The following is a 57,671-nucleotide window of genomic DNA, read 5'->3' on the forward strand; positions in this document are numbered from 1 at the left end:
CGGTACGCTGGCCAAGCGCAAGACCAAGCACATCTACGTCGGCAACTGGTTCTTCGGTGCGTTCATCATCACCGTGGCGATTCTGCACATCGTCAACAACGTTGAGCTGCCGGTGAGTTTCACCAAGTCCTACTCGGTCTATGCCGGTGCCACCGATGCCATGGTCCAGTGGTGGTACGGCCACAACGCCGTGGGCTTTTTCCTCACCGCCGGTTTCCTCGGGATGATGTACTACTTCGTGCCGAAACAGGCTGAGCGCCCGGTGTACTCCTATCGCTTGTCGATCGTGCACTTCTGGGCGCTGATCACCCTGTACATCTGGGCCGGTCCGCACCACTTGCACTACACCGCGCTGCCAGACTGGGCACAGTCGCTGGGCATGGTGATGTCGCTGATCCTGCTGGCACCAAGCTGGGGCGGGATGATCAACGGGATGATGACGCTCTCGGGCGCCTGGCATAAATTGCGCAGCGACCCGATCCTGCGCTTCCTTGTCGTGTCGCTGGCGTTCTACGGCATGTCGACCTTTGAAGGGCCGATGATGGCCATCAAAACGGTCAACGCCCTCTCCCACTACACCGACTGGACCATCGGCCACGTTCACGCCGGCGCCCTCGGTTGGGTGGCGATGATTTCCATCGGCGCGCTGTACCACATGATCCCGAAAATCTTCGGTCGCCCGCAGATGTACAGCATCGGCCTGATCAATGCGCACTTCTGGCTCGCGACCATCGGCACCGTGCTCTACATCGCTTCGATGTGGGTCAACGGCATCGCCCAGGGCCTCATGTGGCGCGCAGTCAACGAAGACGGCACGCTGACCTACTCCTTCGTCGAAACCCTGGTGGCCAGCCACCCAGGCTTCGTCGTGCGACTGGTGGGCGGTGCGATCTTCCTCAGCGGGATGTTCCTGATGGCTTACAACACCTGGCGCACCGTGCGGGCCTCGCAGCCTGCCGAAGTCGCCGCTGCCGCGCAGATGGCCTGAGGAGTCCGCCATGAAACACGAAACAATCGAGAAAAACGTCGGCCTGCTGATGCTGCTGATGGTTCTGGCTGTGAGCATCGGCGGTCTGACCCAGATCGTCCCGCTGTTCTTCCAGGACGTGACCAACAAACCGGTGGAAGGCATGAAGCCCTACACCGCCCTGCAACTGGAAGGTCGCGACATTTACATCCGCGAAGGCTGTGTCGGTTGCCACTCGCAGATGATCCGGCCGTTCCGTGCCGAGACCGAACGCTACGGGCACTACTCGGTGGCAGGGGAAAGCGTGTGGGATCACCCGTTCCTCTGGGGTTCCAAGCGTACCGGTCCGGACCTGGCCCGGGTCGGTGCACGCTACTCGGATGACTGGCACCGTGCGCACTTGTACAACCCGCGCAACGTGGTGCCGGAGTCGAAAATGCCTGGCTACCCATGGCTGGTCACGCAAGCGGTCGACAGCAGCCACACCGAAACCAAGATCCGCGCCATGCGCACCCTCGGTGTGCCATACAGCGATGACGACATCAGCGGCGCGGTCGCCAGCCTCAAGGGCAAGACCGAAATGGACGCACTCGTTTCTTATCTGCAAGTGCTCGGCACTGCCATCAAGAGCAAGAGGTGAGCCATGACCATGCCCTTCGAAATAGTGAGCGAGATTAGCAGTGGAATGATCCGCGGCCTGGGCACGGTCGTGGTGTTCGTGGCTTTCGTCGGCCTGACGCTATGGGTGTTCAACAGCAAGCGCAACCCGGAATTTGCCGAAGCGCGTTTGCTGCCGTTCGCCGATGAACCCCTGGCCGACGACGCCACCCAAGAACCTGAAACAAGGAGTACCCGGCCATGACCACCTTCTGGAGTACGTGGATCTGCGTACTGACTATCGGCAGCCTGATCGGCCTGACCTGGCTGCTGGTCGGCACCCGCAAGGGTGAAACCAAGGGCAGTGTCGACCAGACCATGGGCCACAGCTTCGACGGCATCGAGGAGTACGACAATCCGCTGCCGCAGTGGTGGTTCATGCTGTTCGCCGGCACGCTGGTGTTTGCCGTGGGCTACCTGATTCTTTATCCGGGCCTGGGCAACTGGAAAGGCGTCCTGCCGGGTTACGAGGACGGCTGGACCGGCGTCCACGAATGGGAAAAGGAGATGAACAAGGCAGACGCCAAGTTTGGGCCGATCTTCGCCAAATTCGCGGCCATGCCCGTTGAAGAAGTGGCGAAGGACCCGCAAGCGCTGAAAATGGGCGGTCGTCTGTTCGCGTCCAACTGCTCGGTGTGCCACGGCTCGGATGCCAAGGGCGCTTTCGGCTTCCCGAACCTGGCCGACAGCACCTGGCGCTGGGGCGGTGACGCCGAGATGATCAAGACCACGATCATGGGCGGTCGCATGGCGGCAATGCCGGCCTGGGGGGAAATCCTCGGTGAGGCCGGTGTGAAGAACGTAGCCGCGTATGTACGTCATGAACTGGCGGGCCTGCCATTGCCGGCTGGCGACACCGCCGACCTGCAAGCCGGACAGCAAGCGTTCAGCACCACGTGCGTAGCCTGTCATGGTGCAAACGGCAAAGGTACTGAAGCCATGGGCGCGCCGAACCTGACGCAACCGGCCGGGTTCATCTACGGTACAAGCCTGGCGCAACTTCAGCAGACCATCCGCCATGGCCGCCAGGGCCATATGCCGGCGCAGAACGAACTGCTCGGCAACGACAAGGTGCAACTGCTGGCCGCTTACGTTTACAGCCTGTCCCACGGTCTGAGCACCGAGCGTTTGCAAGCAGAAGGCAAACGCGAATAAATCTCGACCGCTCTACTGCCGCATTCGCCCGGATGCGGCAGTTCCCTGCCTCTTTGCGACCAAGTGTCGCACCCCTCCGTTGGTCCTCCTTTCGGTTCACCAGATTCGGGTCTAAGCTTGCTCCGATGCGGACTGGCATGAGCCGGTTCCAGGTCGACCTTGCCCGATGTGTTCAACGAATCTGCTCGATGACAGGCCGCAAAGGCTGGTAGATACCGGCTGTCGTGCCAATTGCCGTCGGTCACCCGATCGTTGTGTTTGAACACACCCCGTAACAACTGACCTGCCCCCCTCACCCTTTTCGTTCGCAGCGACATTTTGTCCGAGGTCAATTTTGTCCTTACGCGGCGCATGGAAAGGCCGCAGAATCAGCTTTTGAAAGCATTGACCCAGGTCATGGCGCGTTGCAATGACCCCCCGCTTTCTACATACTTGCGGCCGATTTTTACTCCTAATAAAACACCCAAACCGTGGAACCTTAGAATGAGCACAGCAATCAGTCCGACTGCTTATAACTATAAGGTAGTCCGCCAGTTCGCCATCATGACGGTGGTCTGGGGGATCCTTGGCATGGGGCTTGGTGTCTTCATCGCCTCACAGCTTGTATGGCCGGAATTGAACTTCGGTCTGCCGTGGACGACTTTTGGACGCTTACGCCCGTTGCACACCAACCTGGTGATTTTCGCCTTCGGTGGTTGTGCTCTGTTTGCCACTTCTTATTACGTCGTGCAGCGAACCTGCCAAACGCGACTGATTTCCGACAGCCTCGCGGCCTTCACCTTCTGGGGTTGGCAAGCGGTGATCGTCGGCGCGATTATTACCTTGCCGCTGGGTTACACCACCACCAAGGAATACGCGGAACTGGAATGGCCCCTGGCTATTCTGCTGGCCATCGTCTGGGTGTCCTACGGTCTGGTGTTCTTCGGCACCATCACCAAGCGCAATACCAAGCACATCTATGTGGGTAACTGGTTCTACGGTGCCTTCATCGTCGTGACGGCGATGCTGCACATCGTCAACCACGCGTCCCTGCCGGTCAGTTTCTTCAAGTCCTACTCGGCCTACGCCGGTGCGACTGACGCAATGATCCAGTGGTGGTACGGCCACAACGCGGTCGGTTTCTTCCTGACCACCGGCTTCCTGGGGATGATGTACTACTTCGTTCCGAAGCAGGCCGAGCGTCCGATCTACTCCTATCGCCTGTCGATCGTGCACTTCTGGGCGCTGATCACCCTGTACATCTGGGCCGGTCCGCACCACCTGCACTACACCGCGCTGCCGGACTGGGCTCAGTCGCTGGGCATGGCGATGTCGATCATCCTGCTGGCGCCAAGCTGGGGCGGCATGATCAACGGCATGATGACCCTGTCGGGCGCCTGGCATAAGCTGCGCACCGACCCGATCCTGCGCTTCCTGGTGGTGTCGCTGGCCTTCTACGGCATGTCGACCTTTGAAGGCCCGATGATGGCCATCAAGACCGTGAACTCGCTGTCGCACTACACCGACTGGACCATCGGCCACGTACACGCCGGTGCCTTGGGCTGGGTTGCGATGATCTCGATCGGCGCCATCTACCACATGATCCCGAAACTGTTCGGTCGCGCGCAGATGCACAGCATCGGCCTGATCAACACGCATTTCTGGCTCGCGACCATCGGTACCGTTCTGTACATCGCTTCGATGTGGGTCAACGGCATCACCCAGGGTCTGATGTGGCGTGCAATCAACGACGACGGCACCCTCACCTACTCGTTCGTCGAAGCCCTGCAAGCCAGCCATCCTGGTTTCATCGTTCGCGCCCTGGGCGGTGCGTTCTTCGCCAGCGGCATGCTGTTCATGGCCTACAACGTATGGCGTACCGTACGTGCCTCGAACCCGGCTGAAGCCAAAGCTGCTGAACAGATTGCTGTAGTTGGAGCTCACTGATGAAGCATGAAGCAGTCGAGAAGAATATTGGCCTGCTGGCCTTCTTCATGGTTATCGCTGTCAGCGTCGGCGGCCTGACCCAGATCGTTCCGCTGTTTTTCCAGGACGTCACCAACAAGCCGGTCGAAGGCATGAAGCCTCGCACCGCCCTTGAACTGGAAGGCCGCGACATTTACATCGCCAACGGTTGTGTCGGCTGCCACTCGCAGATGATCCGCCCGTTCCGTGCTGAAACCGAACGTTACGGCCACTACTCGGTTGCCGGTGAAAGCGTCTGGGACCACCCGTTCCTGTGGGGTTCCAAGCGTACCGGTCCGGACCTGGCCCGTGTCGGCGGTCGTTACTCCGATGACTGGCAGCGTGCGCATTTGTACAACCCGCGCAACGTAGTGCCCGAGTCGAAAATGCCGGCCTACCCGTTCCTCGTGGAAAACAAGCTCGACGGCAAAGACACCGCCAAGAAAATGGAAGTCTTGCGCACGCTCGGCGTCCCTTACACCGACGAAGACATCGCCGGCGCCAAGGATGCTGTGAAGGGCAAAACCGAAATGGACGCGCTGGTGGCCTATCTGCAAGGCCTGGGCACCATCATCAAAAGCAAACGGTGATTTAGATGGATATCGGGATGATTCGTGGCCTGGGCACCGTTGTTGTGATGGTGGCCTTCATCGGTCTGGCGTTGTGGGTATTCAGCCCCAAGCGCAAGTCGGAGTTTGAAGACGCGACCTTGCTGCCTTTCGCGGATGATCCCGAAGCCATCAAGCACGTCGAGCAAGCTTCTAGGAGTAACAAAGAATGACTACGTTCTGGAGTCTGTACGTCACAGTCCTCAGTCTCGGCACTATCTTCGCCCTGACCTGGCTGCTGCTGTCCACCCGCAAGGGCCAGCGCAGCGAAGCCACCGAAGAAACGGTTGGCCACTCCTTCGACGGGATCGAGGAGTACGACAACCCACTGCCGAAATGGTGGTTCATGCTGTTCGTGGGCACCATCATCTTCGCCCTGGGCTATCTGGTGCTGTACCCGGGCCTGGGTAACTGGAAAGGCCTGCTGCCGGGTTACAACTACCTGGATAACGAGAAGCAGACCGCGTTCGCCAACGGCCAGACCGGCTGGACCGGCGTTCACGAGTGGGAAAAGGAAATGGCCAAGTCGGACGCCAAGTTCGGCCCGATCTTCGCCAAGTTCGCTTCGATGCCGATTGAAGAAGTCGCCAAGGACCCGCAAGCCCTGAAGATGGGTGGCCGCCTGTTCGCCTCCAACTGCTCGGTCTGCCACGGCTCCGACGCCAAGGGCGCTTATGGCTTCCCTAACCTGACCGACGCCGACTGGCGCTGGGGCGGTGAGGCAGAAACCATCAAGACCACCATCATGGGTGGCCGCCACGCGGTCATGCCGGCATGGGCTGACGTGATCGGCGAGCAAGGCGTTGCGGACGTTGCTTCGTTCGTACTGATCAACCTCGATGGCCGCAAGCTGCCGGAAGGCACCAAGGCCGATCCGGTTGCCGGTCAGAAGCTGTTCGCCGCCAACTGCGCGGTGTGCCACGGTCCGGAAGGCAAAGGCACGCCAGCCATGGGCGCGCCGAACCTGACTCACCCGGCTGCGTTCATCTACGGTTCGAGCTTCGCTCAATTGCAGCAGACCATCCGTTATGGCCGTCAGGGCCAGATGCCTGCGCAAGAACAGCTGCAAGGCAACGACAAGGTTCACCTGCTGGCCGCTTACGTCTACAGCCTTTCTCACGGTGAGAAAGCGCCGGCGGAAGACGCTCAGTAAGGCCAACGCCTGACGCAACAAACAAGGCCCCGCCAGTGATCTGGCGGGGCCTTTTTCATGGGCGACTGGCCCAGATCGATTTTACCGGTACCGTATCCAACAGCTTTCGGCTCTGCCATTGGTTGTCCGTCACCAGGTTGATCTGCAACTGCTTGCGATCCTCCGAGAAACTGGCAACCAGGTAGGTTTGCTGAGAAGTGGCACCGCTCAGGTACATCGGCACGCCATTCACTTCATAGGCATCACCACCTTTATCATGGAGATGGCCGGCGAAGATGGCAGTGACCTCATACTTCCTGATCATCTGATAAAAGCGCCACTCTTGCTCACTATTACCCATCATTTCGAGTGGCTTGTGCATGTTGATAATGATGGCGTAACCCTGAGTCCGAGCGACTCTCAAATCGTTTTCAAGCCAATCCAAGGTACTGGTGATGTCGAACGTCGTCGGGTTTAACGCATGAGCAATCCTGGTGGCATAGGTCGGCTCATTATTGAGTTGCACCATATGGACGTCCCCTATGTTCTTGGAATAGGCGAGACTGCCGGAATACAGCCGACTCAGAAAATTGCCGGTAATTTTCAAATCAAAATTATCAACCTTATTTTCATGATGCTCTTTAAACTCCACGATACTGCCGGCCGCACAGTTATTGCTGAAGCAATCATCCACGTTGTTCTCATAGTCGTGGTTACCCAGGCCATACAAGAAATCGCCATTGAAGTATTTTTTCAACATCGAGTTCATGTAAGAGCGCTGCCAGCCGTGACCGAAAGCGGTGATGTCGCCATTGATCATCAACGGCACGTGGGATTGCGCATGGTTCTTGCGGAAGTCGGCAATACTCGCAAACTGAGTCTCCACCAGCCATTTTGAACGTGTCTTGAAATCCGCATCGGACTCGGGTTCCCTGCGGTCGAGTTTGTCCGTCCACGGGTACTGCGTATCCGAAGCGAAGATCATATGACGTGGGGCACCTTCGATTGAATAGGCCAAAGGCGCCATAGACAGCAGGCACACGCCCAGCACAAACCGCTTAACTTTCTTAGAAATCATAGAATTCCGTTTCCATTAGTATTAGATAAAGTGTGCAACTAACAAACCACACCCAACCAACTTATTGGAAACAGACAAAAACTTCAAACAACTCATAAAGACCAATTAAATAAATATATTTCCGCTGCACGTCGTAAAACAACAACTTACCCAACCTCAAGTTGGTTAGTTCAACGCATTGCAAGTTTCAAAACGCCGCCTGAAATGACGGCGGCCATGGCGTAAAGTGCTGCGGCAGGCTTGTGGCATGACTGAGGTCAGCAGTTCTGCTCCCGTCGGCCACGCACCGGCCAGGAATCGCCCCATCCTCTGACTCTACATCACGAAAAACCGTCCATAATCCACAAGTCAATTGATTCAAGTCACTACACCATCAATTGAATTTGCCCAACGCGACCAAAGGTCGCACCCTTGAGCCAGAGCGACAGGCGTATCATTGCGCCACTGCAACACCTCTTTTTGACCGCGGTCGGCATGTACTGACCGAGGCATTTTTCCACTGCCGTGGGATGCAATGATGAGCAATCAGATTCCGGTACACGACGTCACACCGCCTGCCAAAGACGCAAACAACAGCGTCGATCTTTACGCCTCTCGAGAAAAAATCTACACCCGTGCCTTCACCGGCCTGTTCCGCAACCTGCGGATGATGGGCGGTGCCGGGTTGTTTCTGCTGTATTTCGGTACGGTCTGGCTGAACTGGGGCGGTCATCAAGCCGTCTGGTGGAACCTGCCGGAACGCAAATTCTTCATCTTTGGCGCGACCTTCTGGCCCCAGGATTTCATCCTGCTCTCCGGGATCCTGATCGTCAGCGCCTTCGGCCTGTTCTTCATTACCGTGTACGCCGGTCGGGTGTGGTGCGGTTATACCTGCCCGCAAAGCGTCTGGACGTGGATTTTCATGTGGTGCGAAAAGGTCACCGAAGGCGACCGCAACCAGCGCATCAAGCTCGACAAGGCGCCGATGAGCGCCAACAAATTCCTGCGTAAACTCAGCAAGCACTCGATGTGGCTGTTGATCGGCTTCGTCACCGGCATGACCTTCGTCGGGTACTTCTCGCCCATTCGCGAACTGACCATCGACTTCTTCACCGGCGAAGCGGATGGCTGGTCGTATTTCTGGGTCGGTTTCTTCACCCTCGCCACCTACGGCAACGCCGGCTGGTTGCGTGAGCAAGTGTGCATTTACATGTGCCCGTATGCGCGCTTCCAGAGCGTGATGTTCGACAAGGACACGCTGATCGTGTCCTACGATCCTCGCCGTGGTGAAAGCCGCGGCCCGCGCAAGAAAGGCGTCGACTACAAGGCTATGGGCCTGGGCGATTGCATCGATTGCACCATGTGTGTCCAGGTCTGCCCGACCGGCATCGACATTCGCGACGGTCTGCAGATCGAATGCATCGGCTGCGCGGCGTGCATCGATGCCTGCGACAGCATCATGGACAAGATGGACTACCCGCGCGGGTTGATCAGCTACACCACCGAGCACAACCTGTCCGGGCAAAAAACCCATAAACTGCGCCCGCGGCTGATCGGCTATGCCTTGGTGTTGCTGGCCATGATGGGCTTGCTGGCGGGCGCGTTCTTCATGCGTTCACTGGTCGGTTTCGACGTCAGCAAGGACCGCGTGTTGTATCGCGAGAACGCCGAAGGCCGGATCGAGAACGTCTACAGCCTGAAGATCATGAACAAAGACCAGCGCGACCATACCTACGTACTGGAAGCCTCCGGTCTGCCGGACCTCAAGCTGCAAGGCAAGCGCGAGATCAAAGTCGCCGCCGGGGAGATTTTCAGCCAGCCAGTGGAACTGTCCATGGCACCGGAAAAATTGCCGTCGAGCACCAACGAGGTGAAATTCATCCTCAAGGATGCCGACGACGACAGCATCCACGTTGAAGCCAAGAGCCGATTCATCGGCCCACAAATTCGTTGAGAGAAGTAATCATGCCCGCAGCAAACGCCGCAAGCCCTTGGTACAAGCATCTTTGGCCATGGATCATCATCGCCATCCTGGCTTGTTCCGTGACCCTGACCTTGTCCATGGTGACCATCGCGGTGAACAACCCGGACAACCTGGTCAACGACAACTACTACGAGGCCGGCAAAGGCATCAACCGCTCGCTTGATCGTGAGCTGCTGGCCCAGACCCTGCTGCTGCGGGCCAGCGTTCACCTGGATGACGTAACCGGCGAAGTCGACCTGCGCCTGAGCGGCAACAGCCAACCTGAAACCCTTGAGCTGAACCTGATCTCGCCGACCCAGCCGGAAAAGGATCGCAAGATCACCCTGGCCCGCAGTGAAACAGAGCAGGGTCGCTACATCGGTCAATTGAGCGACAAGATTGAAGGCCGTCGTTTTGTCGAATTGCTGGGCACTCAGGACGACCACATCTGGCGCATGTTCGAAGAAGAGCTGGTCAGCCATGATAAGGACCTGCTGCTCGGGGATGAGCCGCTGCAAGGCGCGGAAGACCTGAAGAAGTAAGTTCCAGTGAACACGGTCAACTGTGGCGAGGGAGCTTGCTCCCGCTGGGTGCGAAGCGCCCCCTGAAACCAGCAAACCGATTCTTTCAGTCATAGCGCGTTCGCAGGTTTACGACTGCTGCGCAGCCGAGCGGGAGCAAGCTCCCTCGCCACAATGGTTTCCATGGCAGCACAGATGACCACGCCAACCCCCTGCTACCACTGCGCCCTGCCCGTCCCGGGCGGCAGCCGCTTCACCGCTGCGGTCCTCGGTGAAACCCGCGAGTTCTGCTGCCCGGGGTGCCAGGCCGTGGCTGAGGCAATCGTGGCCGGCGGGCTGGAAAGCTATTACCAGCACCGCAGCGAGTCATCGGCCAACCCCGAAGCCTTGCCGGTGCAGTTGGTGGATGAGTTGGCGCTCTACGACCGCGCCGATGTGCAGAAACCTTTCGTGCGCCACGACGGCGAACTCGCCGAAACCACCCTGTTGATGGAAGGCATCAGCTGCGCCGCCTGCGGCTGGCTGATCGAAAAACACCTGCGCGCCTTGCCGGCGGTGGCAGAGGCGCGACTGAACCTGTCCAACCATCGTCTTCACGTGCGCTGGGCCGACGCGCAATTGCCATTGAGTCAGGTGCTCAGCGAACTGCGCCACATCGGCTACGCCGCGCACCCGTACCAAGCCGACCGCGCCAGCGAACAACTGGCCAGCGAAAACCGCCTGGCCTTGCGCCAACTGGGCGTCGCCGGGTTGCTGTGGTTCCAGGCGATGATGGCGACCATGGCCACTTGGCCGGAATTCAACATCGATTTGAGTCCCGAGCTGCACACCATCCTGCGCTGGGTCGCACTGTTCCTCACCACGCCGATCGTGTTCTACAGCTGTGCGCCGTTCTTCAAAGGGGCGATGCGCGATTTGCGCACCCGACATCTGACCATGGACGTGTCGGTGTCGCTGGCCATCGGCAGTGCCTACATCGCCGGAATCTGGACCTCGATCACCGGCGGGGGCGAGTTGTATTTCGATGCGGTGGGGATGTTCGCGCTGTTTCTGCTGGCCGGTCGATACCTCGAACGCCGCGCCCGGGAGCGCACCGCCGCCGCCACCGCACAGCTCGTCAACCTGTTGCCGGCCTCGTGCCTGCGCCTGAGTGCCGACGGCCAGAGCGAACGAATCCTGCTCAGCGAACTGCGTGTCGGCGATCAGGTGCTGGTGCATCCGGGCGCCATTCTGCCGGCCGACGGCAAGATCCTCGATGGCCAGTCGAGCATCGACGAATCGCTGCTGACCGGCGAATACCTGCCGCAACCGCGCACCCAGGGCGACGCGGTCACCGCCGGCACCCTGAACGTCGAAGGCGCGTTGACCGTGCAAGTGCTGGCGCTGGGTCAGGACACGCGGCTGTCGGCCATCGTCCGCCTGCTGGACCGCGCCCAGGCCGAAAAGCCGCGACTGGCGGAAATCGCTGACCGCGCGGCGCAATGGTTCCTGCTGCTGTCATTGATCGCAGCAGCGGCAATCGGCCTGTTGTGGTGGGAGCTGGATTCGTCGCGAGCCTTCTGGATTGTCCTGGCGATGCTGGTTGCGACGTGCCCGTGCGCCTTGTCGCTGGCCACGCCGACCGCCCTCACGGCCGCCACCGGCACGTTGCACAAACTCGGTTTACTGCTGACCCGTGGCCATGTGCTGGAAGGCCTGAATCAGATCGACACGGTGATTTTCGACAAGACCGGCACGTTGACCGAGGGGCGATTGGCCTTGCGTTCGATCCGCCCGCTCGGCGCGCTCGACAGCGATCAATGCCTGAGTCTTGCCGCCGCCCTGGAAAACCGTTCCGAACACCCGATTGCCCGGGCATTTGGCCGAGCGCCGCTGGCGGCCGAAGAAGTCCTCAGCACGCCGGGGCTTGGCCTCGAGGGCCTGGTCGGCACGCAACGCCTGCGCATCGGCCAGCCGGGTTTTGTCTGCGAACTCAGTGGCGCGGCCGCACCGGCCATGCCCGATGAAGCCGGGCAATGGCTGCTACTCGGCGACAGCCAGGGGCCGCTGGCGTGGTTTGTCCTCGATGACCGTTTGCGTGCCGACGCCCCGGCACTATTGGAAGCCTGCAAGGCCCGTGGCTGGCGCACCTTGCTGCTGTCGGGCGATACCTCACCGATGGTCGCCAGCGTGGCCGCCGAACTGGGCATCGACGAAGCCCGGGGCGGTTTGCGTCCGGATGACAAATTGCAGGTCCTGCAACAGTTGCACAAGGAAGGCCGCAAGGTGTTGATGCTCGGTGACGGCGTCAATGACGTGCCAGTGCTGGCCGCAGCCGACATCAGCGTGGCGATGGGTTCAGCCACCGACCTGGCGAAAACCAGCGCCGATGCGGTGTTGCTGTCCAACCGCCTCGATGCGCTGGTGCAGGCCTTCAGCCTGGCGCGGCGCACCCGTCGGGTAATCATCGAGAACCTGCTGTGGGCCGGGCTGTACAATGGCCTCATGTTGCCGTTCGCCGCCCTCGGCTGGATCACACCGGTATGGGCCGCGGTCGGCATGTCCATCAGTTCGTTGACCGTGGTGCTGAACGCCCTGCGCCTGACTCGCCTGCCGAGCACGCCTGGCGTCCGGCCCACGCCAGAAACCCGCCCGCTGCCGGCCTGAGCCGCGCGGGCATGGAGTCCAGATGCCAGCTCTCTACGTGATGATCCCGGCCGCGCTGCTGATCGTGGCCATCGCTATCTATATCTTTTTCTGGGCGGTCGACAGCGGTCAGTACGATGATCTCGACGGCCCGGCCCACAGCATTCTGTTCGACGACCAGGATCCGAACCACCAAGCCGCAGTCGACGAAGCCAGCGGCCATCCGGCCAAACCGGACGACAAGGCGCCTCCGCATGCTTGAGTTGGCGCCACTGCTGGTGTCTGCGGTGATTCTCGGCCTGCTCGGCGGTGGGCATTGCCTGGGCATGTGCGGCGGCTTGATGGGCGCGCTCACCCTGGCGATTCCCAAGGAACAGCGCAGCCGCCGTTTTCGCCTGCTGCTGGCGTACAACCTGGGGCGAATTCTCAGCTATGCAACGGCCGGTCTTTTGATCGGCCTGGCGGGTTGGGCAGTGGCCAACAGCCCGGCCGCCATGTTCATGCGCGTGATCGCCGGATTGTTGCTGATCGCCATGGGCCTGTACCTCGCCGGCTGGTGGAGCGGCCTGACCCGTATTGAGAGCCTTGGCCGCGGCCTGTGGCGGCATATCCAGCCGGTTGCCAACAAACTGCTGCCGGTGTCGAGCCTGCCCCGCGCCTTATTGCTGGGCGCGCTGTGGGGCTGGTTGCCGTGCGGGTTGGTTTACAGCACGTTGCTGTGGGCGGCGAGCCAGGGCAATGCGCTGGACAGTGCGCTGCTGATGCTCGCGTTCGGGCTCGGCACCTGGCCGGTGCTGCTGGCCACGGGGTTGGCGGCTGAGCGGGTCACGGCGTTGTTGCGCAAGCGCAGTGTGCGCATGACCGGTGGGTTGCTGGTGATGTTGTTCGGCATCTGGACCTTGCCTGGGCCGCATCAGCATTGGCTCATGGGGCATTAGATCGGTGGTGCGGCCTTCGCGGGCAAGCCTCGCTCCTACATTGAAATGCATTCCCCTGCTCGCGAAGAGGCCCTGACTGGCCACACATATCCTGACCGTTGATGCAAATCAAGATGCCCCGGCGTCGCCCCCCATAGACTTGCGAACACTGCCAGCCTATCCGGGGGAATGCCCGCATGATGCTCGACGCCATTCGTTGGGATACCGATCTGATCCGCCGTTACGACCTGGCGGGGCCGCGCTACACCTCTTACCCCACTGCCGTGCAATTCGACGGGCAGGTCGGCACGTTTGACCTGTTCCACGCCCTGCGCGACAGCCGTAAGGCCCAGCGCCCATTGTCGCTGTACGTGCACGTGCCGTTCTGCGCGAACATTTGTTACTACTGCGCGTGCAACAAAGTCATCACCAAGGACCGAGGCCGCGCCCTGCCCTATTTGCAGCGTCTTGAGCAGGAAATCCAGCTGATCGCCTGCCACCTCGACCCGGCACAAAAAGTCGAACAACTGCACTTTGGCGGCGGCACCCCGACCTTTCTCAGCCACGACGAACTGCGCCAGTTGATGGCTCAATTACGCAAGCACTTCAACCTGCTGGACGACGATTCCGGCGACTACGGCATCGAGATCGACCCTCGCGAAGCCGACTGGTCGACCATGGGACTGCTGCGTGAACTGGGTTTCAACCGGGTCAGCATTGGCCTGCAAGACCTCGACCCGGCGGTGCAACGGGCGGTCAATCGCCTGCAAAGCCTGGAAGAAACCCGCGCCGTGATCGACGCCGCCCGGACCCTGCAATTCCGCTCGATCAACATCGACCTGATCTACGGCTTGCCGAAGCAAACCCCGGAAAACTTCGCGCGCACGGTCGACGAAGTCATTGCGCTGCAACCGGATCGGCTTTCGGTGTTCAACTACGCGCACCTGCCGGAACGCTTCATGCCGCAGCGGCGAATCAACAGCAACGAGTTGCCGACACCGGCGCAGAAGCTGGAAATGCTGCAGCGCACCATCGAACAACTGACCGCTGCCGGTTACCGCTACATCGGCATGGACCACTTCGCCTTGCCCGACGATGAGCTGGCGATTGCCCAGGAAGAATCGACCCTGCAGCGTAACTTTCAGGGCTACACCACTCACGGTCATTGCGATCTGATCGGGCTGGGGGTCTCGGCCATCAGTCAGATCGGCGACCTCTACTGCCAGAACAACAGCGATTTGAACCAGTACCAGAACACCTTGGCCACCGCGCAACTGGCAACCAGCCGGGGCCTGATATGCAATGCTGATGACCGTGTGCGACGGGCGGTAATTCAGCAGTTGATCTGCACGTTCAATCTGGAGTTCGCGCAGATCGAACAGGCCTTCAACATCGATTTTCGCGGTTACTTCGGTGACCTGTGGCCTCAGCTACAGACCATGGCCGAGGACGGCTTGATCAGCCTCGATAATGAGCGGATCAGCGTACTGCCCGCCGGTCGCTTGCTGGTGCGCTCGGTGTGCATGGTGTTCGATGCCTACTTGCAACAGCACAATCACCAGCGATTTTCGCGAGTGATTTAGTCATCCGTTCACTTGTTGGTTAACAAAATGCTGGCTTTATGACCCTGCGGCAAAATCGCCGCGTGCCTGAATGTCCTCCCGTGAGTTACCCTTACGGCTTATGTGTGTTTTCCCACAAGGATTGAAGAAATGTCCGAGCCAGTAAAACTGCGCGCTAACGGCCAGGCCCATTGCAAGGATTGCAGCCTGGCCCCCCTCTGCTTGCCACTTTCTCTGAATCTGGAAGACATGGAAGCGTTGGACGAGATCGTCAAACGGGGTCGCCCGTTGAAAAAAGGCGAGTTCCTGTTCCGCCAAGGCGATACTTTCGATTCCGTTTATGCAGTGCGCTCCGGCGCCCTCAAGACCTTCAGCCTCAGCGATGGCGGTGAAGAACAGCTCACCGGCTTCCACTTGCCGAGCGAACTGGTTGGCCTGTCGGGCATGGACACTGAGAAGCACCCGGTTTCGGCGCAAGCCCTGGAAACCACGTCGGTGTGCGAAATCCCCTTCGAACGCCTCGACGAACTGGCCCTGCAACTGCCACAACTGCGCCGTCAGTTGATGCGGGTGATGAGCCGCGAGATTCGCGACGATCAGCAAATGATGTTGCTGCTGTCGAAAAAAACCGCCGACGAGCGCATCGCCACGTTCCTGGTCAACCTCTCGGCACGTTTCCGCGCCCGGGGCTTCTCGGCCAACCAGTTCCGCCTGAGCATGTCGCGTAACGAAATCGGCAATTATCTGGGCCTGGCGGTGGAAACCGTGTCCCGGGTGTTCACACGCTTCCAGCAAAACGAACTGATCGCCGCCGAGGGCAAGGAAATCCACATCCTCGACCCGATCCAGCTCTGCGCCCTGGCCGGTGGCTCGCTCGAAGGCTGACGGAGATAATTGCGGCTGAGCGAAACGGTTCAGCCGCCGTTATACTGCGACGTTTGCAGCCTGCCAGGACACCTCGACGATGCTCATCGAATCCTTCGACATCAAATCCCTGATCCGCCCCGTGATCGACTTCCCCAAGCCGGGCGTGATCTTTCGTGACATCACCCCGTTGTTCCAGTCGCCTACGGCCCTGCGCCTGGTGATGGACAGCTTTGCCCACCGTTATGTCGAGGCGGACTTCACGCACATCGGTGCGATGGATGCGCGCGGCTTCCTGATCGGCTCGGTCCTGGCCTATCAGCTGAACAAGCCGTTGGTGCTGTTCCGCAAGCAAGGCAAACTGCCGGCCGACGTGTTGGCCGAAGGTTATGCGACCGAATACGGCGAAGCCTTTCTCGAAGTGCACGCCGACAGCTTGTGCGAAGGTGACTCGGTGGTGATGTTTGATGATTTGATCGCCACCGGCGGTACGCTGATTGCGGCGGCGAACCTGATTCGGCGCATGGGCGCGCGGATTCATGAAGCGGCGGCAATCATTGATCTGCCGGAGCTGGGTGGGTCGCAGCGGCTGGAAGAGCAGGGAATTGCGACGTTTTGCCTGACGCAGTTTGCGTTGAGCGAGAAGTAAGGCGGCGCCTTCACTGACGCCTTCGCGGGCAAGCCTCGCTCCTACATTGGATTTGCGGCGTTCACAAGTCCCCTGTGGGAGCGAGCCTGCTCGCGATGGCGTCAGCCGCTACATCGCCGATTAAAGCCCCATCTGCTTGCTGATGATCTCGTTCATCACTTCCCGCGTCCCGCCGCCGATCGACAGAATCCGGTTATCCCGATACAGCCGCTCCACCAGGCTCTCGCGCATATACCCCAAACCACCCAAAATCTGCACCGCATCCGTGGTAATCCGGTCTGCCGTGTCGGTCGCGAAGTTCTTGGCCATGGAAATCTCCTTGATCACGCTCTGCCCCGCTGCCATCTTCGCCGCCTGACGGTAAGTGAACTCGCGCGACACCTCCAACGCCGTGGCCATTTCCGCAAGGCGATGCTTGAGTACCTGGAACTTGCCGATGGGTTTGCCAAAGGCCTCACGCTGACGCGCCCATTTCAGGCTTTCCTCCAGCGCCAGCTGCGCCGTCATGTTGGCCATCAGCGCCAAGGCCAGGCGTTCGCTCTGGAAGTTGCTCATGATGCAGGCGAAGCCCATGTTCTCGGCGCCAATCAGATTTCTCACAGGCACCCGGCAATCATCGAAGAACAATTCGGCCGTGTCCGACGCCCACCAGCCCATCTTCTTCAACTGCCGGCCGACGGTGAAACCGGGTGTACCTTTTTCGATCAGCAGCAGACTGATGCCACCAAAACCCGGCTCACCGGTGCGCACCGCCACGGTGTAGAAATCCGCGCGCACACCACTGGTGATAAAGGTTTTGCTGCCGCTGACCCGGTAAAAGTCGCCGTCACGCACAGCGCGGGTTTGCAGGTTGGCCACATCGGAGCCGCCGCTGGGCTCGGTGACCGCCAGCGCGCTGATCTTCTCGCCGGCCAGCACTTGCGGCACCACACGATCACGAATTTCGGGGCGGGCCCACTTGAGAATCGGCGGCAGTCCGATGTCCAGCGAACCGAGGCCGGCCACCAGACCGCCGGAGCCACAACGCATCAACTCTTCGCTGGCGGCGACCTTGGCAAACAGATCGCCTTCGTGACTGCCGCCCAGGGAGTCGGGATAGCCGATCCCGAGGATGCCCGCCGCACCGGTCTTGAGATAGAGTTCGCGGGGAAAGCTTTCCGCTTCTTCCCACTGATCGATGTCCGGAAGAATCTCGCGCTCGACGAAACGTCTGACGCTGTCGCGAACCAATTGGTGGCTGGGATCGAAGTATTCCTGAAAGGCAGGCATCGGCGAACTCCACTGAAGGTTCAGCGAAGTTAACCGAGCGCTTGCTTGGTTTTCAACTGGATTATTGTGAATCTGATGGACCGAGGCGCTTGGCTTGCTGGCGATGGCGTCGGTCCAGACGCTACAAAGCGATCGGCTTACGCCCGGCAAACGAATGCGCCAACGTCCCGCCATCCACCAGCTCCAGCTCACCCCCCAACGGCACGCCGTGGGCAATACGCGAAGCGACCAGGCCTTTGTTACTCAACAACTGCGCGATGTAATGCGCCGTCGCCTCACCTTCCACGGTCGGGTTGGTGGCCAGGATGACTTCAGTAAAGGAACCCGCCTCTTCAATCCGCGCCAACAGCTGCGGAATGCCAATGGCCTCCGGCCCCAGGCCGTCGAGCGGCGAGAGATGGCCCTTGAGCACAAAGTAGCGACCCCGGAACCCGGTCTGCTCCACGGCGTAGACGTCCATCGGACCCTCCACCACGCAGAGCAAGGTGTCGTCCCGGCGCGTATCGGCACATTGCGGGCACAGGTCGTCTTCGGTCAGCGTGCGGCATAACCGGCAATGGCCCACCCCTTCCATGGCCTGGCTCAGTGCCGACGCCAGTCGCGAACCACCGCTGCGATCACGCTCAAGCAGTTGCAGCGCCATGCGCTGAGCGGTTTTCTGACCGACACCCGGCAAAATGCGCAGGGCGTCGATCAGTTGGCGAATCAAAGGGCTGAAGCTCATGGGGAAACGTCCGACAAAACAACGAGACGCGGTTTATACCCGCGCCTCTGATTAGCGTCAATTATTCAGTCCTGGGCAACCCGCACCACCAGTTTGCCGAAGTTGCGGCCTTCCAGCAGACCGATGAAGGCCTCAGGCGCATTCTCAAGGCCATCAACCACGTCTTCGCGGAACTTGACCTTGCCGTCACGCACCCACGGCGCCATGGCACTGACGAACTCCGGCTGACGATCACCGTAGTCGTCGAATACGATAAAGCCCTGAATGCGCACGCGCTTGGTCAGCAAGGTGCGTTGCAATTGCGGCAGGCGATCCGGGCCGGTCGGCGCTTCGTGGGCGTTGTAGGAAGCGATGAGGCCGCACAGTGGAATCCGCGCCTTGGCATTGAGCAACGGCACCACCGCATCGAACACCTTGCCACCGACGTTCTCGTAGTAAATATCGATGCCCTCGGGGCACGCCTGGGCCAGTTCATCGGCGAAGTTCGGGCTCTTGTGGTCAACGCAAGCGTCGAACCCCAATTCCTCCACCACATAGCGGCATTTTTCCGCACCGCCCGCCACGCCCACGACGCGCAGGCCTTTGATCTTCGCCACCTGGCCGACCACCGAACCCACCGCGCCCGAGGCGGCCGCGACCACCAGGGTTTCGCCGGCCTTGGGCTGACCGATGTCCATCAGGCCCATGTACGCAGTCATGCCCGGCATGCCCAGCACACCCAGGGCCATGGACGGGGACGGCAAACCGCTTGGCACCGGAATGATGTTGCGACCGTCGCTGATGCTGTGGCTCTGCCAACCGGTGGCGCCCACCACCAGATCGCCTTCGTGGAATTTCGGATTCAGCGAGCGCTCGACGCGGCTGACAGCGCCTCCGGTCATGACCTCGCCGATTTCCACCGGTGCGGCGTAGGAAGGCGCGTCACTCATGCGGCCGCGCATGTAGGGGTCCAGCGAGAGGAATTGAGTCTTGAGCAGGACCTGGCCTTCGGCAAGTTCCGGCAGTGCTTCCCGTTCCAGGCGGAAATTCTCCGGTGTCGGCGCGCCTACAGGGCGGGACGCCAAGACGATACGTTGGTTGAGGGTCAATGCGTCTGGCATGTGAGCGTCTCCTGTGATCGATGAATTTCGGCGGTATAGGGAGCAGACCTTTGTGGAGGTGTGGCGTTCGATGTTTCGTCCGTTGGACCGAGGTGACTTCTTCGCGGCACCTGCAAGGTCAGCGATGCTTCTGTAGGAGCGAGGCTTGCCCGCGAAGGCTGCCTTACAGGCACCGCGTTTCCAACGGGCAGAAACAAAAATGCCAGGCGCGATGCCTGGCATTTTTTTGTAGCTCATCCGACGCGCTTTGGCGAATCAGAACGGCAGTTTCATACCCGGTGGCAGTTGCATGCCAGCGGTCATGCTGCCCATTTTGTCCTGGCTGTTGGCTTCGATCTTGCGCACGGCGTCGTTGACGGCGGCGGCGAACACGGCTTCGAGCATCTCTTTGTCGTCTTCGCTCAGGCCTTCAACCAGGCTCGGGTCGATGGTCACGCGCTTGACGTCGTGACGACCGGTCATCACCACGGTGACCATATCGCCGCCGGCTTTACCGGTGACTTCAGCGTTGGCCAGTTCTTCCTGCATCTTGGCCATTTTTTCCTGCATCTGCTGTGCCTGCTTCATCAGGCCGGCCATGCCACCTTTCATCATGGGAATCACCTCAAAAGTACTTGGATTTAAACAGCGCCCGGCCCTTGGGGCCAAACGCCTTCAGTTATTAGCCCTGACTGACCAGGGCTTCGACAGGTTCAATAGTATCGTTGCGAACCACCGCACCGAACTGCTGCATCATTTGCTGGATGAACGGATCACCGTGAATCGACTCCTCGGCCTCGCGCTGACGGTTCGCACGACGACGGGAAGCGGCCTGGGCCGGGGTTTCCTGCTCCGGCTTGATCAGCTCCATGCTCAGGGTCAGGGTGCGCCCGTGAAACTGGTTCAACGCATCGTTGAGACGCCGTTGCTGGGTCGCGTTGAACAAGGCGCTGTGGGCCGGGGCCAGGTGCATCAGCCAGTGGTCACCATCGACGGCGATCAGCGTGCAGTTGGCGGCGATGCTGCCGGTCATGCCAGAGATCGGCAGTTTCGGGAACAGCTCCAGCCATTGCAGGGCCAGGCCGGTGGCGGGCATGGCGGCCGGCTCAGGCTCGGGTTCCGGTGCTGGCTCGGCAGCATGTTCACTGGCCAGTTCATCGAGGTAGCTGTAGGCCGAATCCATGTCCGGCTCGATGTAGTCTTCGTCCAGCGGCGGCTCGTCATCCAGGTCCACGCCCGGGGTGGCGGCATCGACGTCGGCCACCGACGGTTCCGGGATCGGCGCTGCGGCCCACTCCGGCGCGTCCGGCACCACGCTGTCCGGCGTCGGCAACGGCATGGGCGGCAGATCAGGTTGTTCGCTGGCGGTTTCCAGGACCGGCTCGACGGCGGGTTGCTGGACGGGTTCCGGCTCGACCGGGTCATTCCACGGCAAGTCGACCGCCGCCTCGACCGCGACCGGCTCAACCACAGGCTCGGCCACCACAACGGGCGCCACCGGTTCAGGCGCTGGGGCAGGAATCGCCGCCGCGACGGGCTCAGGCGCTGGCGCAACGGGCGCAACGGGTGCAACTGCCGCAGCGACTACCGGTGCCACCACCGGCGCGGCAGCCACTGAATTTGCGGAATCAACTGTGGCCTGGCTGATCCCCACTGGCTTTAGCGGTTGCCTCGGGGCGTCCACGGTGTCCGCCGGTCGGAATGCGAGCATTCGCAGCAGGACCATTTCGAAGCCACCACGAGGGTCCGGCGCCAGCGGCAAGTCGCGGCGGCCGATCAGACCCATCTGGTAATAGAACTGCACGTCTTCGGCCGGCAAGGCCTGGGCCAGTGCCAGCACCCGATCGCGGTCGCCATGACCGTTGTCGACGCCTTCAGGCAATGCCTGGGCGATGGCGACACGGTGCAGAACGTTGAGAATTTCCGAGAGCACTCCATTCCAGTCCGGGCCTTGTTCCGCCAGATGGCGGACACCTTCGAGCAAGGCCTTGGCGTCGCCTTCGATCAGCGCATGCAGAACGTCGTAGACCTGACCATGATCGAGCGTGCCCAGCATCGCCCGCACGTCGGCAGCCATGACCTTGCCTTCACCGAAGGCGATGGCCTGGTCGGTCAGACTCATGGCGTCACGCATCGAGCCGTCGGCGGCGCGGCCCAGCAGCCACAGTGCGTCGTCTTCGAACGGCACGTTCTCAACGCCCAGGACGTGGGTCAAATGCTCGACCACACGCTCCGGGGTCATGTTCTTGAGAGAGAACTGCAGGCACCGCGACAGAATGGTTGCAGGAAGTTTCTGCGGGTCGGTCGTCGCCAGGATGAACTTGACGTAGGGCGGCGGCTCTTCAAGGGTTTTCAACAGCGCATTGAAGGAATGGCTGGAGAGCATGTGCACTTCGTCGATCAGATAGACCTTGAAGCGGCCACGGCTCGGCGCGTATTGCACGTTATCGAGCAACTCGCGGGTGTCCTCGACCTTGGTCCGGCTCGCGGCGTCGATCTCGATCAGGTCGACAAAACGCCCCTCATCGATTTCGCGGCACACCGAACACTCGCCGCACGGCGTCGAAGTGATACCTGTTTCACAGTTCAGGCATTTGGCGATGATCCGTGCGATGGTGGTCTTGCCGACCCCGCGCGTACCGGTGAACAGGTAGGCGTGGTGCAGCCGCTGGCTGTCCAAGGCATTGATCAGAGCCTTGAGCACATGGGTCTGGCCGACCATTTCGCGGAACGAGCGCGGACGCCATTTACGTGCAAGAACCTGATAACTCATCGAAAACCGTCGCAACGAAGGAACAGAAGCGGCTAATGCTAGCGGAGCAAGGCCAAAATTGCATCCGGTGCGCTCGTCTAATCTGGCTAAGATGCACTTTGGGGGGCTTTTATCGGCTCAGGTTTGCGACGTACCGGAGCGTTTATGCGTTTTGCCTTGGGGGCACTGCTGTGGATAAGTCTGAGCGTCGCCGCCGCCGAAGCGCCGCTGCGTTTTGTGGTGCCCGACAGTTGGGCGATGCCGATGGTGCAACTGGAACGCGGACAAGTGACCCAGGGCATCCTGTATGACGTGATGCTCAGCCTGGCGACCCAGGTCGGCGTGCCGGCCGAATTTCATGTGTTGCCCCGGGCGCGGGTGCAAAGCGCCATGGAACACGGCGAGGTCGATATCCGCTGCTATGCCGCGCAGTCCTGGCTGCCGAATCAGTCCGGCGACTACCTCTGGAGCATTCCCCTCTGGTTTCAGCGCGACATGCTGATCAGCCGGCAGGATCCGCTGCCTTTGGTGGTGCCTGCGAACTTGTCGCGGCAAGCCATCGGTACCGTGCTCGGCTACTCCTATCCCACCTTGCAACCGCTGTTCAATGCCGACCGTTTGCACCGCGAAGACGCGCGCAACCAGGAACAAGTGCTGGAAAAACTCCACGCCGGGCGCTATCGCTATGCCGTGAGCAATCAATGGGCACTGGACTGGTTCAATCAGCGCCTGTTACCCGACAAGCAACTCAAAGGCGTGGCGGTGCTGGAGGAACAGAGCGTCGGCTGCTACGTGCGCAACGACCCCAAGGTGCCGGTGCAACGCATACTGCGCACGTTGCTGCGGATGAAAATGTCGGGGGAGATTGATGACATTATCCGGCTTTATATCGGTTCGGGGCCTGGCACACTTTAAGCAAATCCTCTGATCAACACGAAACCTATGGGAGCGAGCCTGCTCGCGATAGCGGTTTGCCATTCAACACTGATGGCGACTGCCAGATTGCTATCGCGAGCAGGCTCGCTCCTACAGGGGATAAGTGTCGATTACAGAACTTCAGCCAACCTGATCCAGCGCTTGCCATTGCGGCGGCGCGACGAACCCCGCGACCCAACCAGGCACGTCGGCGGGCGGCATTGGCCGGGCGATGAAATAGCCTTGAGCCACTTCACACCCCAGTCGCAACAGCAACTCACCGTGCTCGATACTTTGCAGTCCTTCAGCAATCACCTGCCGGCCAAACGCCCGGGCCAGACCGATCACCGCCGTGGCCAGCGCCAGGTCATCGCGATCGTCCAGAATGTCACGCACAAACGACTTATCGATCTTGATGGTTTGGGTGCGCAATCGCTTGAGGTAGCTCAGCGACGAATAGCCAGTGCCGAAGTCGCCCAGTGAAAACTGCACCCCCAGCGCCTGACAGGCCTGCAAACAGTCGCTGACGTGCTGGATATTCTCGACCGCCACCGACTCGACAATTTCCAGGTCGAGCATCTGCGGCGCGATGTCGGCATGCCGGGCGAGGACGTGCCTGAGCCGGTCGACGAAATCCGCGCGCTGAAAATGCCGTGCCGCGATATTAATGCTGATCGGCCAGCCCTGCCCCGCCTGCTGCCAGTGGTGCAACTGCGTCAGCACCTGATCCATCACCCATTCACCGATGTCGACGATCAGGTCCGTCTCTTCCACAAACGGCAAAAACTCCCGGGCCGGCACCATGCCGTTTTGCGGGTGTTCCCAGCGCAATAGCGCCTCGAAGCCGACCACCACGCCAAGGCGCATGTTGACCTTGGGCTGGAAATGCAGACGCAACTCATCGGCGGCCAGCGCTTGGCGCACGCGTTCGACCGTCTGGTGAGTGGCCTTGACCTCCTGATCCCTGGACACGTCGAACAGATGGAATCGGTTGCGCCCGCGCTGCTTGGCCACGTACATGGCTTGATCGGCGTGACGCAGCAGGGTTTCGGCATCTTCATGGTCGAGTGGGAACAGCGTAACGCCGATGCTGGCGAACACATTGATGTCCTTGCCGTGCAAGGTATACGGCGCCGAAATCGCCCCCAGCACCCGGTTCAGCGCCGCGCGCAACTCCGGCAGATCCCGCACGTAACGCAACACCAGCACGAACTCGTCGCCGGCCAGCCGCGCCACGACATCTTCGCCGCGCACGATGTGGCGCAAACGCTTGGCCACTTCAACCAATAATTGATCGCCACTGGCGTGACCGTAGCCGTCGTTGACCGCCTTGAACCCGTCAAGGTCGAGCATGCACACGGCGAGCGGGATGTTTTCCTTTCGGGAGAACTCCAGCGCCTGATCCAGCAGATCGGAGAGGAACGCGCGATTGGGCAGCCCGGTCAGCACGTCGTGCCCGACCCGCCATTGCAGGGAATGCAACAACTGGCGTTTTTCGCTGATATCGAAACGAATCGACAGGTATCGGTCGACCCGTCCGGTGTCGTCATTGAGCACGGGCACCATGGTGCTTTCGACCCAGTACAGGCTGCCATCCTTGGCACGATTGCAGATTTCGCCCTTCCAGACGTTGCCCAGCGCGATGGTGCGCCACATACCGGCGAAGAAATCAGCGGTGTGCACGCCGGAGTTGAGGAGACGGTGGTTCTGCCCGAGCAACTCGTCGCGGCTATAACCGGACACGGCGCAGAACTGATCATTGACGTGGGTGATCCGGCCGCTCAGGTCCGTCTCGGAAAAAATGGCGGCGGCATCCACGGCCCTGCGGTATTTCTCATCCATGAATCAGGCTCGCTGTCGCTAGCGGTGGGACTGCGCAAACACGTGTTCACTCCATGACCCGCATTTGATGACCGCGCAGAACCGAAGATCGGCTAGTCTCAAAAACCTCGTGCAAGGCCGGCAAAGGAGCGCAATGCTGGCGGTTTGGCGTTGCCCATTTTCTGGAAACAGATCACCAATCACCCCTTATTGGCGGCGATTCTACGAAACGCATCACATTTTGCAAAGCAAGGTGATGGATCATGCGGTTGTCTAATGCGAAAATCTATCGTTAAGTTCTTGATTCTAAATGGGAATTGAGCGATGCAAATTTCAAGTTTGGGTCCGGCCATCCGACGCTACCGCAAGGTCGCGGGGCTTACTCAGGCTGAACTCGGCGAAAAAACCGGTTTTGACCCCAAAACCATCAGCCGCTTTGAAACCGGAACCTATACCCCCAGCGTCGAAGCCTTGTTCTTGCTTGCCGACGTGCTGGACGTAAAGCTGAAAGCCTTTTTCGCCGATATGGGTGATGAAGATGAACAGCGGGCGTATCTGTTCGGTGTCATCCATAAAGCCACCCCGAAGGATCTGGGAAAGCTGATCGCAGCGGTTGACCAGGCCTTGTCCAAGCCTTAGTGGCGGAAATGAAAAAGGAGGCCGACGTGTCTGATACGACACATCGGCCTCCTTTTTTATATTCATTCTAAAAATCAGGAACGACAAAAAACCGCCTGGATCAAGGGCCATGGCAGCAACACACACTAAGTATTTTCAGACAGAAAACGCGAGAGAGGGCTCGCGGTGCGTTATGGAGGCAACCCCACCAGCCACACCCCGGCACACAATGTTCCCGCTGTGGCTGCTTCCTTCCGGATCTGACCAGGTTCACGGGTAATCGTTGCGGGGGGACCGATGGGGTCACCATAACGACGCTCACCTGACGGCGAGCCGCGCCATTGTACCTATCTGGGACGAAGTTACAACCGTTCGGGGGGATTAAAAAATATGTGCTGGTTCAAGGACATGCAAAGTCTGCAGAACACCGTAGTCATGTAGCAGCTGTCGAGCTTGCGAGGCTGCTGCAAGTGAATGCAGGCGGCTACAGGTCTTGCAACACCTCATCCGCCCTGCCGCCCTCCTGCTGGATCACCAGATGGATGAAGTGCAGTTTGGCGATAACCGCGGGCGGCAGCACAAACGGATAGAAATCCGGCTGCCCCATGCTCCGCGACAGCTCGTTGAGCATGCCGGCCAGTTCGATCCATGCGTTGACGAACGACAGGAACGCCGCGCCGCCGGGATGCTGTGGATCGTAGAGCGTGTCGAGCGGGAATGGCTGATAGTCGAAATCCATCTCGCGCGCGCTCATGCCAAACCCCAGCGCCGTGTCCACCGCGTCCATCATGTGCAGGTAATGCGCCCAGGTTTCCGCCCAATCTTCCCATGGATGCATGGTGGCGTAGGCGCTGACACATTGCTGCTGCCAGTCGAGCGGTGCGCCTTGCTGATAATGGCGTTCGAGGGCGTCGGCGTAGCTGAGACGCTCGTCGCCGAACAGGTTGCGGAACGGTTCCAGCCAATGACTGTTGGCGATCAGCCGGTCCCAGTAGTAATGCCCGACTTCATGACGAAAATGCCCGAGCAGCGTGCGATAAGGCTCGTGCATTTGCACCCGGACCTTTTCGCGGTGGGCGTCATCGGCTTCCTTGATATCGAGGGTGATCAGGCCATTGGCGTGCCCCGTGGTCGGCGGTTTGCCTTCCAGGTCAACACCGATGAAATCGAAGGCGAGACCGGTCTGTTCGTCGACGCTTTTGGGAATCACCTGCAATCCCAGGCTGATCAACTGCGCGACCAGACGCCGCTTGGCGGTTTCGACCTGACGCCAGCGTTCGTGGTTTTCGGCAATTGAGAGGTCAGGGATGGTGCGATTCAGGCTACAGGCGATGCACAGCGCATCATGGTCATTGGCGGCCAGCAGCCAATTACACGCAGCCGGGGAATCGAGGTTGGCGCAGCGCCGGAACAGGCCGGCTTCGGGGTCGGCGTCAAGCAACCAGGTATCCGCCAGCACACCCGGCTGCAGCGAGGACAGGCGACTCTGCTCCGGCTGATAGCCCAAGGCTGCCGAACAGGCCAGGCACTGGCTGTTGCGAAAGAAAAGCGACTGCCCGCAGCGGCACTGCCAGACCTTGCTGTTGCGCGAACTTCCACCCATGAAGGGCGCGGCGATGCGTGAGCTGAGCTGTTCGAAGAAGCGGTACATGGCGATCTCTCCCTGGGGCTTGCCAAGACTAGATCATTCCCCAGCGAGGATCGTTCCGTTTTCTGTGGCGAGGGAGCTTGCTCCCGCTGGGCTGCGAAGCGGTCCCCGAAGTCTTGGCGACTGCTGCGCAGTCGAACGGGAGCAAGCTCCCTCGCCACAGGTTGAGTGTCAGATCGGTATACCGTGTTTTTTCAGGAAATCGACAAACGCCTCTTCATCTAGCACTTTCAGTCCCAATTCATTGGCCTTGGCCAACTTCGAACCGGCACCCGGCCCGGCCACCACGCAATGGGTCTTGGCCGACACCGAACCGGCCACCTTGGCCCCGAGGCTTTCGAGTTTGTCTTTGGCAATATCACGGCTCATCAATTCCAGCGAACCGGTCAGCACCCAGGTCTGCCCAGCCAGCGGCAGGCCTTCGACGACTTTTTTCTCGCTCTGCCAATGCATGCCGAAATCACGCAACTGCTGTTCAGCCGCCTCAGCTATCTGACGGTTTTCAGCAACCGCGAAAAACGCTCGAACCGAATTCGCCTGCTTCTCCGGCAGGGCCTGGCGCATGTCCAGCCAATCGGCGTTCATGACCGACTCCAGCGAACCAAACTTGTCCGCCAGCTTCTGCGCCCCGCCCGGCCCGACCGACGGAATGTTCAGCTTGTCGAGGAAACCGCCCAGCGTCGTGCTGGCGGCAAATTCGGCCCCCAGCTCGCCCTGATCCTGAATCTGCAGGCCGTGCTCGAGCAACTTCGCAATAACCTGCTGGTTATGCGCATCTTCAAAGAAGCTGTGAATCTCGTGAGCCACTTCCAGGCCGACATCCGGCAAGTACGTGAGCACTTGCGGCAACGCCTGCTGAACCCGCTCCAGCGAGCCGAGAGAGCGCGCCAGGACCTTGGCCGTCTCTTCGCCGACGTCAGGAATCCCGAGGGCATAGATGAACCGTGCCAGGCTCGGTGTCTTGCTGTCCTTGATCGCGGCGAGCAGTTTATTGCTCGACAGCTCGGCAAAGCCTTCGAGATCGACAATGTCCTCGAACTTCAAGGCATACAGATCGGCGGGAGAACTCACCAGCCCCTCATCGACCAATTGCTCGACGCTCTTGTCGCCCAGGCCTTCAATGTCCATCGCACGACGGGAGACGAAGTGAATGATCGCCTGCTTGAGTTGCGCACCGCAGGCCAGACGACCGACACAGCGGTAAACCGCCCCTTCGCTGACGGTCTCGCGACCCTTGCTGCGCTTGACCAGCTGCGTGCGCTCGACATGCGAGCCGCACACCGGGCACTGCTGCGGAATCTGTACCGGACGCGCGTCGTCCGGGCGGCGATCCATGATCACTTGCACCACTTGCGGAATCACGTCGCCCGCGCGGCGGATGATTACGGTGTCGCCGATCATCAGGCCCAGGCGAGCCACTTCGTCCATGTTGTGCAACGTCGCATTGGCCACGGTGACACCGGCGACCTTGACCGGCCTCAAGCGCGCCACGGGCGTCACGGCACCGGTGCGGCCGACCTGGAATTCGACGTCGAGCAGTTCGGTGAGCTCTTCCATGGCCGGGAATTTGTGGGCAATTGCCCAACGCGGTTCGCGCGCGCGAAAACCGAGCTCACGCTGGGACGCGATGCTGTTGACCTTGAACACAACGCCATCGATTTCATAGGCCAGGCCGTTGCGGCGCTCACCGATGTCGCGGTAGTAATCCAGGCATTCATCAATGCCGTGCGCCAGTTTCAGCTCGCGACTGATCGGCAGGCCCCAGGTCTGCAGCTGCTTGAGATTACCGATGTGCGTATCGGCGATATCCGCCGAAATCTGGCCGATACCGTAGCAGCAGAACTCCAGCGGACGGTTGGCGGTGATCTTCGAATCCAGCTGCCGCAAGCTGCCCGCCGCCGCGTTGCGCGGGTTGGCGAAGGTCTTGCCGCCGACCTCCAGCTGCGTGGCGTTCAGGCGCTCGAAACCGGCCTTGGACATGAACACTTCGCCGCGCACTTCCAGGGTCGCCGGCCAGCCGGTTCCCTGTAACTTCAGCGGGATGTTGCGCACGGTGCGCACGTTGACGCTGATGTCTTCGCCGGTGGTGCCGTCGCCGCGCGTCGCGCCGCGCACCAACATACCATCCTGATAAAGCAGGCTGACCGCCAGGCCATCGAGCTTGGGTTCGCAGCTGTATTCCACCGCCGCGCCGCCGCCAAACAGGTCGCCGGCCGGCAAGTCGAGACCTTCCGTAACCCGGCGATCGAACTCGCGCATGTCGCTTTCTTCGAAGGCGTTGCCGAGGCTGAGCATCGGCACTTCGTGGCGCACCTGGGTGAACGCCGACAGCGCCGCGCTGCCGACGCGCTGGGTCGGCGAGTCGCTGGTGACCAGCTCGGGATGGGCGGCTTCAAGGGCCTTGAGTTCATGGAACAAACGATCGTATTCGACGTCCGGAACGCTCGGCTCGTCCAGCACGTGGTAACGGTAGTTGTGCTGATCCAGCTCAGCGCGCAGCTCGAGAATGCGGGTTTTGGCGGCGGTCATGGGTGTTCTCTCATAAAGCAAAAGAGCAGCCGAGGCTGCTCAATCTATTTTGCTGATCGTCCCGCGCACGGCGCGGGGACAACCTTTTGAATCAACGCTTCTGGGTCAGGGCGCGACGTTCGAATTCGACGATGCGCTGACGGTAATGCTCGATCGTCTGGGCGGTCAGCACGCTGCGCTGGTCGTCTTTCAGTTCGCCGTTCAGCTCCTGGGACAATTTGCGCGCCGCGGCCACCATCACGTCGAAGGCTTGCTTCGGATGACGCGGGCCTGGCAGGCCGAGGAAGAAGCTCACCGCTGGCGTGCTGAAGTGGTCGATGTCGTCCAGATCGAAGACGCCCGGCTTGACCGCATTGGCCATGGAGAACAACACCTCACCGTTGCCGGCCATGCTCTCGTGACGGTGGAAAATATCCATTTCGCCGAAACGCAGACCGCTCTCCAGAATGTTCTGCAACAACGCCGGGCCCTTGAAGCCGGCAGCGTCACGGCAGATCACGCTGATCACCAGCACTTCTTCGGCTTGCGGTTGTTCCTTGTCGCTGACCGACGGCGAGGACTTGGTGTCATCCGGGAAGTCGTCGTCACGGCTGCTGAAGCTCGGGCCGCCGTCCAGGTCCAGGCTGAGGTTCATGTCGCCCTGGGAAGGCTCGGCATGGCCACGCTTGCCGCGCTTGGAACCCGATTCACGAGGTTCACGGGCAGGCATGCTCACCGACGGCAGATCATGCTCGTCCAGTTGCGGTTCCTTATGCGTGTCCAGCACGCGGGGCGGGCCCAACAGCTCGGCGCTGGTGTCCTCGTCCGGCAGGTTGGACAAACTTCGGTCAAGACGGAATTTCAGTTTTCCCTTGCCGCCGCGCATGCGACGCCAGCCATCGAAAAGAATACCGGCAATGACAATAATGCCGATGACGATCAGCCACTCGCGCAGACCGATTTCCATGTAATCCCGTGCCTCTATAAAAAATGCTGAAAAATAAGGGGTTTACAACTCGTAAACCGCTTTAAAACGTGGCGCCAACTCTATGTTCTGACAGGCGTTTTGCCCACGTATACGAAAAATTGACATTAAACTAGCACGACCAAAGGCAACTTTACACCGTCTGTCACAATGGCTCGCGCGAATATGTCGATTGGCCAGCAAGTCAAGACAGGTAAAAAAGTCCTACAGACCAAAAATACTTGCCCTACAAGCACCGGCTCAGGCCTCCACCATCGCCATCGCCTCCTCGACATCCACTGCCACCAGACGCGAACAACCCGGTTCGTGCATCGTTACCCCCATCAGTTGATCGGCCATTTCCATGGCGATCTTGTTGTGGGTGATGTAGATGAACTGAACCGTCTGCGACATCTCTTTGACCAACCGTGCGTAGCGTCCAACGTTCGCGTCGTCCAGCGGCGCGTCAACTTCATCGAGCATGCAGAACGGTGCCGGATTCAACTTGAAGATCGCAAAAACCAGGGCCAATGCGGTCAGGGCTTTTTCGCCACCGGAGAGCAAATGGATGGTGCTGTTCTTCTTTCCTGGCGGCTGCGCCATGATCGTTACCCCTGTATCGAGTAGATCTTCGCCCGTCAGTTCCAAATACGCGCGCCCTCCACCGAAAACTTTTGGGAAAAGGGCCTGTAATCCGCCATTGATCTGATCAAAGGTATCTTTGAAGCGGTTTCGGGTTTCCTTGTCGATCTTGCGAATCACGTTTTCCAGAGTGTCCAGCGCTTCCACCAGATCGTCGTTCTGCGCATCCAGATAACGTTTACGCTCGGATTGTTGCTGGTATTCGTCGATGGCCGCCAGGTTGATCGCACCGAGGCGCTGAATGCGCGCGGCAATGCGTTCGAGTTCTTCTTCAGCGTCTTTCTCGCTAGCCTCGGCGGTCAGCGTGGCGAGCACGCCATGCAGGTCGTAGCCATCCTCAAGCAACTGATCTTCGAGGGTCTTGCGTCGCACAGTCAGGGCTTGCCATTCCATGCGCTGGGTTTCCATCTGACCACGGATCAACTGCGATTGCTGCTCGGCCTGGTTGCGTCGTTTTTCCGCATCACGCAATTCACGGTCAGCGTCTTCCAGAGCGATCTGAGCCGACTTCATTTCTTCGTCGACCGTCATGCGCTTATCGAGCAACTCTTCGAGTTTCAGGCGCAGCTCTTCCAGCGGTGCCTCGCCCTCCTCCAGATTGAGGCTCAGCTGTTCGCGTTTCTCGGTCAGGCGCTCGGACTGCATCTCCAGGCGTTCCAGCGCCTGACGCGTCGAGTCATGTTGCGCCTTGAGCGAGCCGAGGCGTACCGCCAACTGATGGGCGTGATCCTTGTGTTGCCGGGCTTCCTGACGCACGCGATCGAGTCGCTCGCGCAAGCTGTCGCGCTGGGCCAGCAGCAACTCGCGCTGCTCGGTGTCCAGCGCCATGGCGTCGAGGGCTTCCTGCAATTGCAGGCGCGCTTCGCCGATGTTTTCGTGCTCCAGCGCCCGTTGCTCAGCCAGCTCGGTGAGTTCTTCATCAAGGCGGGTTCGACGCAACGTCAGCTGCTCAACCTTGGCCTTGCCGGCCGACAACTGAGCTTTCAATTCACCTTGCTGACGCGCTTCGTCTTGCAGCAAACGGCGCAAATGTTCGCGACCGTTTTCCTGCTGGCGCTGCTGCGCCCTGAGCGTCTGAAGTTGGGTTTCCAGGGTTTCGACCGTGGCCTCGCGCTCTTCGCGCTCGATGCTCAGACGCTGGATTTCCTGACCACGGGCGAGCACGCCGCTTTCCGCTTCGCTGGCCCGGCGAACACGTAGAAAGTGTCGGCCAACCCAATAGCCGTCGCGACTGATCAAGCTCTGGCCGACACTCAGCTGACTGCGCAGGGCCAACGCTTGCTCAAGACTCTCAACCGGTTTGACCTGCCCCAGCCAGGGCGACAGATCGATCTGCGCTTCAACCTTGTCAAGCAGGCTGCCCGGTACGCGCACGCCATCACTGGCCGGGCTGAGCAAACGCAAATCGCCTTGGGCAAAACCGGCCAGATCGAAATCGCCGAAGTCGTCCACCAGCACCGCTTGCAGGTCGGCACCGAGCACGGTTTCCACCGCCAGCTCCCAACCCGCCTCGACTTTCAGTCCTTCGGCCAGACGCGGGCGGTCCGCCAGGTGCTGTTCGCGCAGCCATTGCGCGGTGCCGGTGCCCGGATCGAGCGCGGCTTGCTGCAAGGCTTCAAGGGACGCAAGGCGACCGTTGAGGCGCTGCAAATCACCCTGAGCCTGCTGCTGATTTTGCAGCGCTAATTGCAATTCCTGACGCAGTTGCTCAAGGCGTTCGACCTGGGCCTCTTCGCTGGCCTGTAAATCTTCAAGCGTCGCTTCGCTCGCAGCCAGTTGCTCACTGAGCTCCATGATCGCCGCATCTTCCGGGTCCGCCGAGAGCAACGCGCGCTCTTCGCCAAGTCGCTTCTGGCGATCGGCCAGACGCTCCATGCTGGTTTCGAGTTGCTGAATGCGTGACTGCTGGACCTCGGACTGGCGACGCGGCTCGGCGGCCGTGAGGTTGAAGGTGTCCCACTGCTCCTGCCAGCCGTGCATGGTGGTTTCGGATTCTTCCAGCGCAGCGGCGGCTTCTTCGGCGGCGGCGCTGGTGACTTCCTGCTCCGGCGTGAGCATGTCCAGCTCTTCACCGAGGGTCAGCAGCAAGGTGCGGTCGTGGCCGAGGTGAGATTCGGTTTCCAGTCGCGCACGCTCGGCTTCTTTAAGATCATCCTGCAACTGCCGCAAACGCTGCTGACCGTGCTGGATGCTCTGCTCGACCCGGGCGATGTCGCCGCCGACCGAATAGAAGCGTCCCTGCACCAGATTGAAGCGCTCGGACAGATCATGGTGCCCGTCACGCAAGCGCTCGATGGCCGCATCGGCGTTGCGCTGTTCAGCGACCAACGCTTCGAACGTGACTTCCTGATTGCCAATGACTGCTTCGCGCTGCCCGACCTGTTCGTTCAAAGCCTGCCAGCGCAGGGCCGACAGCTGGGCCTTGAGCTGACGCTCCTCGCCTTTGTATTCCTGATACTTCTTGGCGGCCTCGGCCTGGCGATGCAAACGCTCAAGCTGACGCTCGAGTTCTTCACGCAAATCGGTCAGGCGGGCCAGGTTTTCATGGGTGCGACGGATACGGTTTTCGGTCTCGCGCCGACGCTCCTTGTACTTGGAGATGCCCGCCGCTTCTTCGATGAAGTTGCGCAGGTCTTCGGGCTTGGACTCGATCAGCTTGGAGATCATCCCCTGCTCGATGATCGAATAGCTGCGAGGGCCCAGGCCTGTGCCCAGAAAGATGTCGGTGATATCGCGACGACGGCATTTGGTGCCGTTGAGGTAGTAGGTGGTCTGGCTGTCGCGGGTCACTTTGCGGCGAATGGAAATTTCCGCATAGGCGGCGTATTCGCCAAGCAGCGTGCCGTCGGAGTTATCGAACACCAGCTCGATACTCGCCTGACTCACGGGCTTACGGCTGGTCGAACCGTTGAAGATGACGTCGGTCATCGACTCGCCACGGAGGTTCTTCGCCGAACTTTCGCCCATCACCCAGCGAACGGCGTCGATGATGTTCGACTTGCCGCAGCCATTGGGCCCTACCACGGCCGCCATGTTGCTGGGGAAGTTCACGGTGGTCGGGTCGACGAAGGATTTGAACCCGGCCAGTTTTATGCACTTGAGCCGCACGCTTAAGCGTCCGTCAGGGCAGAAACCACCAGATCGCAACTGCGCTGGGCATAGGCCGTCAGCACTTCGCGGATCAGCGGAAAGTCACGGGCCAGCACGGCGGCCAGCAAACGTTCGAACAACTCCAGGAACTCGCTCATCGACGCCTTGCGCTGGTCCAGGGCGAGGAAATACGCACGGCTCATCGCCGGTTGCAGGTTCTCGACGGTTTCCTGCAAGTACGGATTGTTGGCAAACGGGTACGCGGCGCGCATCACATTGAAGCTGTCGTCGACGAAGGTGCGGATGTCCTGACGCTCATAGCTGGCGGCCAGGCGCTGCTGGATCTGCACGAACGGCGCCATGTCAGACTGGACCTGCCAGCCTTTGGCGACGGCGTTGCCGAGCAAGATGTACAGCTCGCTCATCAGCGTGCACAGGCTCTGCACCTTGTGTGCGGTGAGTTCGGTAACGTGGGCACCGCGGCGCGGCAGGATCGCGATCAGGTGGCGGCGCTCGAGGATCAGCAAGGCTTCGCGGACCGAACCGCGGCTGACATTGAGGGCCAGCGTGACTTTCTGTTCCTGGATGCGCTCCCCGGGCTTCATTTCGCCACGAATGATGCGTTCGGCGAGGTGGTGAGCAATTTGCTCGGCGAGGCTGTCCGGCGCCTTGAACGTCATGGTTGTCCTTCAAACTCTTCGATCTGCACAAGCGGCGCAGTGTAGCGCACATGAAGGGTCATGGCGGAGTGCCCACTCAGCGGTTTTTGGCACGAATCAAGCAAAAAGCAGGCTAACCCGCGAGGGTCAATAATGAAGGAACGAGTCGTTGATCGACAAAATGGCGTTTCCTGACCTTTAAGTCAGAAAATCATTGACCGCAAAGTCAGACCTGATAAATTCGGTCCAAGTCGGTTAACAACAATAATGAGTCTGCGAGGCCTTCCGTGATCCAGTTTTTACTTAACCAGGAACTCCGTAGCGAGCACGCCCTGGACCCAAACCTGACCGTGCTCAATTATCTGCGCGACCATGTGGGCAAACCCGGCACCAAAGAAGGCTGCGCCAGCGGTGACTGCGGCGCCTGTACCGTGGTGGTCGGCGAGCTGCAAACGGATGACGATGGCCGCGAATACATTCGCTATCGCAGCCTCAACTCGTGCCTGACGTTCGTGTCGTCATTGCACGGTAAACAACTGATCAGCGTCGAAGACCTCAAGCACCAGGGCGAGCTGCACAGCGTGCAGAAAGCCATGGTCGAGTGCCACGGCTCGCAATGCGGCTTCTGCACCCCGGGCTTCGTGATGTCGCTGTTCGCGCTGCAAAAGAACAGCGATCAGCCCGACGCCCACAAGGCCCACGAAGCGCTGGCCGGCAACCTCTGCCGCTGCACCGGCTATCGGCCGATTCTGGCCGCCGCCGAACAATCCTGCTGCGGCAAGCAAGCGGATCAGTTCGATGCACGCGAAGCCGATACCATCGCCCGCCTTAAAGCCATCGCCCCTACCGACATCGGCGAACTCAACAGTGGCGACAAGCGCTGCCTGGTGCCGCTGACCGTGGCCGATCTGGCTGACCTCTACGATGCTTATCCACAGGCCCGGCTGCTGGCCGGCGGTACGGATCTGGCATTGGAAGTCACCCAATTCCATCGCACGTTGCCGGTGATGATCTACGTCGGCAACGTCGCCGAAATGAAGCGCATCGAGCGCTTCGATGATCGTCTGGAAATCGGCGCCGCCACCGCCCTCTCCTATTGCTACGAAGCCTTGAAAGCCGAATACCCGGACTTCGGCGAATTGCTGCAACGCTTCGCCTCCTTGCAGATCCGCAACCAGGGCACCCTCGGCGGCAACATCGGCAACGCCTCGCCGATTGGAGACTCGCCACCGCTGCTGATTGCCTTGGGGGCGCAGATCGTTTTGTGCAAAGGCGAAACCCGTCGCACCCTGGCGCTGGAAGATTACTTCATCGATTACCGCGTCACCGCGCGCCAGGAAAGCGAGTTCATCGAGAAGATCATCGTGCCGCGTGCCAGCGCCGAACAATTGTTCCGCGCCTACAAAGTGTCGAAACGTCTGGACGATGATATTTCCGCTGTTTGCGCCGCGTTCAACCTGCGCATCGACAACGGCGTGATCGCCGACGCCCGCGTAGCGTTCGGCGGCATGGCCGCGATTCCGAAACGTGCGAATAACTGCGAAACCGTATTGCTCGGCGCGCCGTTCAATCACGCCACCGTCGAACGCGCCTGCGCCGCACTGGCCGAAGATTTCACGCCGCTCTCGGACTTCCGCGCCAGCAAGGAATATCGCCTGCTCAGCGCGCAGAACCTGCTGCGCAAATACTTCATCGAACTGCAAACGCCGCATATCGAGACTCGGGTGACCGCTTATGTCTAACCATCACGCCGTAGAGAAGACCCAGGCCGAACTGGCTGAACTGTTCGCCAAGGACCTGACCACCGGTGTCGGCCGCAGCGTCAAGCACGACAGCGCCGCCAAACATGTGTCCGGGGAAGCGCAGTACATCGACGACCGTCTGGAATTTCCGAACCAGCTGCACGTTTACGCCCGCCTCTCGGACCGCGCCCACGCGAAAATCATCAGCATCGACACCAAGCCCTGCTACGCCTTCGAAGGCGTGCGCATCGCCATCACCCACAAAGACGTGCCAGGCCTGAAAGACATCGGCCCATTGCTGCCGGGTGATCCATTGCTGGCCATCGACGATGTGCAATTCGTCGGTCAACCCGTACTGGCCGTTGCCGCAAAAGACCTGGAAACCGCACGCAAAGCCGCCATGGCGGCGATCATCGAATACGAAGATCTCGAGCCGGTGCTGGACGTGGTCGAAGCCCTGCGCAAACGCCACTTTGTGCTCGACAGCCACACCCATCAGCGCGGCGATTCGGCCGGCGCATTGGCGACTGCCGAACACCGCATTCAAGGCACGCTGCACATCGGCGGCCAGGAACACTTCTACCTCGAAACCCAGATCTCGTCGGTGATGCCGACCGAAGACGGCGGGATGATCGTCTACTGCTCGACCCAGAACCCCACCGAAGTGCAGAAACTGGTGGCTGAAGTGCTGGATGTGTCGATGAACAAAATCGTCGTCGACATGCGCCGCATGGGCGGTGGTTTCGGCGGCAAGGAAACCCAGGCTGCGAGCCCGGCGTGCCTGTGCGCAGTCATCGCCCACCTCACCGGCCAGCCGACCAAGATGCGCCTGCCGCGGGTCGAAGACATGTTGATGACAGGCAAGCGTCACCCGTTCTACGTCGAGTACGACGTCGGCTTCGACAGCACCGGTCGCCTGCACGGCATCGCCCTGGAACTGGCCGGCAACTGCGGTTGCTCGCCGGACCTCTCGGCGTCGATTGTCGACCGCGCGATGTTCCATGCCGACAACTCGTACTACCTGGGCGATGCGACCATCAACGGTCACCGCTGCAAGACCAACACCGCGTCGAACACCGCATACCGTGGCTTCGGTGGCCCGCAAGGCATGGTCGCCATCGAAGAAGTGATGGACGCGATTGCCCGCCATCTGGGCCTCGATCCGCTGGCAGTGCGCAAGGCCAACTACTACGGCAAGACTGAGCGCAACGTCACCCATTACTACCAGACCGTCGAGCACAACATGCTCGAGGAAATGACCGCCGAACTGGAAGAAAGCAGCCAGTACGCCGAACGCCGCGAAGCGATTCGTCGCTACAACGCCAACAGCCCGATCCTGAAAAAAGGCCTGGCGCTGACCCCGGTGAAATTCGGCATTTCCTTCACCGCCAGCTTCCTCAACCAGGCCGGTGCGCTGATCCACGTCTACACCGATGGCAGCATCCACCTGAACCATGGCGGCACGGAAATGGGCCAGGGTTTGAACACCAAGGTGGCGCAAGTCGTAGCCGAAGTGTTCCAGGTGGAAATGGACCGCGTGCAGATCACCGCGACCAACACCGACAAGGTGCCGAACACCTCGCCGACCGCTGCCTCCAGCGGTGCCGACCTCAACGGTAAAGCCGCACAGAACGCCGCGGAAATCATCAAGAAACGCCTGATCGAATTTGCCGCCCGGCAGTACAAGGTCAGCGAAGAAGACGTGGAGTTCCACAACGGTCACGTGCGGGTTCGTGATCACATCCTGACCTTCGAAGCGCTGATCCAGCAGGCGTATTTCGCCCAGGTGTCGCTGTCGAGCACCGGCTTCTACAAGACCCCGAAAATCTTCTACGACCGCAGTCAGGCCCGTGGTCGACCGTTCTATTACTACGCCTTCGGTGCAGCCTGTTGCGAGGTGATCATCGACACCCTGACCGGCGAGTACAAAATGCTGCGCACCGACATCCTCCACGACGTCGGCGACTCGCTGAACCCGGCCATCGACATCGGCCAGGTCGAGGGCGGTTTCATCCAGGGCATGGGCTGGCTGACCATGGAAGAACTGGTGTGGAACAACAAAGGCAAACTGATGACCAACGGCCCGGCCAGCTACAAGATCCCGGCCGTGGCCGACATGCCGCTGGACCTTCGGGTGAAGCTGGTGGAAAACCGCAAGAACCCGGAAGACACGGTGTTCCATTCCAAGGCTGTGGGTGAGCCGCCGTTCATGCTGGGTATCGCATCGTGGTGTGCGATCAAGGACGCCGTGGCGAGTCTGGGCGACTACAAGCATCAACCGAAAATCGACGCACCGGCGACTCCGGAGCGGGTGTTGTGGGGCTGTGAACAGATGCGGCAGTTGAAGGCGGCGAAGGCCGTCGAGGCAGAGCCGGCGTTGGCTTCGCTCTAGACCGAGGCGCGCCCTTCGCGAGCAGGCTCGCTCCCACAGTTGATCGCATTCCCCTGTGGGAGCGGGCTTGCCCGCGAAGAGTCCCGAACAGACAACAAAGATGTCGAGGTGAAACATGTACAACTGGATCGACGCCCTCGCCGACCTGCAATCCCAGGGTGAACCCTGCGTGCTGGTGACCATCATCGAAGAGCTCGGCTCGACGCCGCGCAATGCCGGATCGAAAATGGTCATCAGCGCCACCCAGGCCTACGACACCATCGGTGGCGGGCACCTGGAATACAAGGCCATGCAGATCGGCCGCGAGATGCTCGCCAGCGGCAAGCAGGACACGCACCTGGAGCGCTTCAGCCTCGGCGCCAGCCTCGGCCAGTGCTGCGGCGGCGTGACCGTGCTGCTGTTCGAACCGATGGGCCAGGTCCAGGCGCAAATCGCTGTGTTCGGCGCCGGCCATGTCGGCCGGGCGCTGGTGCCGCTGCTCGCCAGCCTGCCCTGCCGGGTGCGCTGGATCGATTCGCGGGAAGCGGAATTCCCCGAGCAGATCCCCCACGGCGTGCGCAAAATCGTCGCCGAAGAACCGGTGGATGAAATCGACAATCTGCCCGCCGGCAGCTACTGCATCGTCATGACCCACAACCACCAGCTCGATCTCGAACTCACCGCCGCGATCCTCAAGCGCAACGACTTCGCCTACTTCGGCCTGATCGGTTCGAAGACAAAACGGGTGAAGTTCGAACACCGCCTGCGGGACCGTGGTTTCGACAGCGCCGTGCTGCAACGCATGCGCTGCCCGATGGGCATCGGCGAAGTCAAAGGCAAGTTGCCTGTGGAAATCGCCATCTCCATCGCCGGCGAAATCATCGCCACCTATAACGCCAGTTTCGGCCAGCAAACTGCCCGCGCCGGATCATCGATCGCCAAACTGCTGCCTGCATCACGCCGCAGCCAAGCCTCCCACTGAGAAAGCTCATGCCTCTGACTCGCAAAGCCTACCGCGCCGCCATCCTGCACAGCATCGCCGACCCCGCCGAAGTGGGCATCGAAGCCTCGTATGAGTATTTCGAAGACGGCCTGCTGGTGGTCGATAACGGCCAGATAAGCGCCCTTGGTCACGCCAGCGACTTGCTGCCGACCCTGCCCGCCGATATCGAGATCACTCATTACCAGGACGCGCTGATCACCCCCGGTTTCATCGACACTCACATTCATTTACCGCAAACCGGCATGGTCGGCGCTTACGGTGAGCAGTTGCTGGACTGGCTCAACACTTACACCTTCCCGTGTGAAAGCCAGTTCGCTGACAAGACTCACGCTGATGAAGTCGCGGACATTTTCATCAAGGAACTGCTGCGTAACGGCACCACCACGGCGCTGGTGTTCGGCAGCGTCCACCCGCAATCGGTGAACTCGTTTTTTGAAGCCGCCGAGCAGCTGGACCTGCGGATGATCGCCGGCAAGGTGATGATGGACCGCAACGCCCCGGACTACCTGACAGATACCGCCGAATCCAGCTACGTGGAAAGCAAGGCGCTGATTGAGCGCTGGCATGGCAAGGGCCGCCTGCATTACGCGGTGACCCCGCGCTTCGCCCCCACCAGCACCCCGGAACAACTGACCCTCGCCGGCCAGTTGCTCAGCGAGTACCCCGACCTGTACATGCAGACCCACATCAGCGAAAACCTCAAGGAAATCGAGTGGGTCAAGGAACTGTTCCCCGAGCGCAAGGGCTACCTCGACGTTTACGACCACTACCAATTGCTCGGCGAGCGCTCGGTATTCGCCCACGGCGTGCACCTGTGCGATGACGAGTGCGCGCGGCTGGCGCAGACGGGTTCGGCGATTGCTTTCTGCCCGACCTCGAACTTCTTCCTCGGCAGCGGCCTGTTCAATTTGCCGATGGCCGAGAAGCACAAACTCAATGTCGGCCTGGGCACCGACGTGGGCGGCGGCACCAGTTTCTCGCTGCTGCAAACGTTGAACGAAGCCTACAAGGTCATGCAGCTGCAAGGTGCGCGCCTGAGTCCGTTCAAATCGCTGTACCTGGCGACCCTGGGCGGTGCGCGTGCGCTGCGCCTGGAAGACAAGATCGGCACGCTGAATCCGGGCACCGACGCGGACTTCCTGGTGCTGGACTACAACGCCACGCCGCTGCTGAGCTATCGCTTGAAGCAGGCCAATAACATTGCCGAGACGTTGTTTGTATTGATGACGCTGGGGGATGACCGGACTGTGCTGCAGACCTATGCGGCGGGGAATCAGGTGCATCAGCGCTAAGCTATTCCGGGCATAAAAAATCCCCCGCAATCGATGGTTGCGGGGGATTTTTTTATTGCTTTTGAAGCCGCCTTCGCGGGCAAGCCTCGCTCCTACAAGGGCTTCGCGTTAAACCTGTAGGAGCGAGGCTTGCCCGCGAAGGCCGCACCTCGATCTTTCAAAGCTTGACCGCTGGCCGCCCTGGCTTTTTGGTCTGCAATAAATGCGAGAACACCGCATGCAAATCATCCGACGCGCTTTCCTCGTCGAGGTTGAGTTTGCTGTCGATGTGATCCATGTGATGCATCATCAGGTTCACCGCCAACTCGCCGTTGCGCGCTTCGATGGCGTCGATCAGTTGGGTGTGCTCGTCGTAAGAACAGTGGGAGCGGTTGCCGCTTTCGTACTGGGCAATGATCAACGACGTCTGGGACACCAGGCTGCGCTGGAAGCTGATCAGCGGCGCATTCTTCGCCGCTTCCGCCAGCTTCAGGTGAAATTCGCCCGACAGGCGGATGCCGGCACCGCGATCGCCACGGGAGAAGCTGTCGCGCTCATCGTTGACCATTTGCCGCAACTCGGCAATCTGCTCGGCAGTCGCGTGTTGAACCGCCAGTTCAGTGATCGCCCGCTCCACCAGACGCCGCGCCAGGAACACCTGACGGGCCTCTTCAACACTGGGGCTGGCAACCACGGCGCCACGGTTCGGACGCAGCAGCACGACGCCTTCATGAGCCAGGCGCGACAGTGCACGGCGAATGATGGTGCGACTGACCCCGAAAATTTCCCCCAGCGCTTCTTCGCTCAACTTGGTGCCGGGCGCCAGACGCTGTTCGAGGATGGCCTCGAAGATATGCGCGTAGACAATATCGTCCTGGGTACCGCTGCGGCCGGCTTTGCCTGCTCGCGGTTGTTTCTTTAGGGGCTGCAACTGTTCGTTCATGGGCACTCGAGTCGGGAGAACTGCGGCGAATTGACCGTGACTGTAATACGGCACAGTGGGTCGCTGGCAAGTATCGCGTAATAAACAGCGCGATTGTACACAATGGATGGTGGCAACACGACTGTACGGCTGTTTGTCGCTTCTGCTGTATCGCAACGGTTGGTTACTTTTGAGTTTAGGCTTGAATCCATAAATTTGAGATCCGTACAAACTCAGTGGCGAGGGAGCTTGCTCCCGCTGGGCTGCGAAGCGGCCCCAAAACCAACCTGATCGCAGCTTCAATCAAAACGTGTCAGCAGGGTTTACGACGGCTTCGCCGCCGAGCGGGAGCAAGCTCCCTCGCCACAAAAGCCACGCTGAAGTCACCGTTAGCCATAAGGAACACCGCTGTCATGAACGACGCCACGCACACGCAGCTTCGCCCCTTGGCCGATACGTCACCGTCGGCGATTGTCGCCGGCTTCATCGCGATGATGACCGGCTACACCAGCTCCCTGGTCCTGATGTTTCAAGCCGGACAAGCGGCGGGCCTGACCAGCGGGCAGATTTCGTCGTGGATCTGGGCGATCTCGATTGGCATGGCGGTGTGCTCGATCGGCCTGTCCCTGCGTTATCGCACGCCGATCACCATCGCCTGGTCGACCCCTGGCGCGGCGTTGTTGATCACCAGCCTGGGCGGCGTGAGTTACGGCGAGGCCATTGGCGCCTACATCACGTGCGCAGTGCTGGTGACGATTTGCGGCCTGACCGGCAGCTTCGAACGGCTGGTGAGAAAGATTCCGGCATCATTGGCCGCCGCCCTGTTGGCGGGGATTCTGTTCAAGATTGGCAGTGAAATCTTCGTCGCCGCGCAGCATCGCACCGGGCTGGTGCTGGGGATGTTCTTCACTTATCTGCTGGTCAAGCGCCTGTCGCCTCGCTACGCGGTGCTCGCAGCGTTGCTGATCGGCACGGCGCTGTCCGGGTTCATGGGGCTGCTGGACTTCAGCGGTTTCCATCTGGAAGTGGCAACGCCGGTCTGGACCACGCCGCACTTCTCCCTGGCCGCGACCATCAGCATCGGTATTCCGTTGTTTGTGGTGGCGATGACTTCGCAGAACATGCCCGGCATCGCGGTATTGCGCGCCGACGGCTACACCGTGCCCGCCTCGCCATTGATCACCACCACCGGCATCGCCTCGCTGCTGCTGGCGCCGTTCGGCTCCCACGGGATCAACCTGGCAGCCATCAGCGCGGCGATCTGCACCGGGCCGCATGCCCATGAGGATCGCAACAAGCGCTACACGGCGGCGGTCTGGTGCGGGATTTTCTACGGGATTGCCGGGGTGTTCGGCGCAACGCTGGCAGCGTTGTTCGCGGCGCTGCCTAAAGAGCTGGTGCTGTCGATTGCGGCGCTGGCACTGTTCGGCTCGATCATCAATGGCCTGAGCATTGCCATGACCGAAGTGAAAGAGCGGGAGGCGGCGTTGATTACCTTTATGGTCACGGCGTCGGGGCTGACGCTGTTTTCCATTGGGTCGGCGTTCTGGGGGATTGTCGCGGGGGTGTTGACGCTGGTGATTCTGAATTGGCGCAAGGGCTGAGGGACCCGACATCGACTTCGCAGGCCAAGCCATGCACCTGCAAAAAGCAGGCATAAAAAAACGGCGACCCTTGGGTCGCCGTTTTTCATGACATCAAGCTACCGGATTGATCGGCTTTTCCGGGTACCAGACGTCGATCAGCGGGCTGACGGTTGCTTCGGTCAGTTCGCTGCGGCCCTTGAGCCAGGCTTCAACAGCAGCGCGCTGCTCTTCGGACACCGAGCCACGCTTCTGCAGGCAAACCAGACCGAAGTCGTCGCCGCCAACATAACCCAGACCGTTGGCTTCCATGGCTTCTTTCAGGAACGCGTCGAGGAAAGCATCAATGGCTTCATCAGCCAAATCTTCTTTGAAATCCAGGTTCAGTTCGAAACCCAGCTCTTGAAATTCATCGACGCACAGTTTTTTGCGCAGACGCTGGGAACGGTTAGTCGCCATTGGAACAATCCTCATAAGTAATAACGGGCGGCACTTTAGCAGTTTAAGCCGCTAATTGCCCGACTCTCTGGGGCGCGTCGCTGACCGTCGGTAAAAAAATTGCGGATTAGAAGGCCACGGCAAGGCACAAGCCGTTGCACCTTGGGGCATAATGCCGACACTTTCATGACCACTGAGGGAATTTATCTTCATGCCCTCGCCTTTTTTCCCCTCGAATGCAGGGTTCAATTTCACATGATCAAATCTTTGCGTCCCTTGTTACTGGCCGGCTTCCTTCTTCCTCTGGCCTTCTCCGTTTCCGCCGCCACCATCAACACCGGTCTGTCACCCAACGTAGAAAAGGCCCTGAAGGCCAGCAAGCTTCCGGACAACGCCCTGTCGCTGGTGATGATCCCGCTGAACGGCCCGGGTACACCGACCATTTACAACGCTGACGTTTCGGTCAACCCGGCTTCGACCATGAAGCTGGTAACCACCTATGCGGCGCTGGAAATGCTCGGCCCGAACCATCAGTGGAAAACCGAGTTCTACACCGACGGCACCCTCAGCGGCGGCATCCTCAACGGCAACCTCTACCTCAAGGGTGGCGGCGATCCGAAACTGAACATGGAAAAGCTCTGGCTGCTGATGCGTGATTTGCGCGCCAACGGCGTGACGCAAATCACCGGCGACCTGGTGTTGGATCGTGGCTTCTTCGTGCAACCGCAACTGCCGGAATTCAACGACGATGGCAATGACGACAACAAGCCGTTCCTGGTCAAGCCTGATTCGCTGATGGTCAACCTCAAGGCCTTGCGCTTCGTGGCACGCAACGACAATGGCCGGGTCCTGGTGTCGGTGGAACCGCCGATTGCCAGCATCAAAGTTGAAAACCAGGTCAAAGCAGTCAATTCCAAGCAATGTACCGGTGGCGTGCGTTACAACCCGGTGACCCAGGCCGATGGCAGCGTGACTGTGACGGTCGGCGGTCAGTTGGGCGAAGGCTGCAGCTCGCAGACTTATCTGTCGCTGCTTGACCACGCCACCTATACCGCGGGTGCCGTGCGGGCGATCTGGAAAGAACTGGGTGGCAGCATCCAGGGCAGGGACCGTCTGGCGCCAACGCCGAGCAACGCCAAGGTGCTGGCCCGGGCCTACTCGCCGGATCTGGCGGAAATCATTCGCGACATCAACAAATACAGCAACAACACCATGGCTCAGCAGTTGTTCCTGAGCCTGGGCCAGAAATTCCGCACCGACGCCGACGGTGACGACGCCAGGGCTGCCCAGCGTGTGGTGCGTCAGTGGCTGGCGAAGAAAGGCATCACCGCGCCGCACCTGGTGATGGAGAACGGCTCCGGCCTGTCTCGCGCCGAACGCGTGAGCGCTCGTGAAATGGCGGCGATGCTGCAAGCCGCGTGGCGCAGTCCCTACTCCGCCGAGTTCATCAGCTCGATGCCGATTGCTGGCACCGACGGCACCATGCGTAAACGCCTGAAAACCACGGCGATGCGCGGCGAAGCTCACGTCAAGACCGGCACCCTGAACACCGTGCGCGCGATCTCCGGTTACAGCCGTGACGTCAACGGCAACACCTGGGCGGTGGTGGCGATCCTCAACGACAAGGCCCCGTTTGGCGCATCGTCGGTGCTGGATCAGGTGCTGCTGGACCTGTATCGCCAGCCGAAAGTGCCGGAAACGGCTTCGGTGCTCTGACCCGATCTACACGACACCACTGATCCAATGCAGGAACGAGCCTGCTCGCGATGACGGCGGCACATCCAGCAATGATGTGACTGACAGACCGCCATCGCGAGCAGGCTCACGCCCACAGGGGTCAGCATGAAGGCTTAGTTCATCTCTGCTTCAACGCGATCCCGTCCCGCCTGCTTCGCCGCATAAACCCCAGAATCCGCCCGCAGCAACAGCGCATCCGCGCCCTCCCCGACTCGCCAACTGGCGATCCCGAAACTCGCGGTCACGACCCCGACGCCTTCGATCGGTGAACTGCGCAAGGCTTGCCACAGTTGCAAGGCCAGCACGTGGGCCTGTTCGCCGCCGATGTCCGGGCACAGCACCATGAATTCCTCGCCACCCAGGCGGCAGAACACGTCGGTACGTCGCAGACGATGGCCGATGCGCTCGCACACGGCCTGCAACACCCGATCACCCACGGCGTGGCCATGCTGGTCATTGATGCGCTTGAAGTGGTCGATGTCGAGCATGATCACCGACAACTCGCCACCCCCGCGCTCGACCCGAGCCATTTCGGTGGTCAGGCGCTCTTGAAAGTAACGGCGGTTGTGAATTCCGGTCAGGGAGTCGGTGATCGACAGCGCCCGCAGTTCTTCTTCCACCCGTTTCAGGTCGGAAATGTCCGAGATATAGCCATGCCAGAGCACGCCGCCGCCCGGCAGTTCCTCCGGGGTCGCCTCGCCGCGAACCCAGCGCAGACCGCGCTGCGGCAGTTGTACCCGGTACTCCTCGCGCCACGGGCTGAGCGTATTCGCCGATGCGCGTATCGAGTCGCGAACGCGGGTTGTGTCCTGGGGATGAATCCGCGTGAAAATCGCTTCGGCATTGAGCAGCAAAACGTCCGGCTCGAGTTCATAGATCTCGCGAATCCCGTCGCTGGCGTAGATCACACTGAATCGGCCGTCGAATTCCATCTTGAATTGATAAATGCCACCGGGCACATGGGCGCTGAGCTTTTTCAGCAACAGGTCTCGGGCGGCCAGGGCCTCGTGGACACGCTTGCGTTCGGTGATGTCGATGCAGATCGCCAGATGCCCGACCCACAGGCCTTGCTCGTCGAGCACCGGGGTCGCGAGCATGTTCACGGTCAAATGGCTGCCGTCCTGGCGGACCAGCGTCCACTCCCGCGCTTCATGACCGCCCTCTTCTCCACCTTCGACCAACATCGCCTGGCAGGTCGGAATCGGCTTGCCATAGCGCGCACTCAATTCCGCCGAGCGTGCAACCAGCTCTCGGGGAAAGTGAAGGTTTTCCAGGGTCATGCGCCCCACCACTTCAGCGCTGGAGTACCCCAGCATTTGCTCGGCCCCGGCGTTGAAGGTGTTGATGACACCTCGCAGGTCGGTGGCGATGATCGCCACTTGCGTCGCAGCATCCAGCACGCCGCGCAACTGGCCGTGAGTGCCGCGCAATTCCTGCTCGCGGGCGTGCAGCTCCTGGGTGCGCTGCTCGACCATTTTCAGTGCGCGCTGGCGTTGGCTGACCAGCATGTAGAGCAACGCACTGAGCAGCACACTGAGCAAGCCACCGAGCACCACTAGGCTGGTCACCGAGGAATGGTTGGCTTTCAGAAAGGCTTCGCTGGGCAGGATATCGACTTGATAATCGTGGTCGGCCATACGCAACAGGCGTGTCGCGGACAATTCACTGGGCGCAGGCGGGTTAGAGGACTCGTAAAGCACTTCGTGCTGATCGTCGGTGGACAGATCGAGGATGCGTACCGAGAGATAGTCGTAACTGGCCTCCGGCAACCCGTCCGCCAGCAACTGGCGCATGCTGATCACGGCCATGACATATCCGTAGGGTTTCATGTCCGCCGTCGCCGCATCACGCTGACGCTTCACCGGCGCCACCAGCAGCACGCCACGCGCATACGCCGGCTCGATGCCGACCAGATGCATCGGCTGCGAGACGGCCATGCTGCCCAGTTTGTCCGCCCGATCAAGGGTGGCGCGGCGTAACGGCTGGGCAAACAAGTCGTACCCCAGCGGCGAGCCGAGTCGGCTTCGGGTCTGGCTGTAGAGCACCGCTACGTATTCATCCCGCTCGGCAGCCAATTGCAGCTGGCCCTCGGCATTGAGCTCACGCAGAGTGAAGTTGCTCAAACCTTCTTCTTCACGCACCTTGCGCTCGAACGCCGCCCGCTCGGCACGGGTGACCCGCGCCGCGAATGAATACGCCTGCGTGCGGTGCAGCAGCGGTTGGGTGTAACCGTCGAACTCCGCGCGGGAGACTGACTCGGAATTGGCGAAGAACCGGCGCAGGCCGTCGAGGCGCTGCTCCTGATCTTCGAAACGTTCTTCGATGCGGCTGTAACGTTCGCTGGCGAGCAGCTGGAAACGTTGCCGTAATTGATGGTGATACAGATTCAGCGTCGACCAGGCCAGCAATCCAGTGAGAACCCCACCGACGAGCAATACCAGCAGCGCGACCAACCAGGCCGAGACATCTTCACTGATAAAACCCAGGATCTTGGGGCGCACGGCGTGCAACGACATAAACGCAACTCAAAACGCCAGGTGCGGGAAAGCCCATTGGCCATGCGTTGAGTTATAGCTATTAGCCATCAATTTGACCAGCACAGAAAGAAGCCAAGAGCCTTTAAAATCAAGGCTCTGTGGATCCAATCCCTGCAAGTGTCAACGAGCCGTGATTTTCCAGGCACGGTGGATCTTGCCATTACGGGCGAAATCCGGATCGATGGTCTGGGCGGTGATTTCTTCAACGGCATAACGCGCGCTGAGGTTTTCCTCGAGCGTGAACTTGCGGAAGTTGTTGGAGAAGTACAACACGCCGCCCGGCGCCAGGCGCGCCATGGCCAGGTCGATCAACTGCACCTGGTCGCGCTGCACGTCGAAGATCCCTTCCATGCGCTTGGAGTTGGAGAACGTCGGCGGGTCGATGAAGATCAGGTCGTACTCGTCTCGGCAGGCATCGAGCCACGCCATCACGTCACCCTGCTCCAGACGGTTCTTGTCGGAGAAACCGTTCAGTGACAGGTTGCGACGCGCCCAGTCCAGGTAGGTTTTCGACAGATCGACGCTGGTAGTGCTGCGCGCGCCGCCCTTGGCCGCGTGAACGCTGGCGGTCGCGGTGTAGCAATACAGGTTGAGGAAGCGCTTGCCGGCCGCCTCTTTCTGGATGCGCATACGCATTGGGCGGTGGTCGAGGAACAGTCCGGTGTCGAGGTAGTCGGTGAGGTTGACCAGCAGCTTCACGCCGCCTTCGTTGACCTCGACAAACTTGCCCTGGGCCGCTTGGCGTTCGTATTGCTTGGTGCCGCTCTGACGCTCGCGGCGCTTGACCACCACGCGGCTCTTGTCGATGTTCAAGGCCTGCGGAATCGCCGCCAGGGCATCGAACATGCGCGCCGAGGCTTTTTCCGGGTCGATGGACTTCGGCGCAGCGTATTCCTGGACGTGGACCCAATCGTGATACAGGTCGATGGCCATGGAATATTCCGGCATGTCGGCATCGTAGACGCGGTAGCAATCAATGCCCTCGCGCTTGACCCACTTGCCCAACGCCTTGAGGTTCTTTTGCAGGCGGTTGGCGAACATCTGCCCGCCTTCGCTCAAGCGCGGTTGCTCGATCACTACCGGGGCCGGTTTGATCGGGTTGCCGTTCTTGTTGTACTTCTCGTATTTGCCCGGCGCTACGTCGTTGTCGGCGACTTCGACTTCGGCTTGAACTTGTTCACGCTCGACCTGACGCTGTTCCGGGGTGCGACGCTCGCCGGTGACGAACTGGTCCGGCGTGACTTTGATCAGCAGCAATTTGCACGGCAAGGCGCCGTTCCAGAACGAATACTGTTTGTGGCTGCGGATGCCCATGCGCTTGCCCAGGTCCGGCGCGCCGGTGAACACCGCCGCTTCCCAGTTCAGGCAGGCCTGACGCAGACGCTCGCCAAGGTTCTGGTAGAGGTAGAGCAGGCTCGCCTCGTCGCCCAGACGCTCGCCATATGGCGGGTTGCAGATCACCAGACCTTTCTGGTTCTGGTCCGGACGTGGCTCGAACGTGCCGACTTCGCCCTGGTAGATCTTGATCCACTCGCTCAGGCCCGCACGTTCGACGTTGTTGCGGCCCGGTTGAATCAGGCGCGGATCGGCTTCGTAACCGCGAATCCACAGCGGTGGCTTGGCCAGGCCGGCGGCGGCGCGTTCGGTGGCTTCTTCGTGGAGCTTTTTCCACAGCGCCGGCACGTGGCCGAGCCAGGCGGTGAAGCCCCACTGTTCGCGACGCAGGTTCGGCGCCATGTCGGCGGCGATCATCGCCGCTTCGACGAGGAACGTACCGACACCGCACATCGGGTCAGCCAGTGCGCCGCCTTCGGCCGCAATGCGTGGCCAGCCGGAACGGATCAGGATCGCGGCCGCGAGGTTTTCCTTCAGCGGCGCCGCGCCCTGCTGCAAACGATAACCGCGCTGGTGCAGGCTGTGACCGGAGAGGTCGAGGGAGAGAATCGCTTCGCCACGGTCCAGGCGCAGGTGAATGCGCAGGTCCGGGTTGAGCTTGTCGATGGACGGACGATCGCCCTGCGGAGTGCGCAGTTTGTCGACGATGGCGTCTTTGACTTTCAGGGCGCCGAAGTGCGTATTGTCGATGCCCGAGCCGTGGCCGCTGAACTCGACGGCCAGGGTGCCGTCATTGAGCATGTGGTCTTGCCACTCGATGTCGAGTACGCCGTGGTACAGGTCTTCGGCGTCCTTCATCGGGAAACGCTTGAGCACCAGCAGCACCCGGTTCGCCAGACGCGACCACAGGCACAGGCGATAAGCGGTTTCCATGGTGGCCATGCCGCGCACGGCAGAGGTGTGCTCACGTGCTTCTTCAAGGCCAAGCCCGACGGCTTCCTCGATCAGCAGGCCTTCAAGGCCTTTGGGACAAGTGAGGAAGATTTCGAATTGATCGGACATTGGAATCTCAGAGCCTTTAGCTAAGTGAACCGGCAACGCATTGCCGGCCCGGTTTTCAATCAGGCGCTTTTCTAAAAGAGCGCCCGCGTGGCACGAAGGTGTGCCGTCCCACCTGTGCTGCTCAGGTTAGAAGAGCTTAGATGCACAGGCAGATAAAAAAGTTGATGCAACAAAATGTCATAAGTCGACCCTTCGTCGAATAATCGTCCTGCTTAACAGGAGCCATTCTCACAAAGGATTAACTCCATCATTCTGTGGGGGGCCGATCATACAGGGCTTTGACCAAGAAACACGGGACAAACATCGAGTTACTTATGGCCTTAGCATCTTTATGGTTACGTTCTTATGACAAAACGATCATTCCCTCGATGTGACGCATTGGTTAGAACTCAACACAGGTTGACGCCGCAACGACGTCAACACCTTGGCTCGCGACGCCGGCAGCGAGCCCCAACGGCAGGAGTTTTTTTCTGCCAGACCTCAATTGAGGTCGACGCGATAAATACAGTCAACAAGTGAGGGCAACACCCTATGAGAAGACTTAAGCGTGATCCGTTGGAAAGAGCATTTTTGCGCGGATATCAATATGGCGTTGGTGGCAAATCCCGTGAGCTTTGCCCATTTACTCTACCGTCGGTACGCCAAGCCTGGATTAACGGCTGGCGAGAAGGACGCGGCGACAACTGGGACGGTATGACCGGCACTGCGGGAATCCACAGACTCAACGAACTTCACGCCGTCGGCTAACACAGGGCACAACACTCCGACACGACAATCTGATTACGTAACGACTTACCACGCACGCCCCATCCGGGCGGCGGGCTCCGGCCCAGGGGCTCCTTCGAGGAGCCCTTTTTTATGCCCGCCAATTACCTGGAATCTGAACACTGCTTTTGTGGCGAGGGTGCTTGCTCCCGCTGGGCTGCGAAGCGGCCCCAGAACCAGTCACAACTCGGAGTGTCAGGTAAAACGCGGTTGCGGGGTTTACGACTGCTTCGCAGCCGCGCGGGAGCAAGCTCCCTCGCCACAAAAAACCTCAACGCCAGGACCTGCTCAGCCCTTCAGCGCAGCGCCGCGATGGCGTCGACGGACTCGCGAATCAGCGCCGGGCCTTTGTAGATGAAGCCGGAATAGAGCTGCACCAGGCTAGCACCCGCAGTGATTTTCTCAGCCGCATGCTTGCCTTCGGTGATGCCGCCCACGGCGATGATTGGCAAGCGACCCGCCAGTTCCGCCGCCAGTACCTTCACGGTGTGGGTGCTCTTGTCGCGAACCGGTGCGCCGGACAGACCGCCCGCCTCATCACCATGCTCCATGCCTTCAACGCCCACACGGCTCAGGGTGGTGTTGGTGGCAATCACTGCGTCCATCCCGGTTTCGATCAGCGCTTGCGCGACCTGAGCGGTTTCTTCATCGGTCATGTCCGGCGCGATCTTGATCGCCAGCGGTACATGTTTGCCGTGGCGCAGGGCCAGTTCCGCGCGACGGGTCGCCAGATCAGCCAGCAATTGCTTGAGCGAATCGCCGAATTGCAGGCTGCGCAGGCCCGGGGTGTTCGGCGAGCTGACGTTGACCGTCACGTAACTGGCGTGGGCGTAGACCTTGTCCAGGCAGATCAGGTAATCGTCGACCGCGCGCTCAACCGGCGTATCGAAGTTCTTGCCGATGTTGATGCCCAGCACGCCCTTGTACTTGGCCGCCGCCACGCGTGCCAGCAGGTGATCGACGCCGAGGTTGTTGAACCCCATGCGGTTGATGATCGCCTCGGCCTCCGGCAGACGGAAAATCCGTGGCTTGGGGTTACCCGGCTGCGGACGCGGGGTGATGGTACCGATTTCGACAAAGCCGAAACCCAGCTGGGCAAACCCGTCGATGGCCGCACCGTTCTTGTCCAGACCGGCCGCCAAACCGACCGGGTTCGGAAACTCCAGGCCCATGACGCTGACCGGCATTTTCGCCGGCGCCTTGCACAGCAGACTGTTGAGGCCCAAACGCCCGCCCGCGCCGATCAGGTCCAGGGACAGATCGTGGGAGGTTTCCGGGGAAAGTTTGAACAACAGCTGACGGGCCAGGGTGTACATGGGCGGTTTTGACTCGAATGGCGGCGAAATGAGGCGGCGATTATAGCCGGGCATCGGTGCCGCAAGCGAGGCGCGCAACAAAATCAGCGGACGATGGCATATGCCTTGCACCCTCACTGACATCAGCACTCATGCCAACGGCGGGATGAGTCGAAAGACAAAGGCGTCGTCACTTGGCCTTGCCCTGGCAAGCAGCCCGGTACGACGCTTTTTTTTGGAAGGTGTTTAACCATGAATGAAACCACAGCGGGCCCACTGGCCTGGGTCAATGGCAGCGATGCCCCGGAAAAGACTGAGATCAACCTCGGCTTCATGGCCCTGAGTGACTGTGCCTCGGTGGTGGTCGCGGCCACGCAGGGTTTCGCGCAGCCTTACGGCCTGACCCTGAACCTCAAGCGCCAGTCGTCCTGGGCCAACCTGCGGGACAAACTGGTCAGCGGCGAACTCGACGCCGCCCACAGCCTGTACGGCTTGATCTACGCCGTGCACCTGGGCATCGGCGGCGTGGCGCCGACCGACATGGCGGTGCTCATGGGCCTGAACCAGAACGGCCAGAGCATCAACCTTTCTCATGGCTTGCAGGCCTTGGGGGTGACCAGTCCTGAAGCACTGGACCGGCACGTGCACCAAAGTCGCCCAAAACTGACCTTCGCCCAGACATTTCCGACAGGCACCCACGCCATGTGGCTGTATTACTGGCTCGCGAGTCAGGGCATTCATCCGTTGCAGGACGTCGACAGCGTGGTGGTGCCACCACCACAGATGGTCGCGCACCTGCAAGCCGGACGCATCGACGGTTTCTGCGTCGGCGAACCGTGGTCCGCCAGCGCGGTGAAGCAGAATCTGGGGTTCACCATGGCAACGACCCAGACCATCTGGCCCGATCACCCGGAAAAAGTCCTCGGCTGCACTCGCGCCTTTGTCGAGCAGTACCCCAACACCGCCCGGGCGTTGGTGATGGCGATCCTCGAAGCCAGCCGCTTCATTGAAGACGGCAGCGAGAACCGCCGCAGCACCGCGAAGCTGTTGAGCGCGCCCGAATACCTTGATGCACCGCTCGATTGCATCGAACCGCGCTTGCTTGGCGACTACGCCGATGGCCTCGGCAATCGCTGGCAGGACCCGCACGCGCTGCGTTTCCATGCGGGCGGTGAGGTCAACGTGCCGTACTTGTCCGATGGTATGTGGTTCATGACCCAGTTCCGCCGCTGGGGCTTGTTGCGCGACGACCCGGATTACCTCGGCGTGGCCCGTGAGGTCCAGCAACTAGACTTGTATCGTGAGGCCGCCAGCGCAGTCGGTGTTGCCGCCAAGGGTGAGGACATGCGCAGCAGCCAATTGATCGACGGCAAAATCTGGGACGGCTCCGACCCGACCGGCTATGCCCGCAGTTTCAAGCTGCACGCCATGAGCGAAAGCTCGCACCGAATCGCCAGCCGCTGACAGGAGATTGCGAATATGTTGCGTATCCTGCTGATCAACGACACCGCGAAGAAAGTCGGTCGCCTGAAAGCAGCCCTGACCGAAGCCGGGTTCGAGGTGATCGACGAATCCGGCCTGACCATCGACCTGCCCGCGCGCGTCGAAACGGTGCGTCCGGATGTGATTTTGATCGATACCGAGTCACCCAGCCGCGATGTGATGGAGCAAGTGGTGCTCGTGAGCCGCGACCAACCGCGACCGATTGTGATGTTTACCGATGAACATGACCCCGATGTGATGCGCCAGGCAATCAAGTCCGGGGTCAGTGCCTACATCGTCGAAGGCATTCACGCACAACGCTTGCAGCCGATTCTCGACGTGGCCATGGCGCGCTTTGAAAGCGACCAGGCCCTGCGCGCCCAGCTCAACGCCCGCGACCAGCAACTGGCCGAGCGCAAGCGCATCGAGCTGGCCAAGGGGCTGTTGATGAAGATGAAGGACTGCAACGAGGAAGAGGCTTACACCCTCATGCGCCGCCAGGCCATGAGCCGGCAGCAGAAACTGATTCAGGTGGCGGAGCAGATTATTGCCATGAGTGAACTGCTCGGCTGAAGCCTTGCGAAGTCTGTGAAGACGCCTTCGCGGGCAAGCCTCGCTCCTACAGGTGCCCACGACATCTGAACTCACCACAAAACCTGTAGGAGCGAGGCTTGCCCGTGAATGGCCGCAACGCGTCATCAAGGTGTTGGCACAGATCTCGCTAAGTAATCCATACAGGTAACCAACGGCGGTTGCCCCACCTACGACAAAGACGTCGCTCACCTCATTTGCCCACGGCGAATCGGGTGGCGGCGTTTTTTCGTTTTGGCCCCAGAGATCGGGGCCGGTGGTGCGGCCGAGGCGGCGCCCCACCTGCAAGCTTCTGACTCCTTCTCGAGACTCCCTACAGCTGAGGTGCGCGATGAATTCAAGCTTCTGGAAATCTGGCCATACCCCGACATTGTTCGCGGCCTTCCTCTATTTCGACCTGAGTTTCATGGTCTGGTACCTGCTCGGCCCACTGGCGGTGCAGATCGCCACCGACCTGCAACTGACCACCCAGCAACGCGGGCTGGTGGTGGCCACGCCGATTCTGGCCGGGGCCATACTGCGCTTTTTGATGGGCTTGCTGGCTGATCGCCTGTCGCCCAAGACCGCTGGCCTGATCGGCCAGGTGATCGTCATCTGCGCCCTGTTCGTTGCCTGGAAACACGGCATCCACAGTTACGAACAAGCGCTGCTATTAGGCTTGTTTCTCGGTGTGGCCGGCGCATCCTTCGCCGTCGCCCTGCCGCTGGCCTCGCAATGGTATCCGCCGCAACACCAAGGCAAGGCCATGGGCATCGCCGGGGCCGGCAACTCGGGCACCGTGCTTGCCGCATTGATCGCCCCGGTGCTGGCGGCCGCCTTCGGCTGGAGCAACGTGTTCGGTTTCGCCCTGATCCCGCTGATCCTGACCATCATCGTGTTCGCCTGGCTGGCCAAAAACGCCCCTGAACGGCCGAAAGCCAAGTCCATGTCCGACTACTTCAAGGCCTTGGGCGACCGCGACAGTTGGTGGTTCATGTTTTTCTACAGCGTGACCTTCGGTGGCTTCATCGGCCTGGCCAGCGCCCTGCCCGGCTATTTCAACGACCAATACGGCCTGAGCCCGGTCACCGCCGGCTACTACACCGCAGCTTGCGTGTTCGGTGGCAGCCTGATGCGCCCATTAGGCGGCGCGCTGGCCGACCGATTCGGCGGGATTCGCACGTTGCTGGGGATGTACACCGTTGCAGCGATCTGCATCGCGGCGGTGGGTTTCAACCTGCCGAGTTCCTATGCAGCGCTGGCACTTTTCGTCTGCACCATGCTCGGTTTGGGCGCGGGTAACGGCGCGGTCTTCCAATTGGTCCCGCAACGTTTTCGTCGGGAAATCGGTGTAATGACCGGCTTGATCGGCATGGCCGGCGGCATCGGCGGTTTCGCACTGGCGGCGGGCATGGGCGCGATCAAGCAAAGCACTGGCAGTTATCAAATGGCCCTGTGGTTGTTCGCCAGCCTTGGCGTGCTCGCCTGGTTCGGCCTGCACGGGGTGAAACGTCGCTGGAGAACCACCTGGGGTTCGGCCGCTGTGACCGCTGCCCGGGTCTGAGACCGCAATGAGCCTGCAATTGAGTTTTGCCGAAGCGAGCGCCATCGGCCCTCGCGAGGAAAACCAGGACGCCCTGCGCCTGGTCACTCCGGCCCCGGCGCTGGCGGCAAGCAAGGGTTACCTGTTTGCCATCGCCGACGGGGTCAGCCAGTGCGCCGACGGCGGTCTCGCCGCCCGCTCGACCTTGCAGGCCCTGGCGCTGGACTATTACGCCACCCCGGAAACCTGGGGTGTCGCGCAAGCGCTGGATCGCCTGCTGCTGGCGCAAAATCGCTGGTTGCAGGCCAATGGCGGTGGGCAACCATTGCTCACCACTGTCAGTGCTTTGGTCATGCGCGGCAGGCGTTTTACCTTGGCCCACGTCGGCGATTGCCGGGTGTATCGCTGGCACGCCGACACCTTGCAACGGGTCAGCGAAGATCACGTCTGGGACCAGCCGGGCATGCAGCATGTGCTCAAGCGAGCGCTGGGGCTCGATCAGCATCTGGTCCTGGATTTTCTCGATGGTGAACTACGGCTCAACGAAAGTTTTGTGCTGCTCAGCGACGGCATCTGGGCGGTGCTGGGCGACACCGCCATTGCGGCGATTCTGCGCGACCAACCGGACCTGCACAGCGCGGCGCAAACCCTGGTCAGCGCAGCGCACCTGGCGGGCAGTCAGGACAATGCCAGCGCCCTGTTGGT

At 60.5% G+C, this 57,671-nt stretch carries 46 protein-coding genes and 1 other RNA gene (2 of these 47 only partly in view); 29 read left to right on the forward strand and 18 right to left on the reverse strand.

What is annotated here, in order from left to right; translation table 11 throughout:
* From ccoN (JIO00_RS19885) to ccoP (JIO00_RS19920), 8 genes are all read left to right on the forward strand, one after another.
* On the forward strand, nt 1-988 hold the 3' portion of the coding sequence (ccoN, locus tag JIO00_RS19885) for a cytochrome-c oxidase, cbb3-type subunit I (RefSeq protein ID WP_010456403.1). It extends 437 nt beyond the left edge of the window; 988 of the gene's 1,425 nt are visible here — the last part of the coding sequence; its start codon lies off the left edge, out of view; it ends in the stop codon at nt 986-988.
* Nucleotides 989-998: 10 nt separating this feature from the next.
* Entirely contained in the window at nt 999-1,607 is a 609-nt protein-coding gene (gene ccoO, locus JIO00_RS19890; protein WP_200666701.1) for a cytochrome-c oxidase, cbb3-type subunit II, read from the forward strand.
* 21 nt (nt 1,608-1,628) lie between these two features.
* A complete protein-coding gene (locus JIO00_RS19895; RefSeq protein WP_102594714.1) occupies nt 1,629-1,829 on the forward strand; it encodes a cbb3-type cytochrome oxidase subunit 3 in 201 nt (66 codons plus the stop codon).
* Nucleotides 1,826-2,779 (forward strand): cytochrome-c oxidase, cbb3-type subunit III, encoded by a 954-nt coding sequence (gene ccoP / locus JIO00_RS19900; RefSeq protein WP_102594704.1) that lies wholly within the window; start codon nt 1,826-1,828, stop codon nt 2,777-2,779. The genes JIO00_RS19895 and ccoP (JIO00_RS19900) overlap by 4 nt, the downstream gene beginning before the upstream one ends.
* A gap of 483 nt (nt 2,780-3,262) precedes the next feature.
* Nucleotides 3,263-4,705 carry a cytochrome-c oxidase, cbb3-type subunit I gene (gene ccoN, locus JIO00_RS19905; protein WP_010456410.1) on the forward strand — a complete coding sequence of 481 codons (1,443 nt, stop codon included), beginning with the start codon at nt 3,263-3,265 and terminating at the stop codon, nt 4,703-4,705.
* Nucleotides 4,705-5,313: a cytochrome-c oxidase, cbb3-type subunit II gene (ccoO, locus tag JIO00_RS19910; RefSeq protein WP_010456412.1), complete on the forward strand. Its 609-nt coding sequence runs from the start codon at nt 4,705-4,707 to the stop codon at nt 5,311-5,313. Before ccoN (JIO00_RS19905) ends, ccoO (JIO00_RS19910) begins: the two co-directional genes overlap by 1 nt.
* A 5-nt stretch (nt 5,314-5,318) precedes the next feature.
* A complete protein-coding gene (locus JIO00_RS19915) occupies nt 5,319-5,504 on the forward strand; it encodes a CcoQ/FixQ family Cbb3-type cytochrome c oxidase assembly chaperone (protein ID WP_003175465.1) in 186 nt (61 codons plus the stop codon).
* Nucleotides 5,501-6,484: a cytochrome-c oxidase, cbb3-type subunit III gene (ccoP, locus tag JIO00_RS19920; RefSeq protein ID WP_010456414.1), complete on the forward strand. Its 984-nt coding sequence runs from the start codon at nt 5,501-5,503 to the stop codon at nt 6,482-6,484. The genes JIO00_RS19915 and ccoP (JIO00_RS19920) overlap by 4 nt, the downstream gene beginning before the upstream one ends.
* A gap of 55 nt (nt 6,485-6,539) precedes the next feature.
* On the opposite strand, the gene JIO00_RS19925 is transcribed toward ccoP (JIO00_RS19920), so the two are convergent.
* Nucleotides 6,540-7,541 carry a metallophosphoesterase family protein gene (locus JIO00_RS19925; RefSeq protein ID WP_169856793.1) on the reverse strand — a complete coding sequence of 334 codons (1,002 nt, stop codon included), beginning with the start codon at nt 7,539-7,541 and terminating at the stop codon, nt 6,540-6,542.
* 517 nt (nt 7,542-8,058) lie between these two features.
* Here JIO00_RS19925 and ccoG point away from each other — a divergent pair.
* From ccoG to JIO00_RS19965, 8 genes are all read left to right on the forward strand, one after another.
* Nucleotides 8,059-9,474 carry a cytochrome c oxidase accessory protein CcoG gene (ccoG, locus tag JIO00_RS19930; protein WP_010456417.1) on the forward strand — a complete coding sequence of 472 codons (1,416 nt, stop codon included), beginning with the start codon at nt 8,059-8,061 and terminating at the stop codon, nt 9,472-9,474.
* A gap of 11 nt (nt 9,475-9,485) precedes the next feature.
* A complete protein-coding gene (locus JIO00_RS19935) occupies nt 9,486-10,025 on the forward strand; it encodes a FixH family protein (protein ID WP_010456420.1) in 540 nt (179 codons plus the stop codon).
* Nucleotides 10,026-10,199: 174 nt separating this feature from the next.
* Nucleotides 10,200-12,650: a heavy metal translocating P-type ATPase gene (locus JIO00_RS19940; RefSeq protein ID WP_200666703.1), complete on the forward strand. Its 2,451-nt coding sequence runs from the start codon at nt 10,200-10,202 to the stop codon at nt 12,648-12,650.
* Between the two features lie 22 nt (nt 12,651-12,672).
* Entirely contained in the window at nt 12,673-12,891 is a 219-nt protein-coding gene (gene ccoS / locus JIO00_RS19945; RefSeq protein ID WP_042932684.1) for a cbb3-type cytochrome oxidase assembly protein CcoS, read from the forward strand.
* Complete coding sequence (locus JIO00_RS19950; protein WP_172791389.1) at nt 12,884-13,567, forward strand: sulfite exporter TauE/SafE family protein; 684 nt, start codon at nt 12,884-12,886, stop codon at nt 13,565-13,567. The genes ccoS and JIO00_RS19950 overlap by 8 nt, the downstream gene beginning before the upstream one ends.
* Nucleotides 13,568-13,746: 179 nt before the next feature.
* Nucleotides 13,747-15,129: an oxygen-independent coproporphyrinogen III oxidase gene (gene hemN / locus JIO00_RS19955; protein ID WP_010456429.1), complete on the forward strand. Its 1,383-nt coding sequence runs from the start codon at nt 13,747-13,749 to the stop codon at nt 15,127-15,129.
* 129 nt (nt 15,130-15,258) lie between these two features.
* Nucleotides 15,259-15,993 (forward strand): fumarate/nitrate reduction transcriptional regulator Fnr, encoded by a 735-nt coding sequence (gene fnr / locus JIO00_RS19960; RefSeq protein ID WP_010456431.1) that lies wholly within the window; start codon nt 15,259-15,261, stop codon nt 15,991-15,993.
* A gap of 79 nt (nt 15,994-16,072) precedes the next feature.
* On the forward strand, nt 16,073-16,621 hold the full coding sequence (locus JIO00_RS19965) for an adenine phosphoribosyltransferase (protein WP_010456433.1): 549 nt from the start codon (nt 16,073-16,075) through the stop codon (nt 16,619-16,621).
* 120 nt (nt 16,622-16,741) lie between these two features.
* Here the strand turns inward: JIO00_RS19965 and JIO00_RS19970 are convergent, their stop codons facing one another.
* From JIO00_RS19970 to dnaX, 5 genes are all read right to left on the reverse strand, one after another.
* The gene (locus tag JIO00_RS19970) at nt 16,742-17,890 is read right to left on the reverse strand and encodes an acyl-CoA dehydrogenase family protein (RefSeq protein ID WP_200666705.1); all 1,149 of its coding nucleotides are present in this window, start codon (nt 17,888-17,890) and stop codon (nt 16,742-16,744) included.
* 121 nt (nt 17,891-18,011) lie between these two features.
* Nucleotides 18,012-18,614, reverse strand: coding sequence for a recombination mediator RecR (gene recR / locus JIO00_RS19975; RefSeq protein WP_010456436.1), 603 nt, complete (start codon nt 18,612-18,614; stop codon nt 18,012-18,014).
* Nucleotides 18,615-18,679: 65 nt separating this feature from the next.
* Nucleotides 18,680-19,714: an NADP-dependent oxidoreductase gene (locus tag JIO00_RS19980; protein ID WP_010456439.1), complete on the reverse strand. Its 1,035-nt coding sequence runs from the start codon at nt 19,712-19,714 to the stop codon at nt 18,680-18,682.
* A 255-nt stretch (nt 19,715-19,969) separates the two neighbouring features.
* Complete coding sequence (locus JIO00_RS19985; protein WP_007933349.1) at nt 19,970-20,308, reverse strand: YbaB/EbfC family nucleoid-associated protein; 339 nt, start codon at nt 20,306-20,308, stop codon at nt 19,970-19,972.
* Nucleotides 20,309-20,375: 67 nt separating this feature from the next.
* Nucleotides 20,376-22,466 carry a DNA polymerase III subunit gamma/tau gene (dnaX, locus tag JIO00_RS19990; protein ID WP_200666707.1) on the reverse strand — a complete coding sequence of 697 codons (2,091 nt, stop codon included), beginning with the start codon at nt 22,464-22,466 and terminating at the stop codon, nt 20,376-20,378.
* A gap of 144 nt (nt 22,467-22,610) precedes the next feature.
* On the opposite strand from dnaX, the gene JIO00_RS19995 reads away from it, so the two are divergent.
* Entirely contained in the window at nt 22,611-23,360 is a 750-nt protein-coding gene (locus JIO00_RS19995; RefSeq protein ID WP_102594709.1) for a substrate-binding periplasmic protein, read from the forward strand.
* Between the two features lie 141 nt (nt 23,361-23,501).
* Here JIO00_RS19995 and JIO00_RS20000 read toward each other — a convergent pair whose 3' ends face one another.
* Entirely contained in the window at nt 23,502-25,202 is a 1,701-nt protein-coding gene (locus JIO00_RS20000; RefSeq protein ID WP_083376170.1) for a putative bifunctional diguanylate cyclase/phosphodiesterase, read from the reverse strand.
* Between the two features lie 303 nt (nt 25,203-25,505).
* On the opposite strand from JIO00_RS20000, the gene JIO00_RS20005 reads away from it, so the two are divergent.
* Nucleotides 25,506-25,820 (forward strand): helix-turn-helix domain-containing protein, encoded by a 315-nt coding sequence (locus tag JIO00_RS20005; RefSeq protein ID WP_010456454.1) that lies wholly within the window; start codon nt 25,506-25,508, stop codon nt 25,818-25,820.
* A gap of 182 nt (nt 25,821-26,002) precedes the next feature.
* Here JIO00_RS20005 and ffs read toward each other — a convergent pair.
* From ffs to JIO00_RS20035, 6 genes are all read right to left on the reverse strand, one after another.
* Nucleotides 26,003-26,099: signal recognition particle sRNA small type (ffs, locus tag JIO00_RS20010), an RNA gene on the reverse strand.
* 184 nt (nt 26,100-26,283) lie between these two features.
* The gene (locus JIO00_RS20015; RefSeq protein ID WP_077748206.1) at nt 26,284-27,450 is read right to left on the reverse strand and encodes a zinc-binding metallopeptidase family protein; all 1,167 of its coding nucleotides are present in this window, start codon (nt 27,448-27,450) and stop codon (nt 26,284-26,286) included.
* A gap of 168 nt (nt 27,451-27,618) precedes the next feature.
* On the reverse strand, nt 27,619-29,976 hold the full coding sequence (ligA, locus tag JIO00_RS20020) for an NAD-dependent DNA ligase LigA (protein WP_083376169.1): 2,358 nt from the start codon (nt 29,974-29,976) through the stop codon (nt 27,619-27,621).
* A gap of 91 nt (nt 29,977-30,067) precedes the next feature.
* Nucleotides 30,068-30,922, reverse strand: a complete 855-nt coding sequence (gene zipA / locus JIO00_RS20025) for a cell division protein ZipA (RefSeq protein ID WP_102594711.1) — start codon at nt 30,920-30,922, stop codon at nt 30,068-30,070.
* Nucleotides 30,923-31,180: 258 nt separating this feature from the next.
* Nucleotides 31,181-34,669, reverse strand: a complete 3,489-nt coding sequence (gene smc, locus JIO00_RS20030; protein ID WP_200666709.1) for a chromosome segregation protein SMC — start codon at nt 34,667-34,669, stop codon at nt 31,181-31,183.
* Between the two features lie 2 nt (nt 34,670-34,671).
* Nucleotides 34,672-35,331 carry a GntR family transcriptional regulator gene (locus JIO00_RS20035; protein ID WP_010456464.1) on the reverse strand — a complete coding sequence of 220 codons (660 nt, stop codon included), beginning with the start codon at nt 35,329-35,331 and terminating at the stop codon, nt 34,672-34,674.
* 266 nt (nt 35,332-35,597) lie between these two features.
* Here JIO00_RS20035 and xdhA point away from each other — a divergent pair, with 266 nt between their 5' ends.
* The 4 genes from xdhA (at nt 35,598) to guaD (ending at nt 41,718) form a co-directional block, all read left to right on the forward strand.
* Nucleotides 35,598-37,052: a xanthine dehydrogenase small subunit gene (gene xdhA, locus JIO00_RS20040; protein ID WP_200666711.1), complete on the forward strand. Its 1,455-nt coding sequence runs from the start codon at nt 35,598-35,600 to the stop codon at nt 37,050-37,052.
* Nucleotides 37,045-39,444 carry a xanthine dehydrogenase molybdopterin binding subunit gene (gene xdhB, locus JIO00_RS20045; protein WP_077748204.1) on the forward strand — a complete coding sequence of 800 codons (2,400 nt, stop codon included), beginning with the start codon at nt 37,045-37,047 and terminating at the stop codon, nt 39,442-39,444. Before xdhA ends, xdhB begins: the two co-directional genes overlap by 8 nt.
* 115 nt (nt 39,445-39,559) lie before the next feature.
* Complete coding sequence (gene xdhC / locus JIO00_RS20050; RefSeq protein WP_010456471.1) at nt 39,560-40,405, forward strand: xanthine dehydrogenase accessory protein XdhC; 846 nt, start codon at nt 39,560-39,562, stop codon at nt 40,403-40,405.
* A gap of 8 nt (nt 40,406-40,413) precedes the next feature.
* Nucleotides 40,414-41,718 (forward strand): guanine deaminase, encoded by a 1,305-nt coding sequence (gene guaD / locus JIO00_RS20055; RefSeq protein WP_010456473.1) that lies wholly within the window; start codon nt 40,414-40,416, stop codon nt 41,716-41,718.
* 157 nt (nt 41,719-41,875) lie between these two features.
* Here the strand turns inward: guaD and JIO00_RS20060 are convergent, their stop codons facing one another.
* Entirely contained in the window at nt 41,876-42,640 is a 765-nt protein-coding gene (locus JIO00_RS20060) for a GntR family transcriptional regulator (RefSeq protein ID WP_010456474.1), read from the reverse strand.
* 392 nt (nt 42,641-43,032) lie between these two features.
* Here JIO00_RS20060 and JIO00_RS20065 point away from each other — a divergent pair, with 392 nt between their 5' ends.
* A complete protein-coding gene (locus tag JIO00_RS20065; protein ID WP_077748202.1) occupies nt 43,033-44,223 on the forward strand; it encodes a benzoate/H(+) symporter BenE family transporter in 1,191 nt (396 codons plus the stop codon).
* A 93-nt stretch (nt 44,224-44,316) separates the two neighbouring features.
* On the opposite strand, the gene JIO00_RS20070 is transcribed toward JIO00_RS20065, so the two are convergent.
* Entirely contained in the window at nt 44,317-44,661 is a 345-nt protein-coding gene (locus JIO00_RS20070) for a YggL family protein (protein ID WP_007896965.1), read from the reverse strand.
* Nucleotides 44,662-44,895: 234 nt separating this feature from the next.
* Between JIO00_RS20070 and dacB the strand changes: the two genes are divergently transcribed.
* Nucleotides 44,896-46,356, forward strand: coding sequence for a D-alanyl-D-alanine carboxypeptidase/D-alanyl-D-alanine endopeptidase (gene dacB, locus JIO00_RS20075; RefSeq protein ID WP_010456483.1), 1,461 nt, complete (start codon nt 44,896-44,898; stop codon nt 46,354-46,356).
* Between the two features lie 134 nt (nt 46,357-46,490).
* On the opposite strand, the gene JIO00_RS20080 is transcribed toward dacB, so the two are convergent.
* A complete protein-coding gene (locus JIO00_RS20080) occupies nt 46,491-48,893 on the reverse strand; it encodes a sensor domain-containing diguanylate cyclase (RefSeq protein WP_200666713.1) in 2,403 nt (800 codons plus the stop codon).
* Between the two features lie 141 nt (nt 48,894-49,034).
* Nucleotides 49,035-51,311 carry a bifunctional 23S rRNA (guanine(2069)-N(7))-methyltransferase RlmK/23S rRNA (guanine(2445)-N(2))-methyltransferase RlmL gene (rlmKL, locus tag JIO00_RS20085; protein WP_010456487.1) on the reverse strand — a complete coding sequence of 759 codons (2,277 nt, stop codon included), beginning with the start codon at nt 51,309-51,311 and terminating at the stop codon, nt 49,035-49,037.
* A gap of 531 nt (nt 51,312-51,842) precedes the next feature.
* Here rlmKL and rmf point away from each other — a divergent pair.
* Nucleotides 51,843-52,058, forward strand: a complete 216-nt coding sequence (rmf, locus tag JIO00_RS20090; RefSeq protein WP_003223300.1) for a ribosome modulation factor — start codon at nt 51,843-51,845, stop codon at nt 52,056-52,058.
* A 314-nt stretch (nt 52,059-52,372) separates the two neighbouring features.
* On the opposite strand, the gene JIO00_RS20095 is transcribed toward rmf, so the two are convergent.
* On the reverse strand, nt 52,373-53,392 hold the full coding sequence (locus tag JIO00_RS20095) for a quinone-dependent dihydroorotate dehydrogenase (protein WP_010456498.1): 1,020 nt from the start codon (nt 53,390-53,392) through the stop codon (nt 52,373-52,375).
* 231 nt (nt 53,393-53,623) lie between these two features.
* On the opposite strand from JIO00_RS20095, the gene JIO00_RS20100 reads away from it, so the two are divergent.
* The 4 genes from JIO00_RS20100 to JIO00_RS20115 form a co-directional block, all read left to right on the forward strand.
* Nucleotides 53,624-54,835 (forward strand): CmpA/NrtA family ABC transporter substrate-binding protein, encoded by a 1,212-nt coding sequence (locus JIO00_RS20100; RefSeq protein WP_200666715.1) that lies wholly within the window; start codon nt 53,624-53,626, stop codon nt 54,833-54,835.
* Nucleotides 54,836-54,850: 15 nt separating this feature from the next.
* The gene (locus JIO00_RS20105; RefSeq protein ID WP_008146285.1) at nt 54,851-55,426 is read left to right on the forward strand and encodes an ANTAR domain-containing response regulator; all 576 of its coding nucleotides are present in this window, start codon (nt 54,851-54,853) and stop codon (nt 55,424-55,426) included.
* Nucleotides 55,427-55,775: 349 nt separating this feature from the next.
* The gene (locus tag JIO00_RS20110) at nt 55,776-56,987 is read left to right on the forward strand and encodes a nitrate/nitrite transporter (protein WP_077748200.1); all 1,212 of its coding nucleotides are present in this window, start codon (nt 55,776-55,778) and stop codon (nt 56,985-56,987) included.
* A gap of 7 nt (nt 56,988-56,994) precedes the next feature.
* Nucleotides 56,995-57,671, forward strand: partial view of a bifunctional protein-serine/threonine kinase/phosphatase gene (locus JIO00_RS20115; RefSeq protein WP_169856750.1) — the start only. It continues 994 nt past the right edge of the window; only the first 677 of its 1,671 coding nucleotides appear in the window; it begins with the start codon at nt 56,995-56,997; the stop codon falls past the right edge of the window.

The sequence above is a fragment of the Pseudomonas sp. SW-3 genome (assembly GCF_016615645.1).
Taxonomy (GTDB): Bacteria; Pseudomonadota; Gammaproteobacteria; order Pseudomonadales; family Pseudomonadaceae; genus Aquipseudomonas; species Aquipseudomonas mandelii.

Coding starts and splice junctions, on each gene's coding strand:
- ccoO (WP_200666701.1), top strand. CDS start 999: ATGAAACACGAAACAATCGAGAAAAACGTCGGCCTGCTGATGCTGCTG.
- ccoP (WP_102594704.1), top strand. CDS start 1,826: ATGACCACCTTCTGGAGTACGTGGATCTGCGTACTGACTATCGGCAGC.
- ccoN (WP_010456410.1), top strand. CDS start 3,263: ATGAGCACAGCAATCAGTCCGACTGCTTATAACTATAAGGTAGTCCGC.
- ccoO (WP_010456412.1), top strand. CDS start 4,705: ATGAAGCATGAAGCAGTCGAGAAGAATATTGGCCTGCTGGCCTTCTTC.
- JIO00_RS19915 (WP_003175465.1), top strand. CDS start 5,319: ATGGATATCGGGATGATTCGTGGCCTGGGCACCGTTGTTGTGATGGTG.
- ccoP (WP_010456414.1), top strand. CDS start 5,501: ATGACTACGTTCTGGAGTCTGTACGTCACAGTCCTCAGTCTCGGCACT.
- JIO00_RS19925 (WP_169856793.1), bottom strand. CDS start 7,541: ATGATTTCTAAGAAAGTTAAGCGGTTTGTGCTGGGCGTGTGCCTGCTG.
- ccoG (WP_010456417.1), top strand. CDS start 8,059: ATGAGCAATCAGATTCCGGTACACGACGTCACACCGCCTGCCAAAGAC.
- JIO00_RS19935 (WP_010456420.1), top strand. CDS start 9,486: ATGCCCGCAGCAAACGCCGCAAGCCCTTGGTACAAGCATCTTTGGCCA.
- JIO00_RS19940 (WP_200666703.1), top strand. CDS start 10,200: ATGACCACGCCAACCCCCTGCTACCACTGCGCCCTGCCCGTCCCGGGC.
- ccoS (WP_042932684.1), top strand. CDS start 12,673: ATGCCAGCTCTCTACGTGATGATCCCGGCCGCGCTGCTGATCGTGGCC.
- JIO00_RS19950 (WP_172791389.1), top strand. CDS start 12,884: ATGCTTGAGTTGGCGCCACTGCTGGTGTCTGCGGTGATTCTCGGCCTG.
- hemN (WP_010456429.1), top strand. CDS start 13,747: ATGCTCGACGCCATTCGTTGGGATACCGATCTGATCCGCCGTTACGAC.
- fnr (WP_010456431.1), top strand. CDS start 15,259: ATGTCCGAGCCAGTAAAACTGCGCGCTAACGGCCAGGCCCATTGCAAG.
- JIO00_RS19965 (WP_010456433.1), top strand. CDS start 16,073: ATGCTCATCGAATCCTTCGACATCAAATCCCTGATCCGCCCCGTGATC.
- JIO00_RS19970 (WP_200666705.1), bottom strand. CDS start 17,890: ATGCCTGCCTTTCAGGAATACTTCGATCCCAGCCACCAATTGGTTCGC.
- recR (WP_010456436.1), bottom strand. CDS start 18,614: ATGAGCTTCAGCCCTTTGATTCGCCAACTGATCGACGCCCTGCGCATT.
- JIO00_RS19980 (WP_010456439.1), bottom strand. CDS start 19,714: ATGCCAGACGCATTGACCCTCAACCAACGTATCGTCTTGGCGTCCCGC.
- JIO00_RS19985 (WP_007933349.1), bottom strand. CDS start 20,308: ATGATGAAAGGTGGCATGGCCGGCCTGATGAAGCAGGCACAGCAGATG.
- dnaX (WP_200666707.1), bottom strand. CDS start 22,466: ATGAGTTATCAGGTTCTTGCACGTAAATGGCGTCCGCGCTCGTTCCGC.
- JIO00_RS19995 (WP_102594709.1), top strand. CDS start 22,611: ATGCGTTTTGCCTTGGGGGCACTGCTGTGGATAAGTCTGAGCGTCGCC.
- JIO00_RS20000 (WP_083376170.1), bottom strand. CDS start 25,202: ATGGATGAGAAATACCGCAGGGCCGTGGATGCCGCCGCCATTTTTTCC.
- JIO00_RS20005 (WP_010456454.1), top strand. CDS start 25,506: ATGCAAATTTCAAGTTTGGGTCCGGCCATCCGACGCTACCGCAAGGTC.
- JIO00_RS20015 (WP_077748206.1), bottom strand. CDS start 27,450: ATGTACCGCTTCTTCGAACAGCTCAGCTCACGCATCGCCGCGCCCTTC.
- ligA (WP_083376169.1), bottom strand. CDS start 29,976: ATGACCGCCGCCAAAACCCGCATTCTCGAGCTGCGCGCTGAGCTGGAT.
- zipA (WP_102594711.1), bottom strand. CDS start 30,922: ATGGAAATCGGTCTGCGCGAGTGGCTGATCGTCATCGGCATTATTGTC.
- JIO00_RS20035 (WP_010456464.1), bottom strand. CDS start 35,331: ATGACGTTCAAGGCGCCGGACAGCCTCGCCGAGCAAATTGCTCACCAC.
- xdhB (WP_077748204.1), top strand. CDS start 37,045: ATGTCTAACCATCACGCCGTAGAGAAGACCCAGGCCGAACTGGCTGAA.
- xdhC (WP_010456471.1), top strand. CDS start 39,560: ATGTACAACTGGATCGACGCCCTCGCCGACCTGCAATCCCAGGGTGAA.
- guaD (WP_010456473.1), top strand. CDS start 40,414: ATGCCTCTGACTCGCAAAGCCTACCGCGCCGCCATCCTGCACAGCATC.
- JIO00_RS20060 (WP_010456474.1), bottom strand. CDS start 42,640: ATGAACGAACAGTTGCAGCCCCTAAAGAAACAACCGCGAGCAGGCAAA.
- JIO00_RS20065 (WP_077748202.1), top strand. CDS start 43,033: ATGAACGACGCCACGCACACGCAGCTTCGCCCCTTGGCCGATACGTCA.
- JIO00_RS20070 (WP_007896965.1), bottom strand. CDS start 44,661: ATGGCGACTAACCGTTCCCAGCGTCTGCGCAAAAAACTGTGCGTCGAT.
- dacB (WP_010456483.1), top strand. CDS start 44,896: ATGATCAAATCTTTGCGTCCCTTGTTACTGGCCGGCTTCCTTCTTCCT.
- JIO00_RS20080 (WP_200666713.1), bottom strand. CDS start 48,893: ATGTCGTTGCACGCCGTGCGCCCCAAGATCCTGGGTTTTATCAGTGAA.
- rlmKL (WP_010456487.1), bottom strand. CDS start 51,311: ATGTCCGATCAATTCGAAATCTTCCTCACTTGTCCCAAAGGCCTTGAA.
- rmf (WP_003223300.1), top strand. CDS start 51,843: ATGAGAAGACTTAAGCGTGATCCGTTGGAAAGAGCATTTTTGCGCGGA.
- JIO00_RS20095 (WP_010456498.1), bottom strand. CDS start 53,392: ATGTACACCCTGGCCCGTCAGCTGTTGTTCAAACTTTCCCCGGAAACC.
- JIO00_RS20100 (WP_200666715.1), top strand. CDS start 53,624: ATGAATGAAACCACAGCGGGCCCACTGGCCTGGGTCAATGGCAGCGAT.
- JIO00_RS20105 (WP_008146285.1), top strand. CDS start 54,851: ATGTTGCGTATCCTGCTGATCAACGACACCGCGAAGAAAGTCGGTCGC.
- JIO00_RS20110 (WP_077748200.1), top strand. CDS start 55,776: ATGAATTCAAGCTTCTGGAAATCTGGCCATACCCCGACATTGTTCGCG.